The sequence below is a fragment of the Enterobacter cloacae complex sp. IR5459 genome, from assembly GCF_049238005.1.
In the GTDB taxonomy this organism is placed as follows: Bacteria; Pseudomonadota; Gammaproteobacteria; order Enterobacterales; family Enterobacteriaceae; genus Enterobacter; species Enterobacter hormaechei_C.
The window spans coordinates 56,078-113,748 of sequence record NZ_JBMKIG010000010.1 but is presented as its reverse complement, the minus strand read 5'-3'; the positions used below and the strand labels follow the sequence as shown (position 1 = coordinate 113,748).

General features: G+C 57.4%; 47 protein-coding genes (1 of these 47 cut by a window edge). 32 read left to right on the top strand and 15 right to left on the bottom strand.

The genetic code is table 11. From position 1 onward, the window contains the following. Both ACOTX4_RS19555 and livJ read left to right on the top strand, forming a co-directional pair. Positions 1-148, top strand: partial view of a 4-aminobutyrate--2-oxoglutarate transaminase gene (locus ACOTX4_RS19555; protein ID WP_045330023.1) — the final stretch only. It extends 1,118 nt beyond the left edge of the window; 148 of the gene's 1,266 nt are visible here — the last part of the coding sequence; its start codon lies beyond the left edge, outside the window; it ends in the stop codon at positions 146-148. 197 nt (positions 149-345) lie between these two features. Beyond that, positions 346-1,446 carry a branched chain amino acid ABC transporter substrate-binding protein LivJ gene (livJ, locus tag ACOTX4_RS19550; protein ID WP_003861530.1) on the top strand — a complete coding sequence of 367 codons (1,101 nt, stop codon included), beginning with the start codon at positions 346-348 and terminating at the stop codon, positions 1,444-1,446. Between the two features lie 117 nt (positions 1,447-1,563). Here the strand turns inward: livJ and panM are convergent, their stop codons facing one another. Then, entirely contained in the window at positions 1,564-1,947 is a 384-nt protein-coding gene (gene panM, locus ACOTX4_RS19545; RefSeq protein WP_023314973.1) for an aspartate 1-decarboxylase autocleavage activator PanM, read from the bottom strand. A gap of 424 nt (positions 1,948-2,371) precedes the next feature. On the opposite strand from panM, the gene livK reads away from it, so the two are divergent. The 10 genes from livK to ugpQ all read left to right on the top strand — a co-directional run bounded on the left by livK (position 2,372) and on the right by ugpQ (position 12,383). Beyond that, positions 2,372-3,481: a high-affinity branched-chain amino acid ABC transporter substrate-binding protein LivK gene (gene livK, locus ACOTX4_RS19540; RefSeq protein WP_045330027.1), complete on the top strand. Its 1,110-nt coding sequence runs from the start codon at positions 2,372-2,374 to the stop codon at positions 3,479-3,481. A 46-nt stretch (positions 3,482-3,527) separates the two neighbouring features. After that, complete coding sequence (livH, locus tag ACOTX4_RS19535) at positions 3,528-4,454, top strand: high-affinity branched-chain amino acid ABC transporter permease LivH (protein ID WP_003861540.1); 927 nt, start codon at positions 3,528-3,530, stop codon at positions 4,452-4,454. After that, entirely contained in the window at positions 4,451-5,728 is a 1,278-nt protein-coding gene (locus ACOTX4_RS19530) for a high-affinity branched-chain amino acid ABC transporter permease LivM (protein ID WP_003861542.1), read from the top strand. Before livH ends, ACOTX4_RS19530 begins: the two co-directional genes overlap by 4 nt. After that, positions 5,725-6,489, top strand: a complete 765-nt coding sequence (gene livG / locus ACOTX4_RS19525) for a high-affinity branched-chain amino acid ABC transporter ATP-binding protein LivG (RefSeq protein ID WP_003861544.1) — start codon at positions 5,725-5,727, stop codon at positions 6,487-6,489. The genes ACOTX4_RS19530 and livG overlap by 4 nt, the downstream gene beginning before the upstream one ends. A 1-nt stretch (position 6,490) precedes the next feature. Next, positions 6,491-7,204: a high-affinity branched-chain amino acid ABC transporter ATP-binding protein LivF gene (livF, locus tag ACOTX4_RS19520; RefSeq protein ID WP_022651964.1), complete on the top strand. Its 714-nt coding sequence runs from the start codon at positions 6,491-6,493 to the stop codon at positions 7,202-7,204. Between the two features lie 251 nt (positions 7,205-7,455). Continuing rightward, positions 7,456-8,772 (top strand): sn-glycerol-3-phosphate ABC transporter substrate-binding protein UgpB, encoded by a 1,317-nt coding sequence (gene ugpB, locus ACOTX4_RS19515; protein ID WP_045330030.1) that lies wholly within the window; start codon positions 7,456-7,458, stop codon positions 8,770-8,772. A gap of 72 nt (positions 8,773-8,844) precedes the next feature. Beyond that, on the top strand, positions 8,845-9,732 hold the full coding sequence (ugpA, locus tag ACOTX4_RS19510) for a sn-glycerol-3-phosphate ABC transporter permease UgpA (RefSeq protein WP_003861551.1): 888 nt from the start codon (positions 8,845-8,847) through the stop codon (positions 9,730-9,732). Continuing rightward, positions 9,729-10,574: a sn-glycerol-3-phosphate ABC transporter permease UgpE gene (gene ugpE, locus ACOTX4_RS19505; RefSeq protein WP_023314971.1), complete on the top strand. Its 846-nt coding sequence runs from the start codon at positions 9,729-9,731 to the stop codon at positions 10,572-10,574. The genes ugpA and ugpE overlap by 4 nt, the downstream gene beginning before the upstream one ends. A 1-nt stretch (position 10,575) precedes the next feature. Further along, a complete protein-coding gene (locus ACOTX4_RS19500) occupies positions 10,576-11,646 on the top strand; it encodes a sn-glycerol-3-phosphate import ATP-binding protein UgpC (RefSeq protein ID WP_003861554.1) in 1,071 nt (356 codons plus the stop codon). After that, a complete protein-coding gene (gene ugpQ / locus ACOTX4_RS19495; RefSeq protein ID WP_022651961.1) occupies positions 11,643-12,383 on the top strand; it encodes a glycerophosphodiester phosphodiesterase in 741 nt (246 codons plus the stop codon). Before ACOTX4_RS19500 ends, ugpQ begins: the two co-directional genes overlap by 4 nt. Here the strand turns inward: ugpQ and ACOTX4_RS19490 are convergent. Then, on the bottom strand, positions 12,373-12,744 hold the full coding sequence (locus ACOTX4_RS19490) for a DUF2756 family protein (RefSeq protein WP_022651960.1): 372 nt from the start codon (positions 12,742-12,744) through the stop codon (positions 12,373-12,375). The two genes, ugpQ and ACOTX4_RS19490, sit on opposite strands and share 11 nt — an antisense overlap. A gap of 121 nt (positions 12,745-12,865) precedes the next feature. Here ACOTX4_RS19490 and ggt point away from each other — a divergent pair, with 121 nt between their 5' ends. Further along, on the top strand, positions 12,866-14,611 hold the full coding sequence (gene ggt, locus ACOTX4_RS19485; RefSeq protein WP_072201895.1) for a gamma-glutamyltransferase: 1,746 nt from the start codon (positions 12,866-12,868) through the stop codon (positions 14,609-14,611). Between the two features lie 87 nt (positions 14,612-14,698). On the opposite strand, the gene yhhY is transcribed toward ggt, so the two are convergent. Further along, positions 14,699-15,187 (bottom strand): N-acetyltransferase, encoded by a 489-nt coding sequence (gene yhhY / locus ACOTX4_RS19480; protein WP_003861561.1) that lies wholly within the window; start codon positions 15,185-15,187, stop codon positions 14,699-14,701. A 258-nt stretch (positions 15,188-15,445) separates the two neighbouring features. Here yhhY and ACOTX4_RS19475 point away from each other — a divergent pair, with 258 nt between their 5' ends. From ACOTX4_RS19475 to gntU, 5 genes are all read left to right on the top strand, one after another. Next, complete coding sequence (locus ACOTX4_RS19475; RefSeq protein ID WP_045330033.1) at positions 15,446-16,483, top strand: oxidoreductase; 1,038 nt, start codon at positions 15,446-15,448, stop codon at positions 16,481-16,483. Positions 16,484-16,606: 123 nt separating this feature from the next. Then, positions 16,607-17,302: a pirin family protein gene (locus ACOTX4_RS19470; protein WP_003861565.1), complete on the top strand. Its 696-nt coding sequence runs from the start codon at positions 16,607-16,609 to the stop codon at positions 17,300-17,302. A 91-nt stretch (positions 17,303-17,393) separates the two neighbouring features. Beyond that, positions 17,394-18,389: a gluconate operon transcriptional repressor GntR gene (gene gntR, locus ACOTX4_RS19465; protein ID WP_003861567.1), complete on the top strand. Its 996-nt coding sequence runs from the start codon at positions 17,394-17,396 to the stop codon at positions 18,387-18,389. 126 nt (positions 18,390-18,515) lie between these two features. Then, complete coding sequence (gntK, locus tag ACOTX4_RS19460; protein ID WP_003861569.1) at positions 18,516-19,043, top strand: gluconokinase; 528 nt, start codon at positions 18,516-18,518, stop codon at positions 19,041-19,043. A 3-nt stretch (positions 19,044-19,046) separates the two neighbouring features. Continuing rightward, on the top strand, positions 19,047-20,387 hold the full coding sequence (gene gntU / locus ACOTX4_RS19455; protein ID WP_003861572.1) for a gluconate transporter: 1,341 nt from the start codon (positions 19,047-19,049) through the stop codon (positions 20,385-20,387). A gap of 79 nt (positions 20,388-20,466) precedes the next feature. Here gntU and yhgN read toward each other — a convergent pair whose 3' ends face one another. After that, positions 20,467-21,060, bottom strand: a complete 594-nt coding sequence (gene yhgN / locus ACOTX4_RS19450) for an NAAT family transporter YhgN (RefSeq protein WP_003861574.1) — start codon at positions 21,058-21,060, stop codon at positions 20,467-20,469. 178 nt (positions 21,061-21,238) lie between these two features. On the opposite strand from yhgN, the gene asd reads away from it, so the two are divergent. The 6 genes from asd to glgP all read left to right on the top strand — a co-directional run bounded on the left by asd (position 21,239) and on the right by glgP (position 31,950). Further along, complete coding sequence (asd, locus tag ACOTX4_RS19445) at positions 21,239-22,342, top strand: aspartate-semialdehyde dehydrogenase (protein ID WP_003861575.1); 1,104 nt, start codon at positions 21,239-21,241, stop codon at positions 22,340-22,342. Between the two features lie 239 nt (positions 22,343-22,581). Then, on the top strand, positions 22,582-24,768 hold the full coding sequence (gene glgB / locus ACOTX4_RS19440) for a 1,4-alpha-glucan branching enzyme (protein ID WP_045330039.1): 2,187 nt from the start codon (positions 22,582-22,584) through the stop codon (positions 24,766-24,768). Beyond that, positions 24,765-26,738: a glycogen debranching protein GlgX gene (glgX, locus tag ACOTX4_RS19435; protein ID WP_003861580.1), complete on the top strand. Its 1,974-nt coding sequence runs from the start codon at positions 24,765-24,767 to the stop codon at positions 26,736-26,738. Before glgB ends, glgX begins: the two co-directional genes overlap by 4 nt. A 17-nt stretch (positions 26,739-26,755) precedes the next feature. Further along, positions 26,756-28,051 carry a glucose-1-phosphate adenylyltransferase gene (gene glgC / locus ACOTX4_RS19430; RefSeq protein ID WP_003861582.1) on the top strand — a complete coding sequence of 432 codons (1,296 nt, stop codon included), beginning with the start codon at positions 26,756-26,758 and terminating at the stop codon, positions 28,049-28,051. After that, positions 28,051-29,484, top strand: coding sequence for a glycogen synthase GlgA (gene glgA, locus ACOTX4_RS19425; protein WP_003861584.1), 1,434 nt, complete (start codon positions 28,051-28,053; stop codon positions 29,482-29,484). The genes glgC and glgA overlap by 1 nt, the downstream gene beginning before the upstream one ends. Before the next feature lie 18 nt (positions 29,485-29,502). Further along, positions 29,503-31,950, top strand: coding sequence for a glycogen phosphorylase (gene glgP / locus ACOTX4_RS19420; RefSeq protein WP_023314966.1), 2,448 nt, complete (start codon positions 29,503-29,505; stop codon positions 31,948-31,950). Between the two features lie 87 nt (positions 31,951-32,037). Here glgP and glpD read toward each other — a convergent pair whose 3' ends face one another. Then, positions 32,038-33,546 (bottom strand): glycerol-3-phosphate dehydrogenase, encoded by a 1,509-nt coding sequence (gene glpD, locus ACOTX4_RS19415; protein WP_023314965.1) that lies wholly within the window; start codon positions 33,544-33,546, stop codon positions 32,038-32,040. A 302-nt stretch (positions 33,547-33,848) separates the two neighbouring features. Between glpD and glpE the strand changes: the two genes are divergently transcribed. Genes glpE through ACOTX4_RS19400 form a run of 3 tightly spaced genes read left to right on the top strand, consistent with a single transcriptional unit; the run spans position 33,849 to position 35,834 of the window. Further along, a complete protein-coding gene (glpE, locus tag ACOTX4_RS19410; protein WP_003861590.1) occupies positions 33,849-34,181 on the top strand; it encodes a thiosulfate sulfurtransferase GlpE in 333 nt (110 codons plus the stop codon). A gap of 47 nt (positions 34,182-34,228) precedes the next feature. Then, positions 34,229-35,059, top strand: a complete 831-nt coding sequence (glpG, locus tag ACOTX4_RS19405) for a rhomboid family intramembrane serine protease GlpG (RefSeq protein WP_045330044.1) — start codon at positions 34,229-34,231, stop codon at positions 35,057-35,059. 16 nt (positions 35,060-35,075) lie between these two features. After that, on the top strand, positions 35,076-35,834 hold the full coding sequence (locus ACOTX4_RS19400; RefSeq protein ID WP_003861593.1) for a DeoR/GlpR family transcriptional regulator: 759 nt from the start codon (positions 35,076-35,078) through the stop codon (positions 35,832-35,834). 62 nt (positions 35,835-35,896) lie between these two features. On the opposite strand, the gene malT is transcribed toward ACOTX4_RS19400, so the two are convergent. Beyond that, positions 35,897-38,602: an HTH-type transcriptional regulator MalT gene (gene malT, locus ACOTX4_RS19395; RefSeq protein ID WP_045142189.1), complete on the bottom strand. Its 2,706-nt coding sequence runs from the start codon at positions 38,600-38,602 to the stop codon at positions 35,897-35,899. 572 nt (positions 38,603-39,174) lie between these two features. Here malT and malP point away from each other — a divergent pair. Together malP and malQ are read left to right on the top strand one after the other, a co-directional pair. Further along, positions 39,175-41,568 (top strand): maltodextrin phosphorylase, encoded by a 2,394-nt coding sequence (gene malP, locus ACOTX4_RS19390; RefSeq protein WP_346399785.1) that lies wholly within the window; start codon positions 39,175-39,177, stop codon positions 41,566-41,568. Between the two features lie 9 nt (positions 41,569-41,577). Beyond that, on the top strand, positions 41,578-43,659 hold the full coding sequence (malQ, locus tag ACOTX4_RS19385) for a 4-alpha-glucanotransferase (RefSeq protein WP_032660629.1): 2,082 nt from the start codon (positions 41,578-41,580) through the stop codon (positions 43,657-43,659). An 85-nt stretch (positions 43,660-43,744) separates the two neighbouring features. Here the strand turns inward: malQ and gntT are convergent, their stop codons facing one another. The 3 genes from gntT to gntX all read right to left on the bottom strand — a co-directional run bounded on the left by gntT (position 43,745) and on the right by gntX (position 46,684). Beyond that, positions 43,745-45,061 (bottom strand): gluconate transporter, encoded by a 1,317-nt coding sequence (gntT, locus tag ACOTX4_RS19380; protein ID WP_003861600.1) that lies wholly within the window; start codon positions 45,059-45,061, stop codon positions 43,745-43,747. Positions 45,062-45,366: 305 nt separating this feature from the next. Continuing rightward, positions 45,367-45,942: a Fe-S biogenesis protein NfuA gene (gene nfuA, locus ACOTX4_RS19375; RefSeq protein ID WP_003861601.1), complete on the bottom strand. Its 576-nt coding sequence runs from the start codon at positions 45,940-45,942 to the stop codon at positions 45,367-45,369. A gap of 61 nt (positions 45,943-46,003) precedes the next feature. After that, positions 46,004-46,684, bottom strand: a complete 681-nt coding sequence (gene gntX, locus ACOTX4_RS19370; RefSeq protein ID WP_421635414.1) for a DNA utilization protein GntX — start codon at positions 46,682-46,684, stop codon at positions 46,004-46,006. 36 nt (positions 46,685-46,720) lie between these two features. Here gntX and bioH point away from each other — a divergent pair, with 36 nt between their 5' ends. Next, a complete protein-coding gene (bioH, locus tag ACOTX4_RS19365; RefSeq protein ID WP_003861604.1) occupies positions 46,721-47,503 on the top strand; it encodes a pimeloyl-ACP methyl ester esterase BioH in 783 nt (260 codons plus the stop codon). On the opposite strand, the gene feoC is transcribed toward bioH, so the two are convergent. The 5 genes from feoC to greB all read right to left on the bottom strand — a co-directional run bounded on the left by feoC (position 47,478) and on the right by greB (position 53,512). Further along, positions 47,478-47,714 (bottom strand): [Fe-S]-dependent transcriptional repressor FeoC, encoded by a 237-nt coding sequence (feoC, locus tag ACOTX4_RS19360; RefSeq protein WP_017384148.1) that lies wholly within the window; start codon positions 47,712-47,714, stop codon positions 47,478-47,480. The genes bioH and feoC overlap by 26 nt on opposite strands. A gap of 10 nt (positions 47,715-47,724) precedes the next feature. Beyond that, on the bottom strand, positions 47,725-50,043 hold the full coding sequence (gene feoB, locus ACOTX4_RS19355) for a Fe(2+) transporter permease subunit FeoB (RefSeq protein ID WP_003861609.1): 2,319 nt from the start codon (positions 50,041-50,043) through the stop codon (positions 47,725-47,727). Positions 50,044-50,073: 30 nt separating this feature from the next. Continuing rightward, complete coding sequence (gene feoA, locus ACOTX4_RS19350) at positions 50,074-50,301, bottom strand: ferrous iron transporter A (RefSeq protein ID WP_045330060.1); 228 nt, start codon at positions 50,299-50,301, stop codon at positions 50,074-50,076. A gap of 319 nt (positions 50,302-50,620) precedes the next feature. Further along, complete coding sequence (locus tag ACOTX4_RS19345) at positions 50,621-52,951, bottom strand: Tex family protein (protein ID WP_045330117.1); 2,331 nt, start codon at positions 52,949-52,951, stop codon at positions 50,621-50,623. Between the two features lie 87 nt (positions 52,952-53,038). Beyond that, a complete protein-coding gene (greB, locus tag ACOTX4_RS19340) occupies positions 53,039-53,512 on the bottom strand; it encodes a transcription elongation factor GreB (RefSeq protein ID WP_045330063.1) in 474 nt (157 codons plus the stop codon). A 228-nt stretch (positions 53,513-53,740) separates the two neighbouring features. On the opposite strand from greB, the gene ompR reads away from it, so the two are divergent. Both ompR and envZ read left to right on the top strand, forming a co-directional pair. Then, a complete protein-coding gene (ompR, locus tag ACOTX4_RS19335; RefSeq protein ID WP_199351455.1) occupies positions 53,741-54,460 on the top strand; it encodes a two-component system response regulator OmpR in 720 nt (239 codons plus the stop codon). Continuing rightward, the gene (envZ, locus tag ACOTX4_RS19330; protein WP_003861615.1) at positions 54,457-55,803 is read left to right on the top strand and encodes a two-component system sensor histidine kinase EnvZ; all 1,347 of its coding nucleotides are present in this window, start codon (positions 54,457-54,459) and stop codon (positions 55,801-55,803) included. The genes ompR and envZ overlap by 4 nt, the downstream gene beginning before the upstream one ends. Positions 55,804-55,900: 97 nt before the next feature. On the opposite strand, the gene pckA is transcribed toward envZ, so the two are convergent. Beyond that, the gene (gene pckA / locus ACOTX4_RS19325) at positions 55,901-57,520 is read right to left on the bottom strand and encodes a phosphoenolpyruvate carboxykinase (ATP) (protein WP_003861616.1); all 1,620 of its coding nucleotides are present in this window, start codon (positions 57,518-57,520) and stop codon (positions 55,901-55,903) included. Positions 57,521-57,671: the final 151 nt, after the last annotated feature.

Sequence of the window (57,671 nt, the reverse complement as noted above, 5' to 3'; positions counted from 1 at the left end):
GGTTCAGGAGCGCGCGTTGAACGAAGGGCTGCTGCTTTTGAGCTGCGGCGTTTACGGCAACGTTATTCGCTTCCTCTACCCACTCACCATCCCCGAAGCGCAGTTTCGTAAAGCGCTGGATATTATTTCCGCCTCGCTGACACGATAAAGCCAAAAGCCCGGCTGAAATGAAGGCCGGGCTTATCATATTTTCATTTCAAATTAGCTATTCCAAAATCATAAAAATGGGGTATGTTTTAGCAGAGTATGCTGAAAAAGCGCGAACAGCACGCCTATAACTGAAATAAAGCGCTACACAACAACATCACAACAATCGTTATAACCATAATAATGGGGAATCTCAGGATGAACATGAAGGGTAAAGCGTTACTGGCAGGATGTATCGCGTTGGCATTCAGCGCCATGGCGCAGGCCGATATTAAAGTGGCCGTGGTGGGTGCGATGTCCGGTCCGGTAGCACAGTACGGCGACCAGGAATTTACGGGCGCGGAACAGGCGGTTGCAGACATTAATGCTAAGGGCGGCATCAAGGGCGAAAAGCTGCAAATCGTAAAATATGACGATGCCTGTGACCCAAAACAGGCGGTCGCGGTGGCGAACAAAGTGGTAAACGACGGGATCAAATACGTTATTGGTCACCTGTGCTCCTCTTCCACCCAGCCCGCGTCTGACATCTACGAAGACGAAGGCATTCTGATGATCACGCCGGCCGCGACGGCGCCAGAGCTGACCGCGCGCGGCTATAAGCTGATCCTGCGTACCACCGGTCTGGACTCCGATCAGGGGCCAACAGCCGCGAAATACATCGTGGAAAAAGTGAAGCCGCAGCGCATCGCGATTGTTCATGACAAACAGCAGTACGGCGAAGGCCTGGCCCGTGCGGTGCAGGATAACCTGAAAAAAGCGAACGCCAACGTGGTGTTCTTTGACGGTATCACCGCCGGTGAGAAAGACTTCTCGACCCTGGTCGCGCGTCTGAAGAAGGAAAATATCGATTTCGTTTACTACGGCGGCTACCACCCGGAAATGGGGCAGATCCTGCGTCAGGCGCGTGCGGCGGGTCTGAAGACGCAGTTCATGGGGCCAGAAGGTGTCGCGAACGTTTCCCTGTCTAACATCGCGGGTGAATCCGCTGAAGGTCTGCTGGTGACCAAGCCGAAGAACTACGACCAGGTGCCTGCGAACAAACCTGTTGTCGATGCCATCAAGGCGAAGAAACAGGATCCAAGCGGTGCGTTCGTCTGGACCACCTACGCAGCGTTGCAGTCTCTGCAAGCGGGCCTGAACCAGTCAGCCGATCCGGCGGAGATTGCCACCTGGCTGAAAGCGAACTCGGTGGAAACCGTGATGGGACCGCTGTCCTGGGATGAGAAGGGCGACCTGAAGGGCTTCGAGTTCGGCGTGTTTGACTGGCATGCCAATGGCACTGCTACTGATGCCAAATAATGCTGGTGCGGGTTGATGCCCTCACCCTAACCCTCTCCCACGGGGAGAGGGGATTACCCGGTTTTCTCCCTCTCCCTTAGGGAGAGGGCCGGGGTGAGGGTATCAGGCCGCACAGATCTAGCGCTTCTCCCACCCGTTCGACTGCGCCGTAAACCCTAACGCCTGCATAAACGCTGCCATCACGCCGCGATCCTCCACGCCCACGTCGGCCATCCACCAGGAGGTTACGCTCGGGTTTTCGCGGATCACCTCTTCAATCAAATACTGCCCGACCCCGCGACGACGGGTCACGTCGCGCACGCGCAGGGAGTCCAGCGCCCCTTCCGTGCCGCTCAGCGTTACGCGGACGGCGGCCAGCAGACGTTCATTAAAACGCGCGGCATAGATGCGGTGGTTTTCATCGACGGCCAGCGATGAAGGGGAATATTCCGGCCAGATCTTGCCCAGGTCGATATGATCCTGGTCGCTAAAGGTCACCAGACGCACGATAGTCAGTTTCATTAGCTGCTTGTCCAAATCAAAAAGAGTAGGGCCAGTGTACTCAATTTATTTGCTCAGGCGCTTTCTCTTTTTCTTCCCATTTACCAGGTGATTAGTTTTTTGACAGCGTAATGCGCAGTTTGAAAACACATGGATCGAAAAATAAGCAGAATTTTAACCTGAAGGGCAGTGATTTATTCGGCGCTTTGTACCGTTATTTTATGCTGCCAACTGCGCTTTTATTTGTTTATCTCCGCCTGATTTCAGAATATTATCTTTGCTTAATCGCCTGAAAAATAGAGATATTAGTCTGGTTTTTGACAAAAAACTGCGCTAAACCATTAAAGGCACTGGTAAAAATAGCGTTGTTCATTAAAAGTACAGAATGCTTTTTAACCATAATAAAACAAAATATAAACACGACATCACGAATGGGGATTCAGAGATGAAAAGGAACGCGAAGACGTTAATCGCGGGGATGGTCGCACTGTCGATCTCGCATGCCGCTATGGCAGACGACATTAAAGTTGCGGTAGTGGGGGCGATGTCCGGCCCTGTTGCCCAGTGGGGTGACATGGAGTTCAACGGCGCGCGTCAGGCCATCAAAGATATCAACGCCAAAGGCGGGATCAAAGGCGACAAGCTGGTGGGCGTGGAGTATGACGACGCCTGCGATCCAAAACAGGCCGTCGCGGTCGCCAACAAAATTGTTAACGACGGTATCCAGTACGTCATAGGGCACCTGTGTTCCTCTTCCACGCAGCCTGCGTCTGATATCTACGAAGACGAAGGCATTCTGATGATCACCCCGGGCGCCACCAACCCGGAACTGACCCAGCGCGGCTACCAGCACATCATGCGTACCGCCGGTCTGGACTCCTCTCAGGGGCCAACCGCAGCCAAATACATCCTCGAAACCGTTAAGCCGCAGCGTATCGCCATCATTCATGATAAACAGCAGTACGGCGAAGGCCTGGCGCGTTCCGTACAGGACGGCCTGAAAAAAGGCGGGGCGAACATGGTCTTCTTCGACGGCATTACCGCCGGTGAAAAAGACTTCTCCGCGCTGATCGCCCGTCTGCAAAAAGAGAATATCGACTTCGTTTACTACGGCGGCTACTACCCGGAAATGGGGCAGATGCTGCGCCAGGCGCGCGCCACCGGACTGAAAACCCAGTTCATGGGGCCAGAGGGCGTGGGCAATGCCTCCCTGTCCAACATCGCGGGGGATTCTGCCGAAGGCATGCTGGTGACGATGCCAAAACGCTATGACCAGGATCCGGCGAATAAGGTTATCGTGGATGCGCTCAAGGCGCAGAAGAAAGATCCAAGTGGTCCGTACGTCTGGATCACCTACGCGGCCGTGCAGTCTCTGGCCACCGCGCTGGACCGTACCGGCAGCAAAGAACCGCTGGATCTGGTGAAAGATTTAAAAGCGCACGGGGCGAACACCGTGATTGGGCCGCTGAACTGGGATGAGAAAGGCGATCTGAAGGGATTTGAATTTGGTGTCTTTAAGTGGCACGCCGACGGTTCGTCCTCGGTCGCCAGATAATCATCCCACCGCCCGGCTCACCGGGCGGGTATAAAAAGGTTTGCATATGTCCGAGCAGTTTCTCTACTTTTTGCAGCAGATGTTTAACGGCGTCACGCTGGGAAGCACTTACGCGCTGATCGCCATCGGCTACACGATGGTTTACGGCATTATCGGCATGATTAACTTCGCCCACGGCGAGGTGTACATGATCGGTAGCTACGTCTCCTTTATGATCATCGCCGCGCTGATGATGATGGGCATCGACAGCAGCTGGCTGCTGGTGGCCGCCGGGTTTGTCGGCGCGATTGTGATCGCCAGCGCCTACGGCTGGAGTATCGAACGGGTAGCCTACCGACCGGTGCGCAGCTCCAAGCGCCTGATCGCGCTGATCTCCGCCATCGGGATGTCCATTTTCCTGCAAAACTACGTCAGCCTGACTGAAGGTTCACGCGACGTGGCGCTGCCAAGCCTGTTTAACGGCCAGTGGATTGTGGGGGCCAGCGAAAACTTCTCCGCCTCTGTCACCACCATGCAGCTGGTAATCTGGGTTGTGACCTTTATTGCGATGCTGGCCCTGACCCTGTTCATCCGCTACTCCCGCATGGGACGCGCCTGCCGCGCCTGCGCGGAAGATCTGAAGATGGCGAGCCTGCTCGGGATTAACACCGACCGCGTGATTGCCCTGACCTTCGTGATCGGCGCAGCGATGGCGGCGGTGGCTGGCGTGTTGCTCGGTCAGTTCTACGGCGTAATCAACCCGTACATCGGCTTTATGGCCGGGATGAAAGCCTTCACCGCGGCGGTACTGGGCGGCATCGGCAGCATTCCGGGCGCGATGATCGGCGGCCTGATTTTGGGCGTGGCCGAAGCGCTCTCCTCTGCGTATCTGAGCACCGAATATAAAGATGTGGTGTCGTTTGCCCTGCTAATTCTGGTTCTGCTGGTGATGCCTACCGGTATTCTGGGCCGTCCGGAGGTAGAGAAAGTATGAAACCGATGCATTTTGCGATGGCGCTGCTCTCTGCCGCCATGTTCTTCGTCCTGGCGGGCGTCTTTATGGGCGTCCAGTTAGGGCTGGACGGCACGAAGCTGGTGGTGGATACCGCCCCCGACATCCGCTGGCAGTGGGTGTTTATCGGCACCGCTGTGGTGTTCCTGTTCCAGCTGCTGCGTCCGCTGTTCCAGAAGACGCTGAAAAACGTCTCCGGGCCGAAATTCGTCCTGCCGGCGATCGACGGTACAACCGTGAAACAGAAGCTGTTCCTTGTGGCGCTGCTGGTGGCTGCCGTGGCGTGGCCGTTTATGGTATCGCGCGGGACGGTGGATATTGCCACCCTGACCATGATCTACGTGATTCTGGGGCTGGGTCTGAACGTGGTGGTGGGGCTGTCTGGCCTGCTGGTGCTGGGCTACGGCGGGTTCTACGCCATCGGCGCGTACACCTTCGCGCTGCTGAACCACTATTACGGCCTCGGCTTCTGGACCTGTCTGCCGCTGGCGGGGCTGGTCTCTGCCGCGGCGGGCTTCCTGCTCGGTTTCCCGGTGCTGCGCCTGCGCGGTGACTACCTGGCGATTGTGACCTTAGGCTTCGGCGAAATCGTCCGTATTCTGCTGCTCAACAATACCGAAGTGACCGGCGGTCCGAACGGCATCAGCCAGATCCCGAAACCGACCTTCTTCGGCCTGGAGTTCAGCCGTACCGCCCGCGAAGGCGGCTGGGATACCTTCAGCAACTTCTTTGGCATCAAATACGATCCGTCCGACCGCGTGATCTGGCTCTATCTGGTGGCGCTGCTGCTGGTGGTGATTACGCTGTTTGTGATCAACCGTCTGCTGCGCATGCCGCTGGGTCGCGCGTGGGAAGCGCTGCGCGAAGATGAGATCGCCTGCCGCTCCCTGGGCCTGAACCCGACCCGCATCAAGCTGACCGCATTTACCATTAGCGCCGCGTTTGCCGGTTTCGCCGGAACGCTGTTTGCCGCGCGTCAGGGCTTCGTCAGCCCGGAATCGTTCACCTTTGCCGAATCGGCCTTCGTGCTGGCGATTGTGGTGCTCGGCGGAATGGGCTCGCAGTTCGCCGTGATCCTCGCGGCTATCCTGCTGGTGGTCTCCCGCGAGCTGATGCGCGACTTTAACGAATACAGCATGTTAATGCTGGGTGGTTTGATGGTGCTGATGATGATCTGGCGTCCGCAGGGTCTCCTGCCGATGACCCGTCCACAGCTGAAGCTGAAACGCACACAGGCGAAAGGAGAGCAGGCATGAAGCCTTTATTATCCGTTAACGGCCTGATGATGCGTTTTGGCGGCCTGCTGGCGGTCAACAATGTGAATCTGGATCTGCACAAGAAAGAGATTGTCTCCCTGATTGGCCCGAACGGCGCGGGAAAAACCACGGTCTTCAACTGCCTGACCGGCTTCTACAAGCCGACGGGCGGCACCATCATGCTGCGCGATCAGCATCTTGAAGGGCTGCCGGGCCAGCAGATTGCCCGCATGGGCGTGGTGCGTACCTTCCAGCACGTGCGTCTGTTCCGCGAGATGACGGTGATTGAGAACCTGCTGGTGGCGCAACATCAGCAGCTGAAAACCGGCCTCTTCTCCGGCCTGCTGAAAACCCCGGCCTTCCGCCGCACGCAGGAAGAGGCGCTCGATCGCGCCGCGACCTGGCTCGACCGTATCGGCCTGCTCCAGCACGCCAACCGTCAGGCGAGCAACCTCGCTTACGGGGATCAGCGTCGCCTTGAGATCGTGCGCTGCATGGTGACCCAGCCGGAGATCCTGATGCTCGACGAACCAGCGGCAGGTCTCAATCCGAAAGAGACCAAAGAGCTGGACGAGCTGATTGCCGAGCTGCGCGACCATCACGACACCACCATCCTGCTGATTGAGCATGACATGAAGCTGGTGATGGGCATTTCGGACCGTATCTACGTGGTAAACCAGGGCACGCCGCTGGCAAACGGCACGCCGGAAGAGATCCGCAACAACCCGGACGTGATCCGCGCATACCTTGGTGAGGCATAAGATGGAAAAAGCGATGTTAACGTTCGACAAGGTCAACGCGCACTACGGCAAAATTCAGGCGCTGCACGATGTCAGCCTGCATATTAATCAGGGCGAAATCGTCACCCTGATTGGGGCTAACGGCGCGGGCAAAACCACGCTGCTCGGCACCCTGTGCGGCGACCCGCGCGCCACCAGCGGGCGGATTGTGTTTGATGGTAAAGACATCACCGACTGGCAGACCGCCAGAATCATGCGTGAAGCGGTGGCGATTGTCCCGGAAGGGCGTCGCGTATTCTCCCGCATGACGGTGGAAGAGAATCTGGCGATGGGCGGTTTCTTCGCCCACCGGGATGAATACCAGACCCGCATCAAGTGGGTGTACGAACTCTTCCCGCGCCTGTGGGAGCGTCGTATTCAGCGCGCGGGCACCATGTCCGGCGGCGAGCAACAGATGCTGGCGATTGGCCGCGCGCTGATGAGCCAGCCGCGTCTGCTGTTGCTGGATGAACCGTCGCTCGGTCTTGCGCCCATCATCATCCAGCAGATTTTCGATACCATTGAGCAGCTGCGCAAAGAGGGGATGACCATCTTCCTCGTCGAACAGAACGCCAACCAGGCGCTGAAGCTCGCTGACCGCGGCTATGTGCTGGAGAACGGGCGCGTGGTGCTCTCCGATACCGGCGATGCGCTGCTGGCGAACGAAGCGGTGCGGAGCGCGTACCTGGGCGGATAGGTAAAAGCAAAAAGGCAACGCAAGTTGCCTTTTTTAGTGTTTTCTCCCTCACCCTGTGGGAGAGGGCCGGGGTGAGGGCACCAGACCGCACCCAACATCTAAACCCCTTCACACAACCATCATCCCTCTGACGCCTGGCTGTCACCTGTCTGTAAACAAACAGTTATTTTTCTGTCATTCGAGCATGTCATGTTACCTCGCGAGCATAAAACGCGTGATATCGCGCACCCGGCACAATAAGAGAGATGACAATGACATCGTTACGACACACAGCTTTGGGTCTGGCACTGGGTCTGGCTTTTGCGACGAACGCAATGGCTGTGACGACCATTCCGTTCTGGCATTCCATGGAAGGAGAGTTGGGTAAAGAGGTTGACTCCCTGGCGCAACGTTTCAACGACACCCACCCGGATTACAAAATTGTGCCGGTGTACAAAGGCAACTACGAGCAGAGCCTGAGCGCGGGCATCGCCGCCTTCCGTACCGGTAACGCGCCTGCGCTGTTACAGGTTTATGAAGTGGGCACCGCGACCATGATGGCCTCCAAAGCCATCAAGCCGGTGTACGAGGTGTTCAAAGAGGCGGGCATTAACTTTGACGAGTCCCAGTTCGTGCCAACCGTGGCGGGATACTACTCGGATTCCAAAAGCGGGCATCTGCTGTCCCAGCCGTTTAACAGCTCTACGCCAGTGCTGTACTACAACAAAGACGCCTTCAGGAAAGCCGGTTTAGATCCGGAGCAGCCGCCAAAAACCTGGCAGGACCTGGCCGAATACACCGCGAAGCTGAAAGCGGCGGGGATGAAGTGCGGCTACGCCAGCGGCTGGCAGGGCTGGATCCAGATTGAAAACTTCAGCGCCTGGCACGGCCTGCCGGTTGCCACCAAAAACAACGGCTTCGACGGTACCGACGCGGTGCTGGAGTTCAACAAGCCGGAGCAGGTGAAGCACATCGCGCTGCTGGAAGCACTCAATAAGAAGGGCGACTTCAGCTACTTCGGGCGTAAAGACGAATCCACCGAGAAGTTCTACAACGGCGATTGCGCCATTACCACCGCCTCATCTGGCTCGCTGGCAGACATCCGTCACTACGCCAAATTCAATTACGGCGTGGGCATGATGCCGTACGACGCTGACGTCAAAGGCGCGCCGCAGAATGCCATCATCGGCGGGGCGAGCCTGTGGGTGATGCAGGGTAAAGACAACGGCACCTACAAAGGCGTGGCCGAGTTCCTCGACTTCCTGGCGAAGCCGGAAAACGCCGCCGAGTGGCACCAGAAGACCGGCTACCTGCCGATCACCAAAGCCGCGTACGACCTGACCCGCGAGCAGGGCTTCTACAGCAAGAACCCGGGCGCGGATATCGCGACGCGTCAGATGCTGAACAAGCCGCCGTTGCCGTTCACCAAAGGCCTGCGTCTGGGCAACATGCCGCAGATCCGCACCATCGTCGATGAAGAGCTGGAAAGCGTCTGGACCGGGAAGAAAACGCCACAGCAGGCGCTGGATTCCGCGGTAGAGCGCGGGAATCAGCTGCTGCGCCGCTTTGAGCAGTCGACGAAGTCTTAATCTTTTTGCCCTCACTAACCCTCTCCCTTTGGGAGAGGGACGGGGTGAGGGGAAACCAACCTGAGCTAACCTATGTCATCATCCCGTCCGGTGTTCCGTTCCCGCTGGCTGCCGTATCTGCTGGTCGCGCCGCAGCTGGTCATCACCGTCATCTTCTTTATCTGGCCTGCGGGCGAAGCGCTGTGGTACTCGGTACAAAGCGTCGATCCGTTCGGGCTTTCCAGCCAGTTTGTCGGGCTGGACAACTTTACCGCGCTGTTCCACGACAGCTACTACCTGGATTCCTTCTGGACGACGATCAAATTCAGCGCGCTGGTCACCGTCAGCGGCCTTGTCGCGTCGCTGTTTTTCGCCGCGCTGGTGGATTACGTAGTACGGGGCAGCCGTCTGTATCAGACCCTGATGCTGCTGCCCTACGCCGTGGCTCCCGCCGTGGCCGCCGTGCTGTGGATCTTCCTGTTTAACCCGGGCCGCGGGCTGATTACCCACTTCCTGGGTGAGTTTGGCTATGACTGGAACCACGCCCAGAATAGCGGTCAGGCGATGTTCCTGGTGGTGTTCGCCTCGGTGTGGAAGCAGATCAGCTATAACTTCCTGTTTTTCTTTGCCGCGCTACAGTCTATCCCGCGTTCGCTGGTGGAGGCCGCCGCCATCGACGGCGCAGGGCCGGTGCGCCGCTTCTTCCGGCTGTCGCTGCCGCTGATCGCCCCGGTGAGTTTCTTCCTGCTGGTGGTGAACCTGGTGTACGCCTTCTTCGACACCTTCCCGGTGATCGACGCCGCCACCGCGGGCGGCCCGGTGCAGGCAACCACCACGCTGATTTACAAGATCTACCGCGAGGGCTTTGCCGGGCTTGATCTCTCAGCCTCTGCTGCACAGTCGGTCGTGCTGATGTTCCTCGTCATCATCCTCACGGTGGTGCAGTTCCGCTATGTCGAAAGTAAGGTGCGCTACCAATGATTGAGAACCGTCGCGGGCTGACGATTTTCAGCCATACCCTGCTAATCCTGGGCATCCTCGTCATCCTGTTCCCACTGTACGTGGCCTTTGTCGCCGCCACGCTGGACACCAAAGCGGTGTTCGACACGCCAATGACGCTGATCCCAGGCACGCATCTTTTCGAGAACATGAAGACTATCTGGACACAGGGCGTGGGCGCTAACAGCGCGCCGTTCTGGCTGATGATGCTCAACAGTTTCATCATGGCGTTCGGCATCACCGTCGGCAAAATCACCGTGTCGATGCTTTCGGCCTTCGCCATCGTCTGGTTCCGCTTTCCGTTGCGTAACCTGTTTTTCTGGATGATTTTCATCACCCTGATGCTGCCGGTGGAGGTGCGTATCTTCCCGACGGTGGAGGTGATCGCCAACCTGAAGATGCTCGACAGCTACGCGGGCTTAACCCTGCCGCTGATGGCCTCGGCGACCGCCACCTTCCTGTTCCGCCAGTTCTTTATGACCCTGCCGGATGAGCTGATTGAAGCCGCGCGCATCGACGGGGCCTCGCCGATGCGCTTCTTCCGCGACATCGTGCTGCCGCTGTCGAAAACCAATCTCGCGGCGCTGTTTGTGATCACCTTTATCTACGGCTGGAACCAGTATCTGTGGCCGCTGCTGATTGTTCAGGACGTCAACCTCGGCACCGCCGTGGCAGGCATCAAAGGCATGATCGCCACCGGCGAAGGCACCACCCTCTGGAACCAGGTGATGGCGGCGATGCTGCTCACCCTTATCCCACCCGTAGTCATTGTTTTAGCCATGCAGCGCGCGTTTGTCCGCGGCCTGGTCGATAGCGAGAAATAAGATGGCAGGTTTAAAATTACAGGCAGTAACCAAAAGCTGGGACGGCAAAACCCAGGTCATTCAGCCGCTGACGCTCGACGTGGCGGACGGGGAATTTATCGTGATGGTCGGCCCGTCCGGCTGCGGAAAATCCACCCTGCTGCGTATGGTGGCCGGGCTGGAGCGTGTGACGTCCGGGGATATCTGGATTGACCGCCAGCGCGTTACCGAGATGGAACCCAAAGATCGCGGCATCGCGATGGTATTCCAGAACTACGCCCTCTATCCGCACATGAGCGTGGAAGAGAACATGGCCTGGGGGCTGAAAATTCGCGGTATGGGCAAAGGCCATATCGAGGAGCGCGTGAAAGAGGCCGCGCGCATTCTGGAGCTGGACGGCCTGCTCAAGCGTCGCCCGCGCGAGCTCTCCGGCGGCCAGCGCCAGCGCGTGGCGATGGGGCGCGCCATCGTGCGCGATCCGGCGGTATTTCTGTTCGACGAACCGCTGTCAAACCTCGACGCCAAACTGCGCGTGCAGATGCGTCTTGAGCTACAGCAGCTGCATCGGCGGCTGGGAACCACGTCCCTCTATGTGACCCACGATCAGGTTGAAGCCATGACCCTCGCCCAGCGCGTGATGGTGATGAACAAAGGCATCGCCGAGCAGATTGGCACCCCAGTGGAAGTCTACGAGAAACCGGCCAGCCGTTTTGTGGCGAGCTTTATCGGCAGCCCGGCGATGAACCTGCTGGACGGGCGGATCAATGCGGCGGGAACCCACTTCGAGCTGGAAAGCGGGATGGCGTTGCCGATCAACTGGTACTATCGTGGCTACGCCGGGCGTAAGATGACGCTTGGTATCCGCCCCGAGCATATTGGTTTGACGTCTCAGGCGGACGGCGGCGTGCCGCTGGTGATGGACACGCTGGAGATGCTGGGCGCAGACAACCTGGCGCACGGACGCTGGGGCGAGCAAAAGCTGGTAGTGCGTCTGCCGCATCAGGAGCGCCCGAAAGCAGGCAGCACGCTGTGGCTGCATATGCCGGAAAATCACCTGCACTTATTTGACGGTGAAACAGGACAACGAGTATGAGCAACTGGCCTTACCCCCACATCGTCGCCCACCGTGGTGGCGGTAAACTGGCGCCGGAAAACACCCTGGCGGCAATTGACGTTGGCGCACGCTACGGCCACACGATGATCGAGTTCGACGCCAAGCTGTCGAAGGACGGCGAAATTTTCCTGCTGCACGACGACAACCTCGAACGCACCAGCAACGGCTGGGGCGTGGCGGGTGAACTGCCGTGGCGTGACCTGCTGAAGGTGGACGCCGGAAGCTGGTTCAGCGGCGAATTCAAAGGCGAACCGCTGCCGCTGCTGGCGGAAGTGGCGGACCGCTGTCGTCAACACGGTATGATGGCCAATATTGAAATCAAACCGACCACCGGCACCGGGCCGCTGACGGGTAAAGTTATTGCCATTGCCGCGCGTGAGCTGTGGGAAGGGATGACCGCGCCGCTGCTGTCGTCGTTTGATATCGACGCGCTGGAAGCCGCACAGGCCGCCGTTCCGGAGTTGCCGCGCGGGCTGCTGCTGGATGCGTGGCGAGAAGACTGGCGCGCGCTGACGACCCGCTTAGGCTGCGTGTCGATCCACCTCAACCATAAGCTGCTGGATGAAGCGCGCGTGACGCTGTTGAAGGAGGCCGGTCTGCATATCCTGGTGTATACCGTCAACAAACCCCAGCGTGCAGCCGAGCTGCTGCGCTGGGGCGTGGACAGCATCTGTACCGATGCGATTGACCAGATCGGGCCGAACTTTATTTATTAAGCATACTGCCGTTCTGCTGGGTCGGCAGCATGTGCTGCTGACCGCTGCTTTGCGATACTCCGCCTCCTAACATCCCACCGTTTGCATTAGGCAGCGGCTGTTCAAGCATCTGGCCCTGCTGTACGCGCTGGGTGTTGGTATTCATCTGGTTTTGCAGGTGCTGCTGCTGCACCTGGGTCTGCGTCTTTAACTGCTGATTGAGCATCCCTTTCTGCTGCTGTTGCTGGCTCATCATCTCCGTCTGCATACGCTGCTGGCTCGGAATGACGTAGCCCGGCTGGTTCGGGTTGTTCAGGGTGTTGATTGGCTGTGCGAGCGCGGCGAACGGAAGCAGCGCGGTCAGGATCAGTAATCGTTTCATGGTTATCTCCTCCTTTGAGGCTTCTCTTAAGTTTATCCTCATTCCTGCATAACGATGATTTTTTAAGAGTTGTGAACCAGGCTTAAGCGGGGAATATGGGCCCTTTACCTGGAGAACAATAATGATGAAACCAACCTTTTTGCGCTGGGTCGCCATCGCTGCGCTGATGGCAGGCGGCACATTTACCGTGGCGGCCAACCCGCCCGCCGCTCCACCGGTCTCTTACGGCGTGGAGGAGGATGTTTTTCACCCCGTGCGGGCGACGCACGGCATGGTGGCCTCGGTTGACGCGCTGGCAACGCAGGTGGGCGTCGATATTCTTAAACAGGGCGGTAACGCGGTGGATGCGGCGGTCGCGGTGGGATATGCGCTGGCGGTGACGCATCCACAGGCGGGGAACCTGGGCGGCGGCGGGTTTATGATGCTGCGCACGAAAGACGGTAAAACCACGGCCATCGACTTCCGTGAGATGGCGCCGAACCAGGCCTCCCGCGATATGTTCCTCGACGATCAGGGTAATCCGGACAGTAAAAAATCCCTGACCTCGCACCTTGCCTCCGGCACGCCGGGCACCGTTGCGGGCTTCTCGCTGGCGCTGGAAAAATACGGCACGCTGCCGCTGAATAAAGTGGTGCAGCCTGCCATCAGGCTGGCGCGCGACGGCTTCGTCGTCAACGACGCGCTGGCGGACGACCTCAAAACCTACGGCAGCGAAGTTATTCCCAATCATGAGAACAGCAAGGCTATCTTCTGGAAAGACGGCGAGCCGCTGAAGAAGGGCGATAAGCTGGTGCAGAAGAACCTCGCAAAAAGTCTCGAACTGATTGCCGAAAACGGTCCGGATGCCTTCTATAAGGGGCCGATTGCCGATCAGATTGCGGATGAGATGCAGAAGAACGGCGGGCTGATCACCAAAGCGGATCTGGCGGAATATAAGGCGGTGGAGCGCGAGCCGATTAGCGGCACCTATCGCGGCTACGAGGTCTTCTCCATGCCGCCGCCGTCCTCCGGGGGCATTCACATCGTGCAGATCCTCAATATTCTGGAAAACTTCGATATGCACAAGTTCGGCTTCGGCAGCGCGGATGCCATGCAGGTGATGGCCGAGGCGGAAAAGCGCGCCTACGCTGACCGCTCGGAATACCTTGGCGATCCGGACTTCGTGAAGGTGCCGTGGCAGGCGCTGACCAACAAGGCGTACGCCAAATCCATTGCCGACGAGATCGACATCAACAAGGCTAAGCCGTCGAGCGAGATCCGCCCTGGCAAGCTGGCACCGTATGAAAGTAACCAGACCACCCACTTCTCGGTGGTAGATAAAGACGGTAACGCGGTGGCGGTAACGTACACGCTTAACACCACTTTCGGCACCGGGATTGTGGCGGGCAACAGCGGTATTTTGCTGAACAACGAGATGGATGATTTTTCTGCCAAGCCGGGCGTGCCGAATGTCTACGGCCTGGTCGGCGGCGATGCGAATGCGGTAGGGCCGAAGAAGCGCCCGCTATCATCCATGTCGCCCACCATTGTGGTGAAAGACGGCAAAACCTGGCTGGTGACCGGCAGCCCTGGCGGGAGCCGGATTATCACCACCGTACTGCAAATGGTGGTGAACAGCATCGACTTTGGGATGAACGTCGCCGAAGCGACCAATGCGCCGCGTTTCCATCACCAGTGGCTGCCGGACGAGTTGCGCGTGGAGAAGGGCTTTAGCCCGGACACCCTCAAGCTGCTTGAGCAGCGCGGGCAGAAGGTGGCGGTGAAGGAGGCGATGGGCAGCACCCAGAGCATTATGGTCGGACCGGATGGCGCGCTGTTTGGCGCGTCGGACCCGCGTTCGGTGGATGATTTAACGGCGGGGTATTGATTTTGTTGCCCGGTGGCGCTGCGCTTACCGGGCCTACAACGGCACGGACGTAGGCCGGGTAAGGCGAAGCCGCCACCCGGCAACTCATTACTTCATCCTCGCCATATAATACGCATCCACATACTCGCCGTTGCGCAGGGCATAGCGCCTGCCGGTGCCTTCAATCTCAAACCCGTGCTTTTTGTACACCGCGATTGCCGGTTCGTTATCCACAAACACCGTTAACTCGATGCGGTCGACGCGCAGCCAGTTGTCGCACATATCGATCATGGTGCGAATCAGCGCGCTGGCCACGCCGCGGTTATGCCACTCTGCGCCAACGCATATACCGAAATCGGCAACGTGGCTGCGGCGTGGTCGCTGGGCGACATCAATGGTGAGGTGGCCGACCACGATATCATCAATGCAGGCAACCAGCTGTTTAATGCCCGGCTGTTCGCCTAGCCGCATTTGCCACATTTCCATTGAAGGATGAGGAACCTGTAGCGTGTTGTGGTACACCTCCGGCTGGGCGTGGATCTGACGAATGGCGTCGTAATCTTTCGGTTCAGCGTGGCGTATCACTATCTCACTCATTCCTTGTTCCTCAGTCAGTTAAAAGTCCCCTCCAACATCAGTGACTTTAAAAGTTGAGTCAATCGCTATTTTTTGCAAAAAGTGTTGGACAAGTGCGAATGAGAATGATTATTATTGCTCTGCGTTCAGGAAGACCTCCTACGGGAACCTGAAAGCACGACATTGCTCACATTGCTTCCAGTATTACTTTAGCCAGCTTTTAGCTGGCTTTTTTTTTGTTATGGTTAGACTCAGCAACCTTCGAAAAAGGACTGAGCCATGACACTACACTGCGCATTTATTGGATTTGGCAAAAGCACCACGCGTTACCACCTTCCGTATGTTCTCAACCGTAAAGAGACCTGGCACGTCGCTCATATCTACCGCCGCAGCGCGAAGCCGGAAGAACAGTCTCCGCAGTATTCCCATATTCATTTCACCAGCGATCTTGATGAAGTGTTAAATGATCCGCAGGTGAAGCTGGTGGTGGTCTGTACCCACGCCGACAGCCACTTTGACTACGCGAAACGCGCGCTGGAAGCAGGTAAAAACGTGCTGGTGGAAAAACCGTTCACTCCGACCATCGCCGAAGCGAAGGAACTCTTTGCGCTGGCGAAAAGCAAAGGCCTGACCGTCACGCCGTACCAGAACCGACGCTTTGACAGCTGCTTCCTGACGGCGAAAAAGGCGATTGAGAGCGGCAAACTCGGCGAGATCGTGGAAATCGAAAGCCACTTCGATTACTACCGCCCGGTGGCGGAAACCCAGCCAGGACTGCCGCAGGACGGGTCGTTCTACGGTCTGGGCGTGCACACCATGGACCAGATTATTTCCCTGTTTGGCCGCCCGGACCACGTGGCGTATGACATCCGCAGCCTGCGCAATAAGGCCAACCCGGACGATACCTTTGAAGCACAGCTGTTCTACGGCGACCTGAAAGCCATCGTAAAAACCAGCCATCTGGTGAAAATCGACTACCCGAAATTTATCGTTCACGGCAAGAAAGGCTCCTTTATCAAGTACGGTATTGACCAACAGGAGACCAGCCTGAAGGCCAATATCATGCCGGGTGAACCGGGCTTTGCGGCAGATGATTCCGTGGGCGTGCTGGAGTACGTGAACGACGAGGGCCTGACGGTCAGGGAAGAGCTAAAGCCGCAAACGGGCGACTATGGACGCGTCTACGATGCGCTGTATGACACCCTCGCCACCGGCGCGCCGAATTATGTCAAGGAATCTGACGTTCTGACCAACCTGGAAATCCTCGAACGGGCCTTCGAACAGGCATCTCCTGCCACGGTAACCCTCGCCAGATAAGCAAAAATGGCTCCTCTTCGCTTGTTCACAATTTTTGAACAGAGGAGTCAATTTTCACCCTCTATGATCCCAGGGCGTTTGCGTCCACACTTACTCCATCGAAACGAACTAAGGGTGAAAACAATGATCTACTTACGCAAAGCAAACGAACGTGGTCACGCGAATCATGGCTGGCTGGACTCATGGCATTCATTCTCGTTTGCCGACTACTACGACCCGAACTTTATGGGCTTCTCCGCACTGCGCGTGATTAACGACGACGTGATTGATGCAGGCCAGGGCTTCGGTACCCACCCGCACAAAGACATGGAAATCCTGACCTATGTGCTGGAAGGGGCGGTTGAGCACCAGGACAGCATGGGCAACAAAGAGCAGGTTCCGGCGGGCGAGTTCCAGATTATGAGCGCGGGTACCGGGGTGCGTCACTCTGAGTACAACCCGAGCAAAACGGAAAAACTGCACCTGTATCAAATCTGGATCATTCCAGAAGAGACCGGCATCACGCCACGCTACGAGCAGCGCCGCTTCGACGCGAAACAGGGCAAACAGCTGGTGCTGTCCCCGGATGCGCGTGAAGGTTCCCTGAAAGTGCATCAGGATATGGAGCTGTACCGCTGGGCGCTGGCGAAAGATGAACAGTCTGTACACCAGATTGCCGCTAACCGCCGCGTGTGGATCCAGGTTGTGAAAGGTGAAGTGTCCATCAACGGCACCAAAGCGACAACCGCCGATGGCCTGGCTGTCTGGGATGAGCAGGCGCTCTCCGTGCATGCCGACAGCGAAAGTGAAATTCTGCTGTTTGACCTGCCGCCGGTCTAAATAATTTCTCAACCTTCCCTTTAAACGGGGAAGGTTGAGCTTTGTCCGTGATAAACTGAGCAAATCTCTCACTTCAAGATTTCTCAGGACGATGAAAAAGAAACGCCCCGTACTTCAGGATGTCGCCGATCGCGTCGGTGTGACCAAAATGACGGTCAGCCGTTTTTTACGTAACCCGGAACAGGTTTCCGTGGCGTTGCGTGGCAAGATTGCCGCCGCCCTTGATGAACTGGGTTATATCCCCAACCGCGCGCCCGATATTCTCTCCAATGCGACCAGCCGTGCGGTGGGCGTCCTGCTTCCTTCCTTAACCAACCAGGTATTCGCCGAAGTGCTGCGTGGCATCGAAAGCGTCACCGATGCGTTTGGCTATCAGACCATGCTCGCCCACTACGGGTACAAGCCGGAACTGGAAGAGGAACGTCTTGAATCGATGCTTTCCTGGAACATCGACGGCCTGATTTTAACGGAACGTACTCACACCCCGCGCACGCTGAAAATGATTGAAGTGGCAGGCATTCCGGTGGTGGAGCTGATGGACAGCCAGTCGCCGTGCCTCGACATCGCCGTGGGGTTCGATAACTTTGAAGCGGCGCGTCAGATGACGGCGGCGATCATCGCCCGCGGTCATCGCCATGTGGCCTATCTGGGTGCGCGTCTGGATGAACGTACTATCATCAAACAGAAGGGATACGAGCAGGCGATGCTCGACGCCGGTTTAACCCCGTACAGCGTGATGGTGGAGCAATCTTCTTCTTACACGTCGGGTATTGAGCTGATGCGTCAGGCGCGACGCGAGTATCCGCAACTGGACGGTATTTTCTGTACCAACGATGACCTTGCGGTCGGCGCGGCGTTTGAGTGCCAGCGTCTGGGTTTAAAAATCCCGGATGATATGGCGATTGCCGGTTTCCACGGCCACGACATTGGCCAGGTGATGGAGCCGCGTCTGGCGAGCGTCCTGACCCCGCGTGAACGCATGGGCCGCATTGGTGCAGAACGCCTGCTGGCGCGCATTCGTGGTGAGGCAGTTACCCCTAAAATGTTAGATTTAGGTTTCACCTTGTCACCGGGTGGATCTATTTAATCCGACAAATTTGAAGTAGCTCACACTTATTCACTTCGCGCACGTTTGGATATTGCTTCTCTTATGCCCCGGCAGGACAATGTTACCGATAACTGTTACCCGTAACAATTGACTGAGGGACACCCTTTGAGCACGACTAATCACGATCACCACGTTTACGTCCTGATGGGCGTGTCCGGTAGCGGTAAATCTGCCGTGGCGAGCGAAGTGGCGCATCAACTCCAGGCTGCGTTTCTTGATGGTGACTTCCTCCATCCGCGTAGCAACATCATGAAAATGGCTTCCGGCGAGCCGCTGAACGACGACGACCGCAAACCGTGGTTGCAGGCGCTGAATGACGCCGCGTTCGCGATGCAGCGCACCAATAAAGTCTCCCTGATCGTCTGTTCCGCGCTGAAAAAAACCTATCGCGACCTGCTGCGCGACGGCAACCCGAACCTCTCTTTCATCTACCTGAAAGGCGATTTCGGGGTGATTGAAAGCCGCCTGAAGGCGCGTAAAGGCCACTTCTTCAAAACCCAGATGCTGGTAACGCAGTTCGAAGCGTTGCAGGAGCCGGGTGCTGACGAGCAGGATGTCTTAGTGGTTGATATCGATCAGCCGCTGGAAGGTGTTGTTGCCAGCACCATCGAGGTTATTAATAAAAGGCAGTAAGTTTTGAGTACATTAACGCTAGTTTTGACAGCAGTGGGTTCCGTATTGCTGCTGCTGTTTTTAGTGATGAAGGCACGTATGCACGCCTTCGTTGCTTTGATGGTGGTTTCTATTGGTGCTGGTCTCTTTTCCGGCATGCCGCTCGACAAAATCGCGGCGACGATGGAAAAAGGGATGGGCGGCACGCTCGGCTTCCTGGCCATTGTGGTGGCACTGGGCGCGATGTTTGGCAAGATTTTGCACGAGACGGGCGCGGTCGATCAGATTGCGGTCAAGATGCTGAAATCCTTCGGGCACAGCCGTGCGCACTACGCGATTGGTCTGGCAGGGCTGATTTGTGCACTGCCGCTGTTCTTTGAAGTGGCCGTTGTGCTGCTGATAAGCGTCGCATTCTCCATGGCGCGCCATACCGGTACTAACCTCGTGAAGCTGGTCATTCCGCTGTTTGCGGGCGTGGCGGCGGCGGCGGCGTTCCTGCTGCCGGGGCCTGCGCCGATGCTGCTGGCCTCCCAGATGCATGCTGACTTTGGCTGGATGATCCTGATTGGCCTGTGTGCGGCGATCCCGGGGATGATTATCGCCGGTCCGCTGTGGGGAAACTTTATCAGCCGTTACGTTGAGCTGCACATTCCGGACGACATCACCGAGCCGCACCTGGGCGAGGGTAAAATGCCGTCCTTCGGCTTCAGTCTGTCGCTGATCCTGCTGCCGCTGGTGCTGGTGGGCCTGAAAACCATCGCTGCACGCTTTGTGCCGGTGGGGTCAACCGCTTACGAATGGTTCGAATTTATTGGTCATCCGTTCACTGCGATTCTGGTGGCGTGTCTGGTCGCGATTTACGGCCTGGCAATGCGTCAGGGCATGCCGAAAGACCGCGTGATGGAGATCTGTGGTGCCGCGCTGCAACCGGCGGGGATTATCCTGCTGGTGATCGGGGCGGGCGGCGTGTTCAAGCAGGTGCTGGTGGATTCCGGCGTTGGCCCGGCGCTGGGCGAAGCGCTGACCGGAATGGGCCTGCCGATTGCGGTCACCTGCTTTGTGCTGGCCGCGGCGGTGCGTATCATTCAGGGCTCCGCGACCGTGGCGTGCTTAACCGCCGTGGGTCTGGTAATGCCGGTGATTGAACAGCTGAACTACTCCGGCGCGCAGATGGCGGCGCTCTCTATCTGTATCGCGGGTGGTTCGATTGTGGTGTCTCACGTGAACGATGCAGGCTTCTGGCTGTTCGGTAAATTTACCGGCGCAACCGAAGCGCAAACCCTGAAAACCTGGACGCTGATGGAAACCATCCTCGGCACGACGGGTGCGGTTGTCGGGATGATTGCGTTTACGCTGCTGAGCTGATCCCGGTTTTCTCCCTCTCCCACGGGGAGAGGGAGCAAACACTAAAAACGGCAATCAAGGATCGCCGTTTTGCTTTTACCTATCCTTTCATCCACGCTCGGATCCCGTCCAGGAACATCTGCGTTGCCATCATTACCAGAATCAGCCCCATCAGGCGCTCCAGCGCGTTCACCCCTTTCTCACCCAGCAGGCGCAGGAATAGCGACGACTGCAACAGGATAATAAATGTCCCGCCCCAGGCGATCAGCAGGGCAATCACCAGATGGCTCATCTGATTCGGATACTGATGCGACAGCAGCATCAGCGTGGCCAGAATCGTTGGCCCGGCGACCAGCGGAATCGCCAGCGGCACGATAAACGGCTCTTCACCCGCAGGCAGGCCGCTGCTGCTGCCCTCCGCGCTAGGGAAAATCATCTTAATGGCAATCAGGAACAAAATGATCCCGCCGGAAATGGAGACCGTTTCGGCGCGTAAGTTCAGGAAAGCGAGAATTTTTTCACCGGCGAACAGGAAGATAAACATCACCAGCAGGGCGATGAGCAGCTCGCGGATCATGATCGCCCGACGGCGCTTCGGCTCGGTGTGCTTCAGCACCGACATGAAGATCGGCAGATTACCGAGCGGATCCATAATCAGGATCAATAAAACCGCTGCGGAAATGATTTCACTCATCTTAAATTATCCCTGATACTTATTGTGGTCATTGCGATGATTAGCACTTTTTCTGATTGCCGGGCAATCATCGATTAATTTCGCTTGCGACTTTGGCAGCATTTTGTAATGTGAAGCATATCCCAGTTCAATACTGGCTTGCACAATCAGCACACACCCCTTGCAGGAAAAAAATGCTATGAAAAACGTTGGTTTTATCGGCTGGCGCGGTATGGTCGGCTCTGTACTCATGCAACGCATGGTTGAAGAGCGCGATTTCGACGCCATCCGCCCGGTCTTCTTCTCCACTTCCCAGCTCGGCCAGGCTGCACCGTCCTTTGGGGGTACCACAGGCACGTTGCAGGATGCTTACGACCTGGAGGCGCTGAAGGCACTCGACATTATTGTGACCTGCCAGGGCGGCGATTATACCAACGAAATCTATCCGAAGCTGCGTGAAAGCGGCTGGCAGGGCTACTGGATTGACGCGGCCTCTTCGCTTCGCATGAAAGACGATGCCATCATTATTCTCGACCCGGTTAACCAGGGCGTCATCACCGACGGCCTGAACAACGGCGTGAAAACCTTTGTTGGCGGTAACTGCACCGTCAGCCTGATGCTGATGTCTCTCGGCGGTCTGTTCGCACAGGATCTGGTGGAGTGGGTCTCCGTGGCGACCTACCAGGCGGCGTCCGGCGGTGGCGCGCGTCATATGCGCGAGCTGCTGACCCAGATGGGCCAGTTGCACCAGAGCGTCGCTGCCGAGCTGGCAGACCCGGCGTCCGCGATCCTCGATATCGAGCGTAAAGTCACTCAGCTCACCCGCAGCGGCGAGCTGCCGGTGGATAACTTCGGCGTACCGCTGGCCGGCGGCCTGATCCCGTGGATAGACAAACAGCTGGATAACGGCCAGACCCGCGAAGAGTGGAAGGGCCAGGCTGAGACCAACAAAATCCTCGGCACCGCGAACACCATTCCGGTTGACGGTCTGTGCGTGCGTATCGGCGCGCTGCGCTGCCACAGCCAGGCCTTCACCATTAAACTGAAAAAAGATGTGTCTATTCCGACCGTGGAAGAGCTGCTGGCCGCGCATAACCCGTGGGCGAAAGTGGTGCCAAACGATCGCGATATCACCATGCGCGAACTGACCCCGGCAGCCGTCACCGGCACGCTGACCACCCCGGTTGGCCGCCTGCGCAAGCTGAACATGGGGCCGGAGTACCTCTCCGCGTTCACCGTTGGCGACCAGCTTCTGTGGGGTGCCGCCGAGCCGCTGCGCCGCATGCTGCGCCAGCTGGCGTAATAATTTGTTAAACACGGGGGGTGATTGTCACCCCCTTTTTTTGCGTACTACATGGAGTAAAACGCAGATGTCTTATTTTTTATCAGGAGGACCCACGACGTTGGCTATGCTTTAAGGAAGATTTATTTCTCACCTGAGGGTAGGGCGGAGCAGAGAGGATTAACTGCACCGTTTAGGTCACATTAAAAGTCGTCCCGGAGCGCGTAAAAAGGGCGACATAAAAAAACAGGATGAATACCATGTCCGATCGTATTTCGAGAGACGTGATTAATGCGCTTATTGCGGGTCACTTTGCCGACCCCTTTTCTGTGCTAGGGATGCACCGTACAGAGGCCGGACTGGAAGTTCGTGCGCTGTTACCGGATGCAACAGAAGTGTGGGTTATCGAACCCAAAACCGGCCGCAAGGTGGGTAATCTGGAATGCCTCGACTCGCGTGGCTTCTTCTCGGGCGTCATGCCCCGCCGTAAAAATCCTTTTCGTTATCAGCTTGCCGTTATCTGGCACGGTCAGCAAAACCTGATTGACGATCCTTATAGCTTCGGCCCGCTTTTAAAAGAGATGGACGCCTGGCTGCTGTCCGAAGGGACCCATTTACGCCCTTACGAAACGCTGGGTGCCCATGCGGATACCATGGACGGTATCACCGGCACGCGTTTTGCCGTATGGGCGCCAAACGCCCAGCGCGTCTCCGTTGTCGGGCAGTTCAACTACTGGGACGGTCGTCGTCACCCCATGCGCCTGCGCCGGGAAACCGGCATCTGGGAGCTGTTTATCCCCGGCGCGCACAACGGTCAGCTCTACAAATTCGAGATGATCGATGCCAACGGCAAGCTGCGCATTAAATCTGACCCGTACGCCTTTGAGGCCGAACTGCGCCCGAATACCGCCTCGCTGATTTGCGGCCTGCCGGAGAAGGTTGTCCAGACGGAAGAGCGCAAGCAGGCTAACCGCTTTGATGCGCCGATCTCCGTCTATGAAGTGCATCTCGGCTCGTGGCGTCGCCACACCGATAACAACTTCTGGCTGAGCTATCGCGAGCTGGCGGACCAGCTGGTGCCGTACGCCAAATGGATGGGCTTTACGCACCTGGAGCTGCTGCCGATCAACGAGCACCCGTTCGACGGCAGCTGGGGCTATCAGCCAACCGGGCTGTATGCGCCTACGCGCCGCTTCGGCACGCGCGATGACTTCCGCTATTTCATCGATGCCGCGCACGCCGCCGGGCTGAACGTCATCCTCGACTGGGTGCCGGGCCACTTCCCGTCGGATGATTTTGCGCTGGCAGAGTTCGACGGCACAAAGCTTTACGAGCACAGCGACCCGCGCGAAGGCTATCACCAGGACTGGAACACGCTGATCTACAACTACGGTCGCCGTGAAGTATCGAACTACCTGGTCGGGAACGCGCTGTACTGGATCGAGCGTTTCGGCATTGATGCCCTGCGCGTCGATGCGGTGGCGTCGATGATTTACCGCGACTACAGCCGCAAAGAGGGTGAGTGGATCCCGAACGAGTATGGCGGGCGTGAAAACCTCGAAGCGATTGAGTTTCTGCGCAACACCAACCGCATCATCGGGGAGCAGGTGGAAGGTGCCGTGACCATGGCGGAAGAGTCCACCGACTTCCCGGGCGTTTCCCGTCCACCGTCAATGGGCGGACTGGGCTTCTGGTACAAGTGGAACCTCGGCTGGATGCACGACACGCTCGACTACATGAAGCTCGACCCGGTTTATCGTCAGTATCACCACGATAAGCTCACTTTCGGGCTGCTCTACAACTACACCGAAAACTTCATGCTGCCGCTGTCGCACGATGAAGTGGTGCACGGCAAGAAATCCATTCTCGACCGCATGCCGGGGGACGCGTGGCAGAAGTTTGCCAACCTGCGCGCCTACTACGGCTGGATGTTCGCCTTCCCGGGCAAAAAGCTGCTGTTTATGGGCAACGAATTTGCGCAGGGGCGCGAATGGAACCACGATACCAGCCTTGACTGGCATCTGCTGGAAGGCGCGGACAACTGGCACCACGGCGTACAGCGTCTGGTCCGCGACCTGAACCTGACCTATCGCCACCACAAAGCGCTGCACGAGCTGGACTTTGATCCGTACGGCTTTGAGTGGCTGGTGGTGGACGACCACGAGCGCTCGGTGTTTGTCTTTGCGCGCCGCGACAAGGCGGGTAACGAGATCATCGTCGCCAGCAACTTCACGCCAGTGCCGCGTGAACACTACCGCTTCGGCATTAACCAGCCGGGCAAATGGCGCGAAATTCTCAATACCGACTCCATGCACTACCACGGCAGCAATGCGGGTAACGGCGGGCTGGTGCAGAGCGATGCCATTGAAAGCCATGGCCGTCCGAACTCCCTGAGCCTGACGCTGCCGCCGCTTGGCACAATCTGGCTGGCGCGGGAGGGAGAATGACGCAGCTTACGGCAGGTAAACCCGAACCGCTCGGGGCGAGTTTTGACGGAAAGGGGGTGAACTTCACGCTCTTTTCCGCCCATGCGGAGCGGGTGGAACTCTGTGTGTTTGACGGGGAAGGTAACGAGCACCGTTACGATTTACCGGCGCGCACGGGGGATACCTGGCATGGCTACCTGGCCGGAGGACGGCCGGGGATGCACTACGGTTTTCGCGTACACGGCCCCTGGGAGCCCTCTCAGGGGCACTGGTTTAACCCGGCGAAGCTGCTGATTGACCCGTGTGCGCACCGGGTGGACGGTGAGTTTAAAGATGACCCGCTGTTCCACGTTGGCTACGGCGAACCTGACCACCGCGACAGCGCGCCCGTCGCGCCCAAAAGCGTGGTGGTGCACGATCTCTACGACTGGGAAGACGATGCCCCGCCGCGTACGCCTTGGGGCAACACCGTTATTTATGAAGCCCACGTCAAAGGGCTGACGTATCTGCACCCGTCAATTCCCAAAGAGATGCGCGGCACCTATAAAGCGCTTGGGCATCCGACGATGGTCGCGTACCTGAAGCACTTAGGGATCACCGCGCTGGAGCTGTTGCCCGTGGCGCATTTCGCCAGCGAGCCGCGGCTACAGCGTCTCGGGTTAAGCAACTACTGGGGCTACAACCCGCTGGCGTTGTTCGCCCTCGATCCGCGTTATGCGGTGAATCCTGAGAAGGCGCGGGATGAGTTTCGCGATGCGGTGAAAGCGCTTCACGCGGCGGGTATCGAGGTCATTCTGGACGTGGTGTTGAACCACAGTGCGGAAAGCGATCTTGACGGCCCGACGCTCTCACAGCGCGGAATCGATAACCGTAGCTATTATTGGATCAGGGACGACGGCGATTACGAGAACTGGACCGGGTGCGGTAACACCCTCAACCTCAGTCATCCGGCCGTTACGCATTACGCGTACGAGTGCCTGAAATACTGGGTTGAGACGTTCCACGTGGATGGTTTTCGCTTCGACCTGGCGCCAGTGATGGGGCGCACCCCGGCGTTCAGCCAGCAGGCGCCGCTGTTTGAGGCCATCAAAAACTGCCCGGTGCTTTCAAAGGTGAAGCTGATTGCGGAGCCCTGGGACATCGGCGAGGGCGGTTATCAGGTGGGGAACTTCCCGCCGCTGTTTGCCGAGTGGAACGACCACTTCCGCGATGCCGTCCGCCGCTTCTGGCTGACGCGCGATCTGTCGCTGGGGGAGTTTGCCGGTCGCTTTGCCGGCTCCAGCGATCTCTTTAAGCGTGACGGCAAACGTCCGTCGGCCACCATTAACCTGGTGACGGCGCACGACGGTTTTACGCTGCGCGACTGCGTTTGTTTCAATCAGAAACACAATGAGGCAAACGGCGAGGAGAATCGCGATGGGACTAACAATAACCATAGCTTTAACCATGGTATAGAAGGGTTAGGCGGAAGTCTGGATGTGATCGAGCGGCGACGCGCCAGCGTTCATGCGCTGCTGACGACGCTTTTGTTGTCGCAGGGCACGCCGATGCTGCTGGCGGGCGATGAGCACGGCCACAGCCAGCACGGCAACAACAACGCCTATTGCCAGGACAACACCCTGACCTGGCTCGACTGGGGAGAAGCGAACAGCGGGCTGACCCATTTCACCGCGGCGCTGATCCATCTTCGCCAGCGCATCCCCGCGCTCACCGCCGACCGCTGGTGGGAAGAGGGCGACGGCAACGTTCGCTGGCTGAATAAAGACGCGCAACCGTTAAGCGCGCAAGAGTGGCAACACGGCATACCCTGTCTGCAAATCCTGCTTTCGGATGCGTGGCTGGTGACGCTGAACGCGACGGATGACGTCGCAGAGATTGTTTTACCTGACGGGGAGTGGCGAGCCATTCCTCCCTTTGCCGGAGCGGATAATCCGGTTGTTATGGCTGTCTGGCACGGGCCTGCGCACGGAGTGTGCGTATTCCAAAGATGATAAAAAAGGAGTTAGTCATGGTTAGATTAGAGAAGAACGATCCGTTAATGTTGGCGCGCCAGCTACCATTAAAAACAGTTGCCCTGATACTCGCGGGCGGGCGTGGTACCCGTCTGAAAGATTTGACCATCAAGCGTGCTAAACCGGCCGTTCACTTTGGTGGTAAGTTCCGTATTATCGATTTTGCACTGTCAAACTGCCTGAACTCAGGCATTCGCCGTATTGGCGTCATTACCCAATATCAGTCGCACACGCTGGTGCAGCACATTCAGCGCGGCTGGTCATTCTTCAGCGAAGAGATGAACGAGTTTGTCGATCTGCTCCCGGCGCAGCAGCGCGTTCACGGGGAGAACTGGTACCGCGGCACGGCGGATGCCGTGACCCAAAACCTCGACATCATTCGCCGCTACAACGCGGAATACATCGTTATCCTCGCCGGGGACCACATCTACAAGCAAGATTACTCCCACATGCTGATCGACCACGTCGAAAAAGGGGCGCGCTGCACCGTGGCGTGCCTGCCGGTGCCTGTTGCGGAAGCAACCGCGTTTGGCGTGATGCATGTAGATGGCGACGACAAGATTATCGACTTTGTCGAAAAACCGGCGAACCCGCCAACCATGCCGGGCGACGACACCAAATCGCTCGCCAGCATGGGGATCTATGTCTTTGATGCCGATTATCTTTATGAACTGCTGGAAGAGGACGACAAAGACGAAAACTCCAGCCACGACTTCGGTAAAGACATCATCCCGAAAATTACCAAAGCTGGCATGGCGTATGCACACCCCTTCCCGCTGTCCTGCGTGCAGTCCGATCCGAATGCGGAACCTTACTGGCGCGATGTGGGAACGCTGGAAGCGTACTGGAAAGCCAACCTCGATCTTGCGTCCGTCACGCCTGAGCTGGATATGTACGACCAGAACTGGCCGATTCGCACCCATATGGAATCGCTGCCGCCGGCGAAGTTCGTCCAGGACCGCTCCGGCAGCCATGGTATGACGCTCAACTCGCTGGTCTCTGGCGGGTGCATTATCTCCGGTTCGGTGGTGGTGCAGTCCGTGCTGTTCCCGCGCGTGCGTATAAACTCATTCTGTAATATCGATTCGGCAGTCCTGCTGCCGGATGTCTGGGTAGGGCGCTCATGTCGTCTGCGTCGCTGCGTTATCGACCGTGCCTGCGTCATTCCCGAAGGGATGGTGATTGGGGAAAATGCGGAAGAAGATGCGCGTCGTTTCTACCGTTCGGAAGAGGGGATCGTGTTAGTAACACGGGAAATGTTGCGGAAGCTGCAAATCAAACAGGAGCGATGATGCAGGTTTTACACGTATGTTCTGAGATGTTCCCGTTGTTAAAAACGGGCGGACTGGCGGATGTTCTTGGTGCACTACCGGCGGCGCAAATTGCCGGAGGGGTGGATACCCGCGTGTTGTTGCCCGCTTTTCCGGATATCCGGCGTGGTATTCCCGATGCAAAGGTTGTTACCCGTCGCGAGACCTTCGCGGGACGTATCACCCTGCTGTTTGGACATTACAATGGCACAGGGATTTACCTGATTGATGCCCCGCATTTATACGATCGACCCGGCAGCCCGTATCACGATACCAACCTGTACGCCTATACCGATAACGTGCTGCGCTTTGCCCTGCTCGGCTGGGTGGGGGCGGAGATGGCCGTCGGGCTGGATCCGTTCTGGCGTCCGAACGTGGTGCACGCGCACGACTGGCACGCGGGGCTGGCTCCTGCGTATCTGGCGGCGAAGGGGCACCCGGCCAAATCGGTGTTTACGGTGCACAACCTGGCGTATCAGGGCATGTATTACGCGCATCATATGAATGACATCGATCTGCCATGGTCGTTCTTTAACATGCATGGGTTGGAGTTTAACGGACAGATTTCGTTCCTGAAGGCGGGTCTGTACTATGCCGACCATATCACGGCGGTCAGCCCAACCTACGCGCGTGAAATTACCCAGCCGGAGTTCGGTTACGGTATGGAAGGGCTGCTGCAACAGCGCCACCGTGAAGGTCGTCTGTCGGGCATTCTGAACGGCGTAGATGAACAGATCTGGAATCCGGAAACGGACCTCCTGCTGGCGGCGCGCTATGGACGCGACTCCGTGGAGGACAAAGCGGAGAACAAGCGCCAGCTACAGATTGCGATGGGGCTGAAGGTCAACGACAAGGTACCGCTGTTTGCGGTGGTCAGCCGCCTGACCAGCCAGAAAGGGCTGGATCTGGTGCTGGAAGCGCTGCCGGGATTACTGGAGCAGGGTGGGCAACTGGCGCTGCTCGGCGCGGGCGACCCGGTATTGCAGGAAGGTTTCCTTGCGGCCGCGGCGGAACATCCGGGGCAGGTGGGCGTGCAGATTGGCTATCACGAAGCGTTCTCGCACCGCATCATGGGCGGCGCGGACGTGATTCTGGTGCCGAGCCGTTTCGAGCCCTGCGGCCTGACGCAGCTCTATGGTCTGAAATACGGCACGTTGCCGCTGGTACGCCGCACGGGCGGGCTGGCGGATACGGTGTCTGACAGCTCCCTGGAAAACCTGGCGGATGGTATCGCCAGCGGGTTTGTTTTCGAGGACAGTAATGCCTGGTCGCTGCTTCGGGCGATCCGGCGTGCTTTCGTCTTGTGGTCCCGTCCATCCCTGTGGCGTTACGTACAACGTCAGGCGATGTCCATGGACTTTGGCTGGCACGTTGCGGCGCAGTCCTACCGCGACCTTTATCAACGCTTGATGTAACGAGGCGAAGTTACTGATATGAATGCTCCATTTAGCTACTCTTCCCCCACGCTCAGCGTTGAGGCGTTGAAACACTCCATCGCCTATAAGCTGATGTTTACCATTGGGAAAGATCCCGTAATTGCCAACAAACATGAGTGGCTGAACGCCACGCTGTTTGCGGTGCGCGATCGTATGGTCGAACGCTGGCTGCGCTCCAACCGCGCCCAGCTTTCGCAGGAGACGCGACAGGTGTATTACCTGTCGATGGAGTTTCTGATTGGTCGCACCCTCTCCAATGCGCTGTTATCGCTCGGGATTTATGACGACGTCAAAAACGCACTGGAAGAGATGGGGCTGGATTTAGAAGAGCTGATTGACGAAGAGAACGACCCGGGGCTGGGTAACGGTGGTCTCGGGCGTCTTGCCGCCTGCTTCCTCGATTCACTGGCGACGCTGGCGCTGCCCGGGCGCGGCTACGGTATTCGCTACGACTATGGCATGTTCAAGCAGAACATCGTGGATGGCCGTCAGAAAGAGTCCCCGGACTACTGGCTGGAGTACGGTAACCCGTGGGAGTTCAAGCGCCACAACACGCGCTACAAGGTGCGTTTTGGCGGGCGTATTCAGCAGGAAGGTAAAAAATCCCGCTGGGTGGAAACCGAGGAGATCCTGGCCGTGGCCTACGACCAGATCATCCCCGGCTACGACACCGATGCGACCAATACGCTGCGCCTGTGGAACGCGCAGGCCAGTAGCGAGATCAACCTGGGTAAATTCAACCAGGGCGACTACTTCGCGGCGGTGGAAGATAAAAACCACTCTGAGAACGTGTCCCGCGTCCTGTATCCGGATGACTCGACCTACTCAGGCCGCGAGCTGCGCCTGCGTCAGGAGTATTTCCTCGTCTCGGCAACGATTCAGGATATCCTTAGCCGTCACTATCAGCTGCACAAAACCTATGCGAATCTGGCGGAAAAAACCGCTATTCACCTCAACGATACCCATCCGGTGCTGTCGATCCCTGAGCTGATGCGCCTGCTGATTGACGAGCATAAGTTCAGCTGGGATGACGCGTTTGAAGTAACCTGCCAGGTGTTCTCGTACACCAACCATACGCTGATGAGTGAAGCGCTGGAGACGTGGCCGGTGGATATGCTCGGCAAAATTCTGCCGCGCCATCTGCAAATCATCTTCGAGATCAACGACTACTTCCTCAAGACCTTGCAGGAGCAGTACCCGAACGATACCGGTCTGCTGAGCCGCGCCTCGATCATTGATGAATCCAACGGGCGTCGCGTACGCATGGCCTGGCTGGCGGTGGTGATCAGCCACAAGGTCAACGGCGTATCAGAGCTGCATTCGAACCTGATGGTGCAGTCGCTGTTTGCGGACTTCGCGAAGATCTTCCCGACGCGTTTCTGCAACGTGACCAACGGCGTCACCCCGCGCCGCTGGCTGGCGCTGGCGAACCAGCCGCTCTCCGACGTTCTGGATGAGAACATTGGCCGCACCTGGCGCACCGATTTGAGCCAGCTGAGCGAGCTTGAGCAGCACATCGATTTCCCGACGGTGAACAAAGCGGTACGGGAAGCCAAGCTGCTGAACAAGAAGCGTCTGGCGGTCTGGCTGGCGATGCATCTGAACGTGGTGGCGAACCCGAAAGCGCTGTTCGACGTGCAGATCAAACGTATCCACGAGTACAAGCGTCAGCTGATGAATGTCCTGCACGTCATTACCCACTACAACCGCATTAAGGCTGACCCGACGGCGGAGTGGGTGCCGCGTGTGAAAATCTTTGCCGGTAAGGCGGCCTCCGCGTATTACATGGCGAAGCACATCATTCATCTCATCAACGATGTGGCGAAGGTGGTGAACCACGATCCGGACATTGGCGATAAGCTGAAGGTAGTGTTTATCCCGAACTACAGCGTAAGCCTGGCGCAGCTGATTATTCCGGCGGCGGATCTCTCTGAGCAGATTTCCACGGCGGGGACGGAAGCATCCGGCACCAGCAACATGAAGTTTGCCCTGAACGGCGCGCTGACTATCGGCACGCTGGACGGCGCAAATGTCGAAATGCTGGAGCATGTGGGCGCGGAGAATATCTTTATCTTCGGGAATACGGCGGAAGAGGTGGAGGCGCTGCGCAAGCAGGGCTACTCGCCGCGTGAGTATTATGAAGAGGATGAAGAGTTACGCCAGGTGCTGACGCAAATCGCAACCGGAGTGTTTAACCCTGAGGAGCCTGGGCGCTATCGTGACCTGGTGGACTCGCTGATTAACTTTGGCGATCACTATCAGGTGCTGGCGGATTACCGCAGCTACGTGGATTGTCAGGATAAGGTGGACGAACTGTACCGTCAGCAGGAGAAGTGGACCAGCACCGCGATGCATAACATCGCCAACATGGGCTACTTCTCGTCAGACAGGACCATCAAAGAGTATGCCGAGAATATCTGGCATATTGATCCGGTGCGGTTGTAAAAACAAAGCCCGGTGGCGCTGCGCTTACCGGGCCTACGCGATCGAGTAGGCCGGGTAAGGCGGAGCCGCCACCCGGCTTTTTTTCAATTACGACGCCAGCGACAATTCACGCTTTCCCGCATGTTGCGCCAGCCACTGCGCCACGCGAGACTGCTGCTCGGCATTCAGCCACATCCCTTCTTTAGTACGACGCCAGATGGCATCGTCCAGACGGCGCACCCACTCGTGTTCCACCAGGTAGCGCAGCTCGGCTTCGTATAGCTCATGGCCAAAATGCTCGCCCAGATCGGCAATCTCTTTCGCGTCGCCGAGGAACAGTTCGGTGTTGCTGCCGTAGGTGCGGGCGTAGTGGCGCGCCATGCCTTCGGTAATGAACGGGAAGCGGCGACGCAGCTTCGCGGCGTAATCGTCGCGGTTATCGCCGATATCGCCGCCAGGCAGCACGGCGCCTTTCGTCCACGCCGGGCCGATGCCTTTGTAATACGGCGCCAGTTTCTCCAGCGCATGCTCCGCCAGTTTACGGTAGGTGGTGAGCTTACCGCCAAACACGGAGAGCAGCGGCGCCTGACCGTCAACGTCGTGAATATCAAGCGTATAGTCACGGGTGATGGCCTGCGGTGAGTCAGACTCGTCATCACACAGCGGACGCACGCCGGAGTAGGTCCAGACCACGTCATCGCGCGCCAGCTGTTTCTTAAAATGCGCGTTGTACACTTTCAACAGGTAGCTGACTTCACTCTCGTCGATCTCAACGTTTTTCGGATCGCCTTTGTACTCCACGTCGGTGGTGCCGATGATGGAGAACTCGTCCATCCACGGGATCACAAACACAATGCGCTTGTCTTCATTTTGCAGGATATAAGCCTGTTTCTGGGTATGCACGCGCGGCACCACAATGTGGCTGCCCTTGATCAGGCGGATGCCGTATGGAGAAGGCAGGTGCATACCGTCATCGAAGAACTGTTTCACCCACGGGCCGGTGGCATTCACCAGGCCGCGCGCTTTCCAGCTAAACTTCTCGCCGGTATCCACGTCTTCCGCTTCCACAATCCACAGGCCGTTTTCGCGGCGTGCGGCGGTGGCGCGGGTGCGGGTTTTCACCTCGCCGCCTTTCTTCTCGACCATCTGCGCGTTAGCCAGTACCAGACGCGCATCGTCCACCCAGCAGTCGGAATATTCGAAACCGCGCACGATTTCAGGCTTAAGGACCGATTCTGAGCCAAAACGCAAACCGGTTGAACCCGGCAGGCTGGTGCGTTTACCCAGATGATCGTACATAAACAGACCGATGCGGATCATCCACGCCGGACGCAGATGCGGGCGATGGGGCAGGCGGAAGCGCATCGGGATCGCCAGATGCGGGGCCATTTTCAGCAGCACTTCGCGTTCGGCCAGCGCTTCGCTGACCAGGCGGAATTCGTAGTGTTCCAGGTAGCGCAGGCCACCGTGGATCAGCTTGGAGCTGGCGGACGACGTCGCGCAGGCGAGATCGTTAGCTTCCAGCATCAGCACGGATAAACCGCGTCCTGCGGCATCAACCGCAATACCGGCACCGTTGATGCCACCGCCTATCACAATCAGATCTTTGGTTTCCATAACACCCTCATGCACTTTCGTTAAAGCTCAAAAATGTTCGATATCGCTCATAATAGCAAAGGAACGCGCTTTTGGTAACATCAAAAAAACAATTTAGAGTGATATGGATAACATAATGGCGTTTACCCGCCGCCAGGACGTACACTACGGGGTAAAATCGTGCGGTCTGATGCCCTCTCCCCTCACCCTAACCCTCTCCCCAGAGGGGCGAGGGGATGGTTTGCTCCCTCTCCCTTTTAGGGAGAGGGCAGGGGTGAGGGTCAGCAAGCCGCATAAAATCTGAATAATCGAAAGAGAGCACCATGGATCAGTTTGAATGTATTAACGTAGAAGAAGCCCACCAGAAGATGCACCAGGGAAAAGCGGTGCTGGTGGATATCCGCGATCCGCAGAGCTTTGCGATGGGCCACACGCCGGGCGCGTTCCATCTCACCAACGACACGCTGGGCGCGTTTATGCGCGATAACGACTTCGATACCCCGGTGATGGTGATGTGCTATCACGGCAACAGCAGTAAAGGCGCGGCGCAGTATCTGCTCCAGCAGGGTTACGAGGCGGTATACAGCGTCGATGGCGGCTTCGATGCCTGGCATCGTCATTTCCCGGCAGAAGTTGAATACGCGTTTGAGCGCTGATCCCGCTATACTGTCCCCTTTTGTGTGGAAATAAGCGACCGCTGCCCATGTTGATGATCACCTCTTTTAGCAACCCGCGCGTCGCCCAGGCGTTTGTCGACTATATGGCGACGCAGGGCATTATCCTGACTATTCAGCAGCATACACAGACGGATGTCTGGCTGGCAGACGAAAGCCAGGCTGGGCGCGTGAACGCCGAGCTGGCGCGTTTCCTGGAAAACCCGGGCGACCCGCGTTATCTGGCGGCAAGCTGGCAATCCGGCCAGACCGGCAGTGGCCTGCACTATCAACGTTTTCCGTTTCTCGCCACCCTCCGCGAGCGCGCAGGACCGTTTACGCTGCTTTTAATGGTAGCCTGCATCATCGTCTTCATTATTATGAGCGTGGTGGGTGACCAGAGCGTGATGATTGCCCTCGCATGGCCGTACGATCCCTCCCTGCAATTTGACGTCTGGCGCTACTTCACGCATGCGCTGATGCACTTCTCGGTGATGCATATCCTCTTTAACCTGCTGTGGTGGTGGTATCTCGGCGGGGCGGTGGAGAAGCGGCTCGGCAGCGGCAAGCTGATTGTGATCGCCCTTATCAGCGCCCTGTTAAGCGGCTACGTGCAGCATAAATTCAGCGGTCCATGGTTTGGCGGGTTATCCGGCGTGGTGTACGCCCTGATGGGTTACGCCTGGCTCAGAGGCGAGCGCGACCCGGATAGCGGCATCTATTTACAACGTGGATTAATAACCTTTGCGTTAATATGGCTTATTGCCGGATGGTTTGATCTGTTTGGTATGTCTATCGCCAATGGTGCGCACGTTACCGGCCTGGCGGTCGGGCTGGCGATGGCGCTGGCCGATACGCTCCATGCGCGAAAGCGAACATAATTCCCAGGGATATTTCATGAAACAAACACAACGTCATGACGCCATTATCGAACTGGTAAAAAAACAGGGATACGTCAGTACTGAAGAGCTGGTGGAGCAGTTTGCCGTTAGCCCGCAAACCATCCGTCGTGACCTCAACGACCTGGCCGATCAGAACCGTATTCTGCGTCACCACGGCGGTGCCGCGCTGCCGTCCAGCTCGGTGAACACCTCATGGCATGACCGTAAGGCGACGCAAACGGCAGAGAAAGAGCGTATCGCCCGTAAAGTGGCGAGCCAGATCCCGAACGGCGCGACGCTGTTTATTGATATCGGCACCACGCCGGAAGCGGTCGCCCATGCGCTGCTGAACCACGAGAACCTCCGCGTGGTGACCAACAACCTGAACGTGGCCAACACGTTGATGCAGAAAGACGATTTCCGCATCATCCTCGCGGGCGGCGAACTGCGCAGCCGCGACGGGGGCATTATCGGCGAAGCGACGCTCGATTTTATCTCTCAGTTTCGCCTCGATTTCGGCATTCTGGGGATCAGCGGCATCGACACCGACGGCTCGCTGCTGGAGTTTGATTACCACGAGGTGCGCACCAAGCGCGCGATCATTGAGAACTCACGCCACGTAATGCTGGTGGTGGATCACTCCAAGTTTGGTCGTAACGCGATGGTGAACATGGGCAGCATCAGCATGGTGGATGCGGTTTATACTGATGTGATGCCACCGGCGGGCGTGATGCAGGTGATTAAAGATAATAATTTGCAGTTAGAGTTATGTTGAGAAGCCATTCTCCCTCTCCCTGTGGGAGAGGGCCGGGGTGAGGGCATCAGACCGCAAAGGATTTACACTCCGTACCCCATCATCTTCAACAGCTGCTGCGCATGCTGCACCGCATCCTGACGGTGCGCCACGCCCAGCTTCTGATACAGATTGCGAATGTGCGTTTTGATGGTGGTCGCCGCCACCGCCAGCTCGCCGGCAATCTGCTCGTTGCTGTAGCCGGAATAGATCAGCCCCAGCACCTGCCATTCACGCTGGGTGAGCGGGCTGGTACGGATAAGCTCCGGCACTTCCGGATGGTTCAGCAGACGTTCAACAAAGTTCTCATCGAAGTGCGCAAACTTATGGCGATGATGCTGGTTAATCTCGCGCAGAATGCGCTGGGCGCGATGCTGATCGAGTTCCGGCAGCGTGTTGAGCTGAATCAGCTGGCGCAGCTGCTGGGCCATCACTTCACCCTCAATCACAAAGTGGCTGATAAACCCGGTGCGGTTCGCCAGCTGCAACGCTTCCAGCAGTACGCGCTGGGCATCGTTTTTACGTCCTGCCTGCCAGTAAAGCTGGTTTAACAGCAGCAGGTTGCGGTTTAAATCGCTCATCAGGCGCAGGCTGCGGGCGTTTTCGTTTAACTCTTCCAGCACGATCTCGGCAGGCTCAAAGTCACCCAGCAGGATCTGCACGCGGGCAATATTGCGCCACTGGCTTTGCAGGAAGTGGTTATTGGCAAATTCCGGTTTAGGCGTGTGACGCAGCCAGTTGGCGGCGGACTTTTTATCGCCGGTCATCTGCCAGTAAATCACCCTGACCTTATCGGCGTTGGAGACCCAGTCGCTATGGTACTGTCCGTTGCCGAGCAGATTTTCCAGGCGGTTAAGGTGGTTACGGGCATTATCCAGGTCGCCGCGTGCCAGCGAGCACTGCACCAGCAGAGCCAGACACTGGAGCTGCTGCTGCGGCTGGAAGCTCGAAAGGACATTCAGACCCTGGCGGGCGCAGCTTTCTGCTTCATCCAGACGCGACCATGCCCACAGCAGCTGAGCGCGAATACGCAACAGGAACTCGTGCATCGGCAGCTGTTCCAGATGTTGTTCACGGATCAGCTGGAACGCTTTCTCCTGGTTTTCCCAGGCTGCTTGCAGAAACCCCTGAGCAAATAAAATCTCGCTTTGCTGGATCAGGCTCCACAGGGCGTAATGCCAGACATCGTGGCGGCGCGCCATCTGTTCGGTTTGCTGCATGAGTGAAAGCGAACGCGTGAGATCGCCCTTACAGTGCAGCACTTCGCCGTGTACCGAGGTGGCCACAATACGGCTGTAAAAATTCGCCAGCGGCAGCTCATCCAGCGCGACCATCGCCAGCCGTTCAGCTTCATCCGGGTCCCCGTCGTTAATCGCCACCTGTGCGCGCAGGGCGTTAAATTCGCCGTGCAGGGTGGTATCCATCTCGCTTTCCATCTCCTGCTCGGCGCGCGCCAGCAGGGTGTTCACTTCGCTGTAGCGATGCTGGCTCTGCATCAGCCAGGCCTGGAGCAGCACCAGACGCGGATTCTCCAGCAGGCTTTCCCACGGCAGCGCTTTTAACGACTCTTCCAGCAGCGTCAGTTCGCTGTGGTTGAACAGTCCCCACGCGTGGTTGAGCAGAATATCGCGCAGCATACCGGCATCCCCGGCGGCCAGCGCATGGTGGATAGCCTCGCTCGGGAAACCTTGCGCCATCCAGCTTTCGGCGGCGGCGCGGTGAATGTCAGGCAGCTCTGCGGCCAGTTCCCACTGGCAACGCTGGCGCAGGAAGCTGCCAAACAGCGGATGGTAGCTAAACCATTCGCCGGGATCGTCCATGCGCGTCAGGAACAGACCCTGACGTTCAATCTCTTCGAGCTGAAGCTGCCCGTTTTCAATGCCGGTGACGCGTACAATCAGCGCATCGTTCATGGAACGCAGCAGGGAGCTTTTCAGCAGGAAATGGCGGGTGGAGAGGTCAACGCTGTCGAGTACCTCATCCACCAGATAATCCGACAGGTGGCTGGCGTTGATGCCCGCCAGGCGGCGTGCGGACTGATGCGTCGGGCTGTTGTTTTGCCGCGCGGAGAGGGCAATCAGCTGAAGTGCCGTGGCCCAGCCGGCAACGTCATCGCACAGGCGGCTGCTTTCAGACGCCTCAATCGGAGACGTCAGACGGCAGTCAAAGAACTGCTTCGCTTCCTGATGGGTAAAGGCCAGCTGCTGACTGCCGATTTCCAGAAGCTGATCGCGCACCCGCAGGTTGGCAATGCCCAACTGCGGAAGGTTACGCGACAGGACAACCAGCGTCAGGTTTTCCGGCTGATGGCGCAGGAAGAAACGCATGGACTCGTGAATAACCGGGTTGGTGATCAGATGATAATCATCAATCACCACATACAGCGGGCGATGCCATTCGGCCAGCTCGATAAACAGCTGGGAGAAAAGAGAGGACAGGCTGGCGTACTGGCGCTTTTGCACCATCACCTCGCTGGTGACGCAGTGTCCGTTGGTCGCCTGCTGAATCGCGGCAATTAAATAGCTGGCAAAACGCTCCTGCTGGTTATCACCTTCATCCAGGGAGTACCAGCCAAGATCGCTTTTACCTGCCGCCCATTGCGAAATGAGCGTTGTTTTTCCATAACCCGCAGGACTCGTAACCAGCGCCAGTCGGAAATTATGCGCACCGGAAAGTTTAGCCAGCAGGCGCTCGCGGACCACAGTATGGTCAAGACGAACCGGGCGACTTAATTTGGACGGAATCAACATAGTTTTCACTTCACTGTGGGGAACGAGAGAATTTATTTTTTTTGCGCTTCGTAATTAATATCTATAAGTTCGGCCAATAGAGGAACTATTGCAAGTTATGTCTGGGTTTGGAGGCTCTGAATTTGCACTCTGTCACAAAACATTCTCATCACTGATGGAACTTTCCGTAAATGGCTGGATGCCGCGCTGCTTCTGGCCTGTCTGCATGACGCTCGGTTGCGCTGAAACTGGTTTCAGAAAGAGATAATGACGGTGAAGTTAATTAACTTTGGGGAAAGTTGCATGGGCTTAATAGTGGTGCTGAATAATCCCGACGCGCGGAAATATTATTCTACGTAAGTAATCATTTCAGCGATGATTAATTTCTTCCGAAACTGCATTTCATTTCTTTGACGTTCTTCCGGGATCGCTTTTTCCGCGAAGCGCACACTTACACAGTGGCCTCGATCACACTTTTATGCTCATCCCCGCTACTCCTCCCTGCCTAATCCCCGACAGGAGGAGGAAGAGGCGCAATGAGCCAGGCACACTAGCGCCAAATGTGTTTTCTCTCTACAGGATGCCGATTCCCTATGTCACAGCCTACTTTCAACAAAGCTCAATTTCAGGCTGCCCTGACGCGTCAGTGGCAGCGTTTTGGCCTTCATGCTGCAAACGAGATGACGCCTCACCAGTGGTGGCAGGCGGTGAGCGGGGCGCTCGCAGAACAGCTGGACGCTCAGCCTGTGGCGAAGCCTGTGAAAGGCCAGCGTCACGTCAACTACATTTCGATGGAGTTCCTGATTGGCCGTCTGACGGGTAACAATCTGCTGAACCTTGGCTGGTATCAGGAGGTCGGTGACGTGCTGAAAGAACACGACATCAACCTGACCGATCTGCTGGAAGAAGAGGTTGACCCGGCGCTGGGTAACGGCGGTCTGGGACGTCTGGCAGCCTGCTTCCTGGATTCCATGGCAACGGTGGGCCAGTCGGCGATTGGCTATGGCCTGAACTATCAGTACGGCCTGTTCCGTCAGTCATTTGCCGACGGCCATCAGATGGAAGCGCCGGACGACTGGCACCGCAATACCTATCCGTGGTTCCGCCACAACGCGCAGCTGGATGTGCAGGTCGGGATTGGCGGGAAAGTCACGAAGCAGGGACTCTGGGAACCGGCGTTCACCATTACCGGTGAAGCCTGGGACCTGCCGGTACTCGGCTACCGTAACGGCGTGGCGCAGCCGCTGCGTCTGTGGCAGGCGAAGCACGCGCATCCGTTTAACCTGACCAAATTCAGCGACGGTGACTTCCTGCGCGCCGAGCAGCAGGGGATCGACGCCGAGAAGCTGACCAAAGTCCTCTATCCGAACGATAATCATCTGGCGGGTAAAAAGCTGCGTCTGATGCAGCAGTACTTCCAGTGCGCCTGCTCCGTGGCGGACATTCTGCGTCGACACCACCTGGCGGGCCGCAAGCTGGCTCAACTGCCGGACTTCGAAGTTATTCAGCTTAACGACACGCATCCGACCATTGCCATCCCGGAACTGCTGCGCGTGCTGATCGACGAGCATCAGCTGAGCTGGGACGACGCCTGGGCCATCACCAGCCGCACCTTCGCCTACACCAACCACACCCTGATGCCGGAAGCGCTGGAGTGCTGGGATGAGAAGCTGGTGAAAACGCTGCTGCCGCGCCATATGCAGATCATCAATAAGATTAACGACCAGTTCAAAACGCTGGTGGAGAAAACCTGGCCGGGTGACAAAGCCGTCTGGGCGAAGCTGGCCGTGGTACACGACAAACAGGTGCGCATGGCGAACATGTGCGTGGTCAGCGGCTTTGCGGTGAACGGCGTGGCGGCGCTGCACTCGGATCTGGTGGTCAAAGATCTCTTCCCGGAATACCACCAGCTGTGGCCGACCAAATTCCATAACGTGACCAACGGCATCACGCCGCGTCGCTGGATCAAGCAGTGCAACCCGCTGCTGGCCGGCCTGCTGGACAAAACCCTGAAGAAAGAGTGGGCCAACGATCTGGACCAGCTCATCAACCTGGAAAAATACGCTGACGACGCGAAATTCCGCGAACAGTACCGCGCGATTAAGCTGGAGAACAAAGTTCGCCTGGCGGCGTTCGTGAAAGCGCGCACCGGGATTGAGATCAACCCAAATGCGATTTTCGATATCCAGATCAAACGTCTGCACGAGTACAAACGTCAGCACCTGAACCTGCTGCACATTCTGGCGCTGTATAAAGAGATCCGCGAGAATCCACAGGCCGACCGCGTTCCGCGCGTGTTCCTGTTCGGTGCGAAAGCGGCGCCGGGCTACTACCTGGCGAAAAACATTATCCTCGCCATTAATAAAGTGGCGGCGGCGATCAACAACGATCCGAAAGTGGGCGATAAGCTGAAGGTGGTGTTCCTGCCGGACTACTGCGTTTCTGCGGCTGAAATGCTGATCCCGGCGGCGGATATTTCCGAGCAGATCTCTACCGCCGGTAAAGAAGCGTCCGGTACCGGCAACATGAAGCTGGCCCTGAACGGTGCGCTGACCGTCGGCACGCTGGACGGTGCGAACGTCGAAATTGCCGAGAAGGTCGGCGAAGAGAACATCTTTATCTTCGGCCATACTGTTGAAGAAGTGAAAGCCATCAAAGCCAAAGGGTACGACCCGGTGAAATGGCGTAAAAAAGACAAAGTGCTGGATGCGGTGCTCAAAGAGCTGGAAAGCGGGAAGTACAGCGACGGCGACAAGCACGCGTTTGACCAGATGCTGCACAGCATGGACAAACAGGGCGGCGACCCGTACCTGGTGATGGCTGACTTCTCGGCTTATGTTGAAGCGCAGAAGCAGGTCGACGTGCTGTATCGCGACCAGGATGCCTGGACCCGCGCGTGTATCCTGAACACCGCGCGCTGCGGTATGTTCAGCTCTGACCGCTCAATCCGTGATTATCAGGCTCGTATCTGGCAGGCAAAACGCTAAGGAAGCGCGATGGAGAGTAAACGTCTGGACAGTGCCGCGCAGGCGGCGGGAATTAGCCTCAGTTACATCAATGCGCACGGCAAACCGCAGTCTATTGGTGCGGACACCAAAAGACGTTTGCTGGATGCCATGCACAAAACCGACGCGAAAGCGTCGGGTGCGCCGGTGCCGAACGTGAAGGTCTTTACCGCGGGCAAAAAGATGCCGCTGGCGGTGGAAGGGCGTGGCGAGTTCAGCTGGCTGCTCACCACCGAAGAGGGGCATCAGCACAAAGGCCATGCCACAGGCGGCAAAACCCTTAACCTTCCGGCGAAGCTGCCGGAGGGCTACCACACGCTTACGCTTACCCGGGACGACCAGCGTTTTCACTGTCGGGTGATCGTGGCGCCAAAGCGTTGCTATGAGCCGCAGGCGCTGCTTGAAGGCAAAAAGCTGTGGGGCGCCTGCGTGCAGCTCTATACCCTGCGTTCGGACAGCAACTGGGGCATTGGCGATTTTGGCGACCTGAAAAAGATGCTGGCATCCGTGGGCGAGCGCGGCGGCGCGTTCATCGGCCTCAACCCGATCCACGCCCTCTATCCGGCCAACCCGGAAAGCGCCAGCCCGTACAGCCCGTCTTCCCGCCGCTGGCTGAACGTGATCTACATCGACGTTAACGCGTTAGACGATTTCAAAAACAGCAAAGAGGCGCAGGCGTGGTGGAAGCTTGAGACCACCCAACAGATGCTGAAACAGGCCCGCGATGCGGACTGGGTCGATTATGCCTCCGTGACCGCGCTGAAAATGGCGGCGCTGCGTCTGGCATGGAAGGGCTTTGCGAAGCGTGACGACGAGCAGATGGCAGCCTTCCGCCAGTTTGTGATGCAGGAAGGCGAGAGCCTTTACTGGCAGGCAGCGTTTGATGCGCTGCATGCGTATCAGGTCCAGGAGGATGAGATGCGCTGGGGCTGGCCGGTGTGGCCGGAAGCGTATCAGTCCGTGGATACCCCGGAAGTGAAGGCGTTCTGTGAGACGCATGCCGACGAGGTGGATTTCTATCTCTGGTTGCAGTGGCTGGCGTACAGCCAGTTTGCCGCCTGCTGGCAGGTGAGCCAGGGCTATAACATGCCGATCGGGCTGTATCGCGATCTGGCCGTCGGCGTGGCGGAAGGCGGGGCGGAAACCTGGTGTGACCGCGAGCTTTACTGCCTGAATGCTTCGGTGGGTGCGCCGCCGGATATTCTGGGCCCGCTTGGTCAGAACTGGGGCTTACCGCCAATGGATCCGCACGTGATGGCGGCGCGTGCCTACGAGCCGTTTATCGACCTGCTGCGCGCTAACATGCAGAACTGCGGCGCGTTGCGTATCGACCACGTGATGTCCGTGCTGCGCCTGTGGTGGATCCCGTACGGTGAAACGGCTGACCACGGGGCGTACGTGCAATATCCGGTGGACGATTTGCTCTCAATCCTCGCGCTGGAGAGTAAACGTCATCAGTGCATGGTGATTGGCGAAGATCTCGGAACCGTGCCGGTGGAAATTGTCAGTAAGCTCCGCGACAGCGGCGTCTACTCCTACAAAGTGCTGTATTTTGAAAACGACCATGAGAAAACCTTCCGCGCGCCGAAAGCGTACCCTGAACAGTCAATGGCAGTCGCGACGACGCATGATCTTCCTACGCTCAGAGGCTACTGGGAAAGCGGCGACCTGACGCTCGGCAAAACGTTAGGTCTCTACCCGGATGAAGAGGTTCTGCGCGGGCTATATCAGGATCGCGAGCTGGCGAAGCAGGGGCTGCTGGACGCGCTGCATAAACATGGCTGTCTGCCGAAGCGCGCCGGGCATAAGGCGTCGCTGATGTCGATGACGCCAACGCTTAATCGTGGCTTACAGCGCTATATTGCCGACAGCAACAGCGCATTGCTCGGTCTGCAACCGGAAGACTGGATTGATATGGCGGAGCCGGTAAACATCCCCGGCACCAGCTATCAATACAAAAACTGGCGACGCAAACTGTCCACAACGCTTGAAGCGATGTTCGCCGATGACGGGGTGAACAGGTTGATTAAGGATTTGGACAAGCGCAGAAGAGCGGTGGGTAATAAGCGGTAGTTTCACCCTCACCCTAACCCTCTCCCAGAGGGAGAGGGAATAGAATGTAGGCCGGGTAAGCGTCAGCGCTACCCGGCTTTTTACATCAAACCACCATATTCAACAGCAGCACTCCGACCAGACCGCACACCGAAATAATGGTTTCCAGCGCGGACCAGGACTTGATGGTTTCACCGATGGTCAGGTTGAAGTACTCCTTGAACAGCCAGAAGCCCGGATCGTTCACGTGGGAGAAAATCACGCTGCCCGAACCGACCGCGATAACCATCAGTTCAGGGCTGACGCCCGTCGTGGCAATCAGCGGTGCCACGATGCCGCCTGCGGTAATCGCCGCAACGGTCGCAGAGCCCAGCGCAATACGCAGAACGGCGGCGATAGACCACGCCATCAGCAGCGGCGATACGTTGGTTTCATGCATCATGGCAGCGATGTATTTATCCACGCCGCTGTCGACCAGCACCTGCTTGAACGCGCCGCCACCGCCGATGATCAGCAGCATCATGGCAATGATTTTGATGGAAGAGGTCAGCGTGTCGTTGATCTGATCCATGGAGCGACCGCGGTTAAGACCGAAGGTAAACATCGCAATCAATACCGCAATCAGCGTTGCCATTACCGGGTCGCCCAGGAACTCCGCAACGGACAGGAACGCGTGACCTTTCGGCAGAACCATCTCTGCTATGGCACGCATCGCCATCAGGATCACCGGTACCAGTGAGGTCCAGACGCTGACGCCAAAGCCTGGCATCTCTTCTTCAGTAAAGGTTTTGGCGCTGTACAGCCCTTCCGGGATAGGCTTATCGATGCCTTTCAGGAAGCGCGCATACACCGGGCCTGCCAGAATCACCGTCGGGATCGCCAGAATCGTACCGAACAGCAGGGTTTTACCCATATCGGCGTGGAAGATGGTGGCGATAGCCGTTGGACCCGGGTGCGGCGGCAGGAAACCGTGGGTGACGGACAGCGCCGCAGCCATCGGCACGCCCACGAACAGCAGTGGGATGTTGGCGGCAGCGGCGATGGTGAACACCAGCGGCAGCATCAGAACGAAGCCCACTTCATAGAACAGTGCGAAACCGACGGTAAAACCGGTTAACACCACCGCCCACTGGATGTGCTGCTTGCCAAATTTATCGATAAGGGTAGTGGCAATACGCTGCGCGCCACCGCAGTCCGCGAGCATTTTACCGAGCATGGCGCCGAAGCCCATGATCAGCGCCAGGCTGCCGAGCGTACCGCCGACACCGGCTTTAATGGAGCTGATAACTTTAACCAGCGGCATTCCCTGCATCAGACCGACTGCAAGTGCCACCAGAACCAGAGCGATAAATCCGTTCATTTTGAAGCGGATCATCAAGAGCAGTAATAACACAACACCGATAGCGACGATGACTAATGGCATGATTGACCTGGCCTTTGAATTGTTATGGGTAACGTCATTGTTTCAACGACAAATTCCGGTTGTCCCAACTGGGAACAGAGTGTTAACGGCACTCATACTGATGCCTGCGAAAACGTTAAGTTTAGTCGGCTGTTATAAGGGTGTTGAGTGCCCACGAGAATGATACGGGTAACATGATGTGATTGAGAATCACCCAGGGAGGCAAAATTTGAATTATGAGACGCAGGTCAACATATAGAGGGGGAGGCAAGAAAATGTAGGCCCGGTAAGCGCAGCGCCACCGGGCAATACAGACGGGCACTGAATCAGTAGTAGGAGTGCTCGCCGCGCTGGTGCTCAGTCAGATCGCGCACGCCTTTCAGTTCCGGGAATTCGTTCAACAGCTGCTTCTCGATCCCTTCTTTCAGGGTGACATCGACCATGGAGCAGCCGTTACAGCCGCCGCCGAATTGCAGGATTGCCAGACCATCTTCGGTGATTTCCATCAGGGAAACACGTCCCCCGTGGCCGGCCAGCTGCGGGTTGATCTGCGATTGCAGCAGATATTCCACACGCTCCATCAGCGGGGCATCGTCAGAGACTTTACGCATTTTCGCGTTCGGCGCCTTCAGCGTCAGCTGAGAACCCAGCTGGTCGGTGACGAAATCAATCTCCGCATCTTCAAGATACGGCGCGCTCAGCTCATCAACGTACGCGGTGAGCTGTTCAAATTTAAGGGCAGTGTCAGTTGCTTCCACGGCATCCGGAGGACAATAAGAGACACCACATTCTGCATTCGGAGTGCCTGGATTGATCACAAACACGCGGATCTGCGTCCCTTCTTCCTGATTTGCCAGCAGTTTGGCAAAGTGCGCTTGTGCAGAATCGGAAATACGGATCATAGCTTTGGCCTAATAGTTGACTAAATTACCTGGGTATAATCATACGCCCATTGAAGAAGGGCTACAAGGTACGGCACAGACACCATACCTGAACTGACGCGGCGCCGCTTTGCAAAAGCAGTCGGGAAAGTTCAGCCACGGTACTGCCCGTGGTGACGACATCATCCACAATCGCGATATGGAGGCCGTTGACCGGCAATTCAAGGCGAAAGGCGTTTTTCAGGTTCCTTTTGCGCGACCGGGCGTTGAGCCGGTGCTGAACGGCAGTGGCATGAGTACGTTTCAGCGCAGAGGCGGGGTACCGGCAACCCAGCCGGTGGGCGAGCGGACGACACAGCAGGTCGCTTTGATTGTATCCCCGCCGCCAGTGGCGGCGCTGAAACAGTGGCACGTTCACAAGCGTGTCGACCGGCGGCAGTCCTCGCGTTCTTCGCGCCTGCAATACCGCCAGTAATAACAGGCGTGCCAGCGGCTGCGCCAGCGCGATCTGGCTGGAAAATTTGAACTGATGAACCAGACGACTCAGCGGCAATACATAATCATCCACCGCCACCAGCGCGCTCCACGGCGGCGCTTTTTTCAGGCATCGGCCGCAGGGAAGCGTCTGGCTGACGGCAGGCAAGCCGCATTGCGGACAGCCCTTCAGGTAACCCAGCGCTCGCGTGCAAACGGAACAGACGCCCCACGCGCTCATCGCAAGTGGCATTCGGCATAGCCAGCACAAGCCGGGCACTGTTAGCATACGCAACCTCCATGTGAAAAAAGAGAACGTTAACTGATGAAGACGCTGTGGTGGCAGACCGTTGGGACGGGAAATTGTCATCTTGTGCTGCTGCACGGATGGGGACTGAACGCCGAAGTGTGGCGTTGCATAAGTGAGGAACTGGCCTCGCAATTCACGGTACACCTGGTGGATCTACCGGGCTATGGCCGTAGCCACGGCTATGGCGCGATGACGCTTGACGACATGGCGGAGCAGGTTCTGGAAGCGGCGCCGCAAAAAGCCGTCTGGCTCGGCTGGAGCCTGGGCGGGCTGGTGGTAAGCCAGATTGCGCTGCGCCATCCTGAGCGGGTCCAGGCGCTGATCACCGTTGCCTCATCACCCTGTTTCAGCGCCCGCGAGGCGTGGCCGGGCATTAAACCCGAGGTGCTGGCCGGGTTCCAGCATCAGCTGAGCGAAGACTTCCAGCGGACGGTGGAGCGTTTTCTGGCGCTACAAACCATGGGAACAGAAACCGCCCGTCAGGACGCACGGACGCTGAAGCAGACGGTGCTTTCTCTGCCGATGCCGGAGGTTGAGGTGCTGAACGGTGGACTGGAGATCCTGAAAACGGCCGATCTGCGCGAGCCGCTGGCGTCGTTAACGGTGCCGCATCTGCGTATTTATGGCTATCTGGATGGACTGGTTCCGCGCAAGGTGGTTCCGCTGCTGGATGCGCTGTGGCCGGAGAGTAAATCAATGGTGGTTGCCAAAGCGGCACATGCGCCGTTCATCTCTCATCCTGCTGAGTTTTGTTCGGCGCTGTCCGGTTTTATCAGCGAAGCGTCCACCACTCCCTGAGACAGGCTTTACCTTCAGGACAACTCTTACAACTGCCGGACAGACAACCGTCCGGCTCTTCCTGAATGCGCACGGCTTTCCCCATCGCCTCCAGCCTTTCCAGCATGGCATCGATCATCGGCTGCGGCGTATGCAGGCTGAGGCTGAGCTGCTTCGCCTCCATTCGTCCCTGTAACGCCAGTAAGTCACGAACCTGAATCAACGATGCCATCTTTTTCCCCTCAGTGACAGTCGCCTGCTGGGCTGTTACAGCAGGTCGTTGGGGTTTTGCGCGTTGCCAGCAGGTTAACGTCAACGCGGCTACGCGCCCGGCGCAGCAGGCCAATCACCATTACGTTAAACAGGATCACCGCGAGGATACAGACCAGGCTGTAGCGCGGATGCTGGCTGTAATTGACGGCCTGATAAAACACGGTCGCCAGCGAGTAGGCAATGTTCAGCCCCCACAGAATGGAGAAGCCCATCCAGCCGCGGCTGGACTCACGGGCAATGGCGCCCATGACCGAGATGCATGGAATATAGAGCAGGACGAAGATCAGGTAGCTGTAGGCCGCCGACGCGCTGCCAAATTTCTGGCCCATCACGCCCATTGCTCCGGTCGCCATTTCGCCGTCGCCTTTGCTGGCTTCAATCGGGTTCGCCAGTACGCTCAGGCTGAAGGTGTCTTTGAGGCTCTGCCAGGTCTCTTCCACCGCGCCAAGCAGTTCATCGCCGAGGTTGAACGCTGCCGGATTAAACTCCTCTTCCTGGATGTTTTCCGCGGTGTAAAGCGTGTTCAGGGTGCCGACAACTACCTCTTTTGCCATCGCGCCGGTGAACAGGCCCACGGTTGCCTGCCAGTTGTCTTCCTGAACGCCAATCGGTTTGAAGACCGGCGTAATGATCCGGCTGACGGAGGCCAGGGCAGAGTCATTAATGTTGTCCGCGGCCTGGCCGCTCAGGGTGAAGCTGTTCAGGGCGCTCAGGAAAATGCTGACCACCACAATCACCTTACCGGCGCGCAGAACGAAGCCCTTCAGGCGCTGCCATGTCTGAATAATCAGGCTTTTCAGATGCGGAACGTGATAAACCGGCAGTTCCATCACGAACGGCGACGCTTCGCCACGCATGATGGTGTGCTTCAGCATCAGGCCGGTGAGAATAGCCATCACGATACCCAGCACATACAGGGAGAAGACGGCCAGCGCCCCTTCCTGACCAAAGAACGCCGCGGCAAAGACCGCGAAGATCGCCAGACGCGCGCCGCAGGACATGAACGGCGCCATCATGATGGTCATCAGGCGTTCGCGCGGGGCATCCAGCGTACGCGCGCCCATCACGGACGGCACGTTACAGCCGAAGCCGACAATCAGCGGCACGAACGATTTGCCCGGCAGCCCCAGCGCCTGCATCAGGCGGTCCATTACGAAGGCCGCGCGCGCCATGTAGCCGGAATCCTCAAGGAAGGAGAGGAACAGGTACATCATGCCGATCTGCGGTACTAGTGGCAGGACGGTATTAATCCCGCCGCCGATCCCCTGCGCAAGGAAGATGGTCAACCATTCCGGGAAGTGGAGGGTGTAGCCCAGCCACTGAATACCGTGTACGAAGATAGCGACAGAGCCGCCATCAAAGATAGGTTGTAATGCACCGCCGATGTTAATGGCGAGCAGGAACATCACGTACATCACCAGTAAAAAGATCGGCAAACCAAGGAAGCGGTTGAGCACAATCTTATCCACGGCGGCGGTGAAGCGGCTGGGTTCAGCGGTTAATGCATTGCTGACCACGTCACAGATAGCGGCGATAGCCTGATAGCGCGCATCCGCAATATGCAGAGCGGGATCGTCCAGCTCGTCGCTCAGGCGAGCCTGCGCGACGCCCAGCTTATCCGCCGCATCGCCTGCGTAGGCGCGGCTGTAGATATCGCCTTCCAGCATTTGCAGGCCAAGCCACAGACGTTGTCTGGCGGGCATGCTGTTGTCCATCTCCTGCGCCAGTTGCCCGGCTTCGCGCAGCAGGGGTTGGGCGTAGTGCACCAGTTCGACGTCGGCATTGCCCGTGTGGCGGTCAATCGCCAGCTTCAGGGCGTCAATGCCGCGCGCGCGGGTAGAAACCAGCGGAACCACCGGGCAGCCCAGACGGGCGGAGAGGGCGTCGACGTCGATGCGCAGCTTTTGCTTCTCGGCGATGTCGAGCATGTTAAGCGCCACGATGCAGGGAATACCCAGCTCCAGCAGCTGTAACGTGAGATACAGATTTCGTTCGAGATTGGAGGCATCCACCACATTGATGAGCAGATCCGCGTCGCCGCTCAGAATATAGTGGCAGGCAATTTGCTCATCGAGTGAGGTCTGGGATGAAATCGTGGTGAGTGAATAGGTCCCCGGTAAATCAACCAGCGTGACCTGATTATCTGTTGTAGTGAACTGGCCCTCTTTGCGTTCCACCGTCACGCCTGCCCAATTTCCCACACGCTGGCGTGCGCCGGTTAACTGATTAAATAAGGTTGTCTTGCCGGAATTAGGATTGCCAATTAAGCCAATAGTTAATTTTTTCATTGTAATAGACTCACTGAAACCGCTGGCTTGTTAACGGGATAAAGATTCAACTTCAATTAATGCGAGGTCTTTTTTACGCAGAACCAGATTAACGCGTCGGGTTTCGATATGAACAGGATCGCCCAACGGCGCAACGCGCACCACCTGGAACGATGAGCCGGGTAGCATGCCCAGGGACAGCAGCTTCTGCCGATAGGCCGGGTTTATCTCACGGGTAAAACCGATAATTTTCCACGCACTGTCTGGAGTGAATTGCATAGCGCCTGATTCCACGAGAGGTTAAATAATCTACACTGCGATGATAATGAGAATAGTTTTTATCAGCAATAATAAAAATGTGACGGGATGTTGTTAATCGTATTAATTTGCGGTCTGCTTGACCTTGCTCAATATTTGCGAAATTGAGGTGAAAATAAAAAGAAGGCTATTTGTTAATGAGGTGATAATTCGTGGTTTAAATATGTATACAACTTATTTATTTTAATTCCCTGCGGCCTGCTTGCCGGGCGGCACTGCGTTTGCCCGGCCTACAAAACCGTAGGCCCGGTAAGCGTCGCGCCACCGGGCATTTACAGTATTAGCGTTTCTTACCCATCGCCGCTGCCAGCGCATCCATCATCGCGCTGTTGCCTGCTGGCTGTGCGTCACGTCCGCGTGGCTTCGCGGCTTTCGCTGCCGGACGCTGCTGTTCACGGCCACCGCCATTACCGCCACGGCGCGCGTTAATGTCGCCCGGCTGCTCGTCCAGACGCATGGTCAGGGCAATACGCTTGCGCTGGAGATCCACTTCCAGCACTTTCACCTTCACGATGTCGCCCGCTTTGACCACGGTGTGCGGATCTTCAACGAACTTGTCGGCGAGGGAAGAGATATGCACCAGACCGTCCTGATGCACGCCGATATCCACAAACGCGCCAAAGTTGGTGACGTTGGTTACCGCCCCCTCCAGCACCATGCCCGGCAGCAGGTCGTTCATGGTTTCCACGCCGTCAGCAAAGGTCGCGGTTTTAAACTCAGGACGCGGATCGCGGCCCGGTTTTTCCAGCTCTTTGATGATGTCAGTGACCGTCGGCACACCGAACTGTTCGTCAGTGAAATCCACCGCTTTCAGGTTACGCAGCGCGCTGCTGTCGCCCATCAGGTCTTTAAGCGCCTGCTGAGTCGCGGCCAGGATGCGCTCAACAACAGGGTACGCTTCCGGGTGAACGGTAGAGGCATCCAGCGGGTTATCGCCGTGGTTGATGCGCAGGAAGCCCGCGCACTGCTCAAATGCTTTCGGCCCCAGACGGCTCACCTTCAGCAGCTGCTGGCGGTTCTGGAACTGACCGTTCTCATCACGCCAGGCGACGATATTCTGTGCCATCATACGGGTCAGGCCCGCCACGCGGGTCAGCAGGGGAACGGAAGCGGTGTTCAGGTCCACGCCGACGGCGTTAACACAGTCTTCCACTACCGCATCCAGCTTGCGCGCCAGCTGCGTCTGGCTCACGTCGTGCTGATACTGGCCCACACCGATGGATTTCGGGTCGATCTTCACCAGCTCCGCCAGCGGATCCTGCAAACGACGGGCGATAGAGACCGCGCCGCGCAGGGAAACGTCCAGATCCGGGAACTCCTGCGCTGCCAGCTCAGAGGCGGAGTAGACTGATGCCCCCGCTTCGCTGACGATCACTTTCTGCGCCGTCACTTTCGGGAACTGCTTCTGCACGTCGAGATAGAAACGTTCGGTTTCGCGGGACGCCGTACCGTTACCGATGGCAACCAGCTCAACGTTGTACTTCTCGCACAGCGCGGCGACGACGACAGCCGCTTTCGCTGCCTGACCGGTGTGCGGGTAAATGGTGTCGGTGGCAACGAGCTTGCCGGTGCCGTCAACCACGGCCACCTTCACGCCGGTACGCAGACCCGGATCGAGACCCATGGTGGCGCGCAGGCCAGCTGGCGCAGCCATCAGCAGGTCGTGCAGGTTACGGGCGAAGACGTTGATCGCTTCGTCTTCGGCGCGCTCGCGCACGGTGCCCATCAGCTCGGTTTCGAGGTGCATCAGCACCTTGATGCGCCAGGTCCAGCTCACCACGCCTTTGCGCCAGCTGTCCGCCGGTGCGTTGTTCAGGCGCAGGCCCAGATGATCCACAATGATCTGCTCGCAGTGGCTCTCTTTTGGCGGCTCGTCAAACTGCGGATCGGCATTCAGGGAGAGTTGCAGCACGCCTTCGTTACGGCCGCGGAACATCGCCAGCGCGCGGTGAGACGGCGCGGTAGAAATGGGTTCGTGGTGATCGAAATAGTCGCGGAATTTCGCGCCTTCTTCCTCTTTGCCGGACACCACGGTGGAGACGATATGCGCGTTCTTCCACAGGTAATCACGCACTTTGGCCAGCAGCGCCGCGTCTTCGGCGAAGCGCTCCATCAGAATATAGCGAGCACCGTCCAGCGCGGCTTTGGTGTCTGCTACGCCTTTATCGGCGTCGATAAACTTGGCGGCTTCGGTTTCCGGATCGTGAGACGGCTCGTTCCACAGCAGATCGGCCAGCGGCTCAAGGCCGGCTTCGATCGCAATCTGCCCGCGCGTGCGGCGCTTCGGTTTATACGGCAGATAGAGGTCTTCGAGTTCGGTTTTACTCAGGGTACCGTTAATGGCTTTTTCCAGGTCACTGGTCAGCTTGCCCTGCTCGCCGATAGATTTGAGGATCGCCTGACGTCGGTCTTCCAGCTCGCGCAGATAGCCCAGACGGGTCTCCAGGTTTCGCAGCTGCGTGTCATCCAGACCGCCGGTGACTTCCTTACGATAACGTGCAATAAACGGCACGGTGTTCCCTTCATCAAGCAGGCGAACGGCAGCTTCTACCTGTTCGGCTCTGGCCTGAAGTTCACCCGCAATAATGCGGCAGAGCGACTCTTTCATCATGGTCAGTTCATCTTGTGGATCGAAAATCAGGGGGATAGTTATACGGGCTGACACCAAAAAATGCCAGCCGGGGAGGGCGCTCTCGGACTATTTAACATACACGATTTCGTTGACGTACCAGCTTGCTTCACCTGCGGGCGTCTGGACAACGGCTAAATCGCCCACCTCTTTTTTCAGCAGGGCGCGGGCCATGGGTGAATCGATAGAAATGTAATCCTTACGACCGAAAATTTCATCATAGCCGACGATACGAAAACGCAGGGCGTCGCCGTTGTCGTTTTCAATTTCGACCCACGCGCCGAAGAACACTTTACCTTCCTGCTGCGGGGAGTAATCGACAATTTTGAGATTCTCGAGACACTTCGTCAGGTAGCGTACCCGGCGATCGATTTCGCGCAGTCGCTTTTTATTGTACTGATAGTCCGCATTCTCGCTGCGGTCGCCCAGACTTGCGGCCCAGGTGACTTTTTTGGTCACTTCCGGACGCTCTTCGCGCCACAGGTAATCCATCTCTTTTTTGAGTTTCTCGTACCCTTCGCGGGTGATCAGAGGCGTTTTCATGGTGCAGCCTTTAATGCCGGTTAACTGTCTTTGCGCACAATACGTAGCGCACAGTGTAACAGACAAGATTAATAATGATTTATGTGATGAAATGAACAGATAAGCTGCTGTTAAATATGCTTTGTAACAATTTCGTCTAGAATTTATACCAGAATTTGCTGGTCGAACCCGTGCACTTTTTTAGAATACGCTGTTCCAGGCTTATCCGAACCTTTGGGAGTACACACAATGCAAGAGAACTACAAAATTCTGGTCGTAGATGACGACATGCGCCTGCGTGCGCTGCTGGAACGTTATCTGACCGAGCAGGGCTTCCAGGTTCGTAGCGTCGCGAACGCGGAACAGATGGATCGTCTGCTGACGCGTGAATCTTTCCACCTGATGGTGTTGGACCTGATGCTGCCTGGCGAAGACGGGCTCTCTATTTGCCGCCGTCTGCGCAGCCAGAGCAACCCGATGCCGATCATCATGGTGACGGCGAAGGGTGAAGAAGTCGACCGTATTGTCGGCCTTGAGATTGGCGCTGATGACTACATTCCAAAGCCGTTTAACCCGCGTGAACTGCTGGCGCGTATTCGCGCCGTGCTGCGTCGTCAGGCGAACGAACTGCCGGGCGCGCCATCTCAGGAAGAGGCCGTCATTGCATTCGGTAAGTTTAAGCTGAACCTCGGCACCCGTGAGATGTTCCGTGAAGATGAGCCAATGCCGCTCACCAGCGGTGAGTTCGCGGTGCTGAAAGCGCTGGTCAGCCACCCGCGTGAGCCGCTCTCCCGTGACAAGCTGATGAACCTGTCGCGTGGTCGTGAATACTCCGCGATGGAGCGTTCTATCGACGTGCAAATCTCTCGTCTGCGTCGTATGGTGGAAGAAGATCCGGCGCATCCTCGTTATATTCAGACCGTTTGGGGTCTGGGCTACGTGTTTGTCCCGGACGGCTCTAAAGCATGAGGCGAATGCGCTTCTCGCCGCGAAGTTCGTTTGCCCGCACGCTGTTATTGATCGTCACCCTGCTGTTTGTCAGTCTGGTGACGACCTACCTGGTGGTGCTGAACTTTGCAATCCTGCCGAGCCTCCAGCAGTTTAATAAGGTGCTGGCATACGAAGTGCGTATGCTGATGACCGACAAACTGCAACTGGAGGACGGCACGCAGTTGGTTGTTCCCCCGGCGTTCCGTCGGGAAATCTACCGTGAGCTGGGCATTTCTCTCTACTCGAACGAAGCGGCGGAAGATGCCGGCCTGCGCTGGGCGCAGCACTATGAATTCCTCAGCCAGCAGATGGCGCAGCAGCTTGGCGGCCCGACGGAAGTGCGCGTTGAGGTCAATAAAAGCTCGCCGGTTGTCTGGCTGAAAACCTGGCTGTCACCCAACATCTGGGTGCGTGTTCCGCTCACCGAGATTCATCAGGGCGACTTCTCACCGCTGTTCCGATACACCCTGGCGATCATGCTGCTGGCCATCGGCGGCGCATGGCTGTTTATTCGCATCCAGAACCGACCGCTGGTCGACCTGGAGCATGCGGCATTACAGGTCGGTAAAGGTATTATCCCACCGCCGCTGCGCGAGTATGGCGCATCGGAAGTGCGCTCGGTAACGCGTGCGTTTAACCACATGGCGGCAGGCGTTAAACAGCTGGCGGACGACCGTACGCTGCTGATGGCGGGGGTCAGCCATGACCTTCGCACGCCCCTGACGCGTATCCGGCTGGCGACGGAGATGATGGGCGAGCAGGATGGCTATCTTGCAGAGTCCATCAATAAGGATATCGAAGAGTGTAACGCCATCATCGAGCAGTTTATCGATTACCTGCGCACCGGGCAGGAGATGCCGATGGAGATGGCGGATCTGAATGCGGTTCTGGGCGAAGTGGTTGCTGCCGAAAGCGGCTACGAACGTGAAATTGCGACCGACCTTCAGGCAGGTGAGATTCAGGTACGTATGCACCCGCTCTCCATTAAACGCGCGGTGGCGAATATGGTGGTCAACGCGGCGCGCTACGGCAACGGCTGGATCAAAGTCAGCAGCGGTACGGAACTCAACCGCGCCTGGTTCCAGGTGGAAGACGATGGCCCGGGCATCAAGCCTGAGCAGCGTAAGCACCTGTTCCAGCCATTTGTGCGCGGCGACAGCGCGCGCAGCACCAGCGGAACCGGCTTAGGCCTGGCGATTGTGCAGCGTATTGTGGATAACCATAACGGACTGCTGGAAATTGGCACCAGCGAGCGGGGTGGTTTGAGCATTCGTGCGTGGTTACCGGTGCCGGTTTTACGGGGTCAGGTGAAAGAGAGTTAAAAAAGGGTGGGGCCTGATGCCCTCACCCCGGCCCTCTCCCACGGGGAGAGGGAAAAAACATTAAAAAAGGCAACTTTCGTTGCCTTTTTGCTTTTACCTACAGCTTCGGTCCAGCACTCACCAGCGCAGCACCCGCCGGGGTGTCGGTATACTTCTCGAAGTTTTCGATAAACAGTTTCGCCAGCGATTCAGCCTTCTCACGCCACTGTTCCGGTGAACCGTAGGTGTTACGCGGATCCAGGATACGCGTATCCACGCCCGGCAGCGCTGTTGGGATCGCCAGATCGAACATCGGCAGCGTAAAGGTCTCGGCGTTATCCAGCGAACCATCCAGAATCGCGTCGATGATGGCGCGTGTATCTTTGATGGAGATACGTTTGCCCGTACCGTTCCAGCCGGTGTTTACCAGGTATGCCTGGGCGCCGGATGCCTGCATGCGTTTCACCAGCACTTCCGCGTACTGCGTTGGGTGCAGCGACAGGAACGCCGCGCCGAAGCAGGCGGAGAAGGTTGGGGTTGGCTCGGTCACACCGCGCTCGGTACCCGCCAGTTTAGCGGTAAAGCCGGAGAGGAAATGGTACTGCGTCTGGCTGGCGGTCAGGCGGGAAACCGGTGGCAGCACGCCGAATGCATCTGCGGTCAGGAAAATCACCTTCGTGGCGTGACCCGCCTTCGATACCGGCTTGACGATGTTCTCGATGTGGTAGATCGGGTAAGAGACGCGGGTGTTTTCGGTTTTAGACGCATCGTCGAAGTCGATAGAGCCATCGGCACGCACGGTGACGTTTTCCAGCAGCGCATCGCGGCGAATCGCGTGGTAGATATCCGGCTCTGCCTCTTCCGACAGGCGAATGGTCTTCGCGTAGCAGCCGCCTTCAAAGTTAAACACGCCGTCATCATCCCAGCCATGTTCATCGTCGCCAATCAGACGACGTTTTGGATCGGTGGACAGCGTTGTTTTACCGGTGCCGGAAAGGCCGAAGAACACTGCTACATCGCCTTTTTCCCCGACGTTCGCCGAGCAGTGCATGGAGGCGATACCGCGCAACGGCAGCAGGTAGTTCATGACCGAGAACATCCCTTTCTTCATTTCGCCGCCGTACCAGGTACCGCCGATCAGCTGGATACGCTCGGTCAGGTTGAAGGCGATAAAGTTTTCGGAGTTCAGACCCTGCTCTTTCCACTGCGGGTTGGTGCATTTCGCGCCGTTCATCACGATAAAGTCAGGGGTGAAGTCTTGCAGTTCTTCATCAGTTGGACGAATGAACATGTTCTTCACAAAATGCGCCTGCCAGGCCACTTCGGTGATAAATCGTACGGAGAGACGGGTGTCGGCGTTAGCGCCGCAGAACGCATCAATAATAAACAGACGCTTGCCGGAAAGCTGATGGGTGACAAGTCCTTTCAGATGCTGCCAGGTTTCCGGGGAGAGCGGTTTGTTATCGTTCTTTCCTTTGCCCTTATCAGCCCACCACAGCGTATCGCGGGTGGTGTCGTCTCGGACGATATACTTATCTTTCGGCGAACGACCGGTAAAAATACCCGTATCGACGGCGATAGCACCCAGGTTCGTCAACACACCGCGCTCGTATCCTTCCAGTGCCGGATTGAGCTCTTCCTGATACAGCGTATCGTAATCGGGGTTGTAGACCACTTCCTGGACGTCGTGAATACCATAAGCCTTGAGATCTTGCGGGGTTAAACCATTAACACGCATATCACTGCTCCTTAGCCAATATGTACTGCCTGAAATTGTAGGGTTTTTCTGGGGATGTTAACCGCGACGGGGCTCATAGATTTACGTATCTGGTCAAAACCCTTACTAACGGAAAACGCTGCGACTCCAGTCACAGGGCGGGCAGATTATC

What these genes read in the sequence shown, in the direction of transcription:
- ggt (WP_072201895.1), top strand. Translation starts at nt 12,866, where the DNA reads ATGATGAAACCAACCTTTTTGCGCTGGGTCGCCATCGCTGCGCTGATG.
- glpD (WP_023314965.1), bottom strand. Translation starts at nt 33,546, where the DNA reads ATGGAAACCAAAGATCTGATTGTGATAGGCGGTGGCATCAACGGTGCC.
- ACOTX4_RS19475 (WP_045330033.1), top strand. Translation starts at nt 15,446, where the DNA reads ATGACACTACACTGCGCATTTATTGGATTTGGCAAAAGCACCACGCGT.
- glgB (WP_045330039.1), top strand. Translation starts at nt 22,582, where the DNA reads ATGTCCGATCGTATTTCGAGAGACGTGATTAATGCGCTTATTGCGGGT.
- greB (WP_045330063.1), bottom strand. Translation starts at nt 53,512, where the DNA reads ATGAAAACGCCTCTGATCACCCGCGAAGGGTACGAGAAACTCAAAAAA.
- feoB (WP_003861609.1), bottom strand. Translation starts at nt 50,043, where the DNA reads ATGAAAAAATTAACTATTGGCTTAATTGGCAATCCTAATTCCGGCAAG.
- glpG (WP_045330044.1), top strand. Translation starts at nt 34,229, where the DNA reads ATGTTGATGATCACCTCTTTTAGCAACCCGCGCGTCGCCCAGGCGTTT.
- feoC (WP_017384148.1), bottom strand. Translation starts at nt 47,714, where the DNA reads ATGGCATCGTTGATTCAGGTTCGTGACTTACTGGCGTTACAGGGACGA.
- glgX (WP_003861580.1), top strand. Translation starts at nt 24,765, where the DNA reads ATGACGCAGCTTACGGCAGGTAAACCCGAACCGCTCGGGGCGAGTTTT.
- bioH (WP_003861604.1), top strand. Translation starts at nt 46,721, where the DNA reads ATGAAGACGCTGTGGTGGCAGACCGTTGGGACGGGAAATTGTCATCTT.
- ugpB (WP_045330030.1), top strand. Translation starts at nt 7,456, where the DNA reads ATGACATCGTTACGACACACAGCTTTGGGTCTGGCACTGGGTCTGGCT.
- gntT (WP_003861600.1), bottom strand. Translation starts at nt 45,061, where the DNA reads ATGCCATTAGTCATCGTCGCTATCGGTGTTGTGTTATTACTGCTCTTG.
- malT (WP_045142189.1), bottom strand. Translation starts at nt 38,602, where the DNA reads ATGTTGATTCCGTCCAAATTAAGTCGCCCGGTTCGTCTTGACCATACT.
- pckA (WP_003861616.1), bottom strand. Translation starts at nt 57,520, where the DNA reads ATGCGTGTTAATGGTTTAACCCCGCAAGATCTCAAGGCTTATGGTATT.
- gntR (WP_003861567.1), top strand. Translation starts at nt 17,394, where the DNA reads ATGAAAAAGAAACGCCCCGTACTTCAGGATGTCGCCGATCGCGTCGGT.
- livH (WP_003861540.1), top strand. Translation starts at nt 3,528, where the DNA reads ATGTCCGAGCAGTTTCTCTACTTTTTGCAGCAGATGTTTAACGGCGTC.
- ACOTX4_RS19500 (WP_003861554.1), top strand. Translation starts at nt 10,576, where the DNA reads ATGGCAGGTTTAAAATTACAGGCAGTAACCAAAAGCTGGGACGGCAAA.
- asd (WP_003861575.1), top strand. Translation starts at nt 21,239, where the DNA reads ATGAAAAACGTTGGTTTTATCGGCTGGCGCGGTATGGTCGGCTCTGTA.
- malP (WP_346399785.1), top strand. Translation starts at nt 39,175, where the DNA reads ATGTCACAGCCTACTTTCAACAAAGCTCAATTTCAGGCTGCCCTGACG.
- ompR (WP_199351455.1), top strand. Translation starts at nt 53,741, where the DNA reads ATGCAAGAGAACTACAAAATTCTGGTCGTAGATGACGACATGCGCCTG.
- envZ (WP_003861615.1), top strand. Translation starts at nt 54,457, where the DNA reads ATGAGGCGAATGCGCTTCTCGCCGCGAAGTTCGTTTGCCCGCACGCTG.
- ACOTX4_RS19345 (WP_045330117.1), bottom strand. Translation starts at nt 52,951, where the DNA reads ATGATGAAAGAGTCGCTCTGCCGCATTATTGCGGGTGAACTTCAGGCC.
- ACOTX4_RS19530 (WP_003861542.1), top strand. Translation starts at nt 4,451, where the DNA reads ATGAAACCGATGCATTTTGCGATGGCGCTGCTCTCTGCCGCCATGTTC.
- yhgN (WP_003861574.1), bottom strand. Translation starts at nt 21,060, where the DNA reads ATGAGTGAAATCATTTCCGCAGCGGTTTTATTGATCCTGATTATGGAT.
- glgP (WP_023314966.1), top strand. Translation starts at nt 29,503, where the DNA reads ATGAATGCTCCATTTAGCTACTCTTCCCCCACGCTCAGCGTTGAGGCG.
- yhhY (WP_003861561.1), bottom strand. Translation starts at nt 15,187, where the DNA reads ATGAGTGAGATAGTGATACGCCACGCTGAACCGAAAGATTACGACGCC.
- nfuA (WP_003861601.1), bottom strand. Translation starts at nt 45,942, where the DNA reads ATGATCCGTATTTCCGATTCTGCACAAGCGCACTTTGCCAAACTGCTG.
- gntX (WP_421635414.1), bottom strand. Translation starts at nt 46,684, where the DNA reads ATGCTAACAGTGCCCGGCTTGTGCTGGCTATGCCGAATGCCACTTGCG.
- glpE (WP_003861590.1), top strand. Translation starts at nt 33,849, where the DNA reads ATGGATCAGTTTGAATGTATTAACGTAGAAGAAGCCCACCAGAAGATG.
- livK (WP_045330027.1), top strand. Translation starts at nt 2,372, where the DNA reads ATGAAAAGGAACGCGAAGACGTTAATCGCGGGGATGGTCGCACTGTCG.
- malQ (WP_032660629.1), top strand. Translation starts at nt 41,578, where the DNA reads ATGGAGAGTAAACGTCTGGACAGTGCCGCGCAGGCGGCGGGAATTAGC.
- feoA (WP_045330060.1), bottom strand. Translation starts at nt 50,301, where the DNA reads ATGCAATTCACTCCAGACAGTGCGTGGAAAATTATCGGTTTTACCCGT.
- ACOTX4_RS19470 (WP_003861565.1), top strand. Translation starts at nt 16,607, where the DNA reads ATGATCTACTTACGCAAAGCAAACGAACGTGGTCACGCGAATCATGGC.
- ugpQ (WP_022651961.1), top strand. Translation starts at nt 11,643, where the DNA reads ATGAGCAACTGGCCTTACCCCCACATCGTCGCCCACCGTGGTGGCGGT.
- glgA (WP_003861584.1), top strand. Translation starts at nt 28,051, where the DNA reads ATGCAGGTTTTACACGTATGTTCTGAGATGTTCCCGTTGTTAAAAACG.
- ACOTX4_RS19400 (WP_003861593.1), top strand. Translation starts at nt 35,076, where the DNA reads ATGAAACAAACACAACGTCATGACGCCATTATCGAACTGGTAAAAAAA.
- glgC (WP_003861582.1), top strand. Translation starts at nt 26,756, where the DNA reads ATGGTTAGATTAGAGAAGAACGATCCGTTAATGTTGGCGCGCCAGCTA.
- livJ (WP_003861530.1), top strand. Translation starts at nt 346, where the DNA reads ATGAACATGAAGGGTAAAGCGTTACTGGCAGGATGTATCGCGTTGGCA.
- ACOTX4_RS19490 (WP_022651960.1), bottom strand. Translation starts at nt 12,744, where the DNA reads ATGAAACGATTACTGATCCTGACCGCGCTGCTTCCGTTCGCCGCGCTC.
- livG (WP_003861544.1), top strand. Translation starts at nt 5,725, where the DNA reads ATGAAGCCTTTATTATCCGTTAACGGCCTGATGATGCGTTTTGGCGGC.
- ugpA (WP_003861551.1), top strand. Translation starts at nt 8,845, where the DNA reads ATGTCATCATCCCGTCCGGTGTTCCGTTCCCGCTGGCTGCCGTATCTG.
- ugpE (WP_023314971.1), top strand. Translation starts at nt 9,729, where the DNA reads ATGATTGAGAACCGTCGCGGGCTGACGATTTTCAGCCATACCCTGCTA.
- livF (WP_022651964.1), top strand. Translation starts at nt 6,491, where the DNA reads ATGGAAAAAGCGATGTTAACGTTCGACAAGGTCAACGCGCACTACGGC.
- panM (WP_023314973.1), bottom strand. Translation starts at nt 1,947, where the DNA reads ATGAAACTGACTATCGTGCGTCTGGTGACCTTTAGCGACCAGGATCAT.